This is a genomic window from Providencia sp. PROV032 (assembly GCF_028484875.1).
GTDB classification, from domain to species: Bacteria; Pseudomonadota; Gammaproteobacteria; order Enterobacterales; family Enterobacteriaceae; genus Providencia; species Providencia rettgeri_E.
This window is the reverse complement of the sequence record NZ_JAMPSX010000010.1, coordinates 173,015-230,685: the sequence shown is the minus strand read 5'-3', so window position 1 is coordinate 230,685 and position 57,671 is coordinate 173,015. Positions and strand designations below refer to the sequence as shown.

General features: G+C 40.6%; 51 protein-coding genes and 2 pseudogenes (2 of these 53 running past the window's edge). 35 read left to right on the top strand and 18 right to left on the bottom strand.

Annotated features, from left to right (window positions below; genetic code table 11):
* The 5 genes and pseudogenes from PSF42_RS09855 to PSF42_RS09835 all read left to right on the top strand — a co-directional run.
* Nucleotides 1-160: the end of a PPC domain-containing DNA-binding protein gene (locus tag PSF42_RS09855; RefSeq protein WP_125891129.1), read on the top strand. 266 nt of this gene lie to the left of the window's left edge; the window shows 160 of its 426 coding nt (coding positions 267-426); its start codon lies off the left edge, out of view; it ends in the stop codon at nt 158-160.
* Between the two features lie 36 nt (nt 161-196).
* Nucleotides 197-778 (top strand): ECF transporter S component, encoded by a 582-nt coding sequence (locus PSF42_RS09850; protein ID WP_272679928.1) that lies wholly within the window; start codon nt 197-199, stop codon nt 776-778.
* Complete coding sequence (locus PSF42_RS09845) at nt 779-1,483, top strand: energy-coupling factor transporter transmembrane component T (RefSeq protein WP_272679927.1); 705 nt, start codon at nt 779-781, stop codon at nt 1,481-1,483. It abuts the gene before it with no gap.
* The gene (locus PSF42_RS09840) at nt 1,474-2,337 is read left to right on the top strand and encodes an energy-coupling factor ABC transporter ATP-binding protein (RefSeq protein ID WP_272679926.1); all 864 of its coding nucleotides are present in this window, start codon (nt 1,474-1,476) and stop codon (nt 2,335-2,337) included. The genes PSF42_RS09845 and PSF42_RS09840 overlap by 10 nt, the downstream gene beginning before the upstream one ends.
* Nucleotides 2,324-3,004, top strand: a pseudogene (locus tag PSF42_RS09835) (energy-coupling factor ABC transporter ATP-binding protein); the annotation flags it as partial. The gene PSF42_RS09840 and the pseudogene PSF42_RS09835, both read left to right, overlap by 14 nt.
* A 193-nt stretch (nt 3,005-3,197) precedes the next feature.
* Here PSF42_RS09835 and purC read toward each other — a convergent pair.
* The 3 genes from purC to dapA form a co-directional block, all read right to left on the bottom strand.
* A complete protein-coding gene (purC, locus tag PSF42_RS09830; RefSeq protein WP_102139833.1) occupies nt 3,198-3,911 on the bottom strand; it encodes a phosphoribosylaminoimidazolesuccinocarboxamide synthase in 714 nt (237 codons plus the stop codon).
* Between the two features lie 521 nt (nt 3,912-4,432).
* A complete protein-coding gene (bamC, locus tag PSF42_RS09825; protein ID WP_125891133.1) occupies nt 4,433-5,488 on the bottom strand; it encodes an outer membrane protein assembly factor BamC in 1,056 nt (351 codons plus the stop codon).
* A 16-nt stretch (nt 5,489-5,504) separates the two neighbouring features.
* Entirely contained in the window at nt 5,505-6,413 is a 909-nt protein-coding gene (gene dapA, locus PSF42_RS09820; RefSeq protein ID WP_125891134.1) for a 4-hydroxy-tetrahydrodipicolinate synthase, read from the bottom strand.
* Nucleotides 6,414-6,699: 286 nt separating this feature from the next.
* Between dapA and PSF42_RS09815 the strand changes: the two genes are divergently transcribed.
* Together PSF42_RS09815 and bcp are read left to right on the top strand one after the other, a co-directional pair.
* Nucleotides 6,700-7,257 carry a glycine cleavage system transcriptional repressor gene (locus PSF42_RS09815; RefSeq protein WP_102139830.1) on the top strand — a complete coding sequence of 186 codons (558 nt, stop codon included), beginning with the start codon at nt 6,700-6,702 and terminating at the stop codon, nt 7,255-7,257.
* 14 nt (nt 7,258-7,271) lie between these two features.
* Nucleotides 7,272-7,742: a thioredoxin-dependent thiol peroxidase gene (gene bcp / locus PSF42_RS09810; protein WP_004253548.1), complete on the top strand. Its 471-nt coding sequence runs from the start codon at nt 7,272-7,274 to the stop codon at nt 7,740-7,742.
* Nucleotides 7,743-7,789: 47 nt separating this feature from the next.
* Here the strand turns inward: bcp and PSF42_RS09805 are convergent, their stop codons facing one another.
* Nucleotides 7,790-8,854: an AI-2E family transporter gene (locus PSF42_RS09805; protein WP_272679924.1), complete on the bottom strand. Its 1,065-nt coding sequence runs from the start codon at nt 8,852-8,854 to the stop codon at nt 7,790-7,792.
* Nucleotides 8,855-9,049: 195 nt separating this feature from the next.
* Between PSF42_RS09805 and PSF42_RS09800 the strand changes: the two genes are divergently transcribed.
* Together PSF42_RS09800 and arsC are read left to right on the top strand one after the other, a co-directional pair.
* Nucleotides 9,050-10,513 (top strand): beta-barrel assembly-enhancing protease, encoded by a 1,464-nt coding sequence (locus tag PSF42_RS09800; RefSeq protein WP_213912620.1) that lies wholly within the window; start codon nt 9,050-9,052, stop codon nt 10,511-10,513.
* Nucleotides 10,514-10,524: 11 nt separating this feature from the next.
* Nucleotides 10,525-10,881: an arsenate reductase (glutaredoxin) gene (gene arsC, locus PSF42_RS09795; RefSeq protein WP_125891137.1), complete on the top strand. Its 357-nt coding sequence runs from the start codon at nt 10,525-10,527 to the stop codon at nt 10,879-10,881.
* A gap of 43 nt (nt 10,882-10,924) precedes the next feature.
* Here the strand turns inward: arsC and hda are convergent, their stop codons facing one another.
* From hda to upp, 3 genes are all read right to left on the bottom strand, one after another.
* On the bottom strand, nt 10,925-11,626 hold the full coding sequence (hda, locus tag PSF42_RS09790) for a DnaA inactivator Hda (RefSeq protein WP_036957653.1): 702 nt from the start codon (nt 11,624-11,626) through the stop codon (nt 10,925-10,927).
* A gap of 127 nt (nt 11,627-11,753) precedes the next feature.
* Nucleotides 11,754-13,049 carry a uracil permease gene (gene uraA, locus PSF42_RS09785; RefSeq protein WP_004253542.1) on the bottom strand — a complete coding sequence of 432 codons (1,296 nt, stop codon included), beginning with the start codon at nt 13,047-13,049 and terminating at the stop codon, nt 11,754-11,756.
* A 98-nt stretch (nt 13,050-13,147) separates the two neighbouring features.
* Nucleotides 13,148-13,774, bottom strand: a complete 627-nt coding sequence (gene upp, locus PSF42_RS09780; protein WP_004253541.1) for a uracil phosphoribosyltransferase — start codon at nt 13,772-13,774, stop codon at nt 13,148-13,150.
* 354 nt (nt 13,775-14,128) lie between these two features.
* Between upp and purM the strand changes: the two genes are divergently transcribed.
* The 14 genes and pseudogenes from purM (at nt 14,129) to yegS (ending at nt 36,553) form a co-directional block, all read left to right on the top strand.
* Entirely contained in the window at nt 14,129-15,169 is a 1,041-nt protein-coding gene (gene purM / locus PSF42_RS09775) for a phosphoribosylformylglycinamidine cyclo-ligase (RefSeq protein WP_272679923.1), read from the top strand.
* A complete protein-coding gene (gene purN / locus PSF42_RS09770; protein ID WP_125891139.1) occupies nt 15,169-15,807 on the top strand; it encodes a phosphoribosylglycinamide formyltransferase in 639 nt (212 codons plus the stop codon). The genes purM and purN overlap by 1 nt, the downstream gene beginning before the upstream one ends.
* A 235-nt stretch (nt 15,808-16,042) precedes the next feature.
* Complete coding sequence (gene speG / locus PSF42_RS09765) at nt 16,043-16,630, top strand: spermidine N1-acetyltransferase (protein ID WP_125891140.1); 588 nt, start codon at nt 16,043-16,045, stop codon at nt 16,628-16,630.
* A gap of 54 nt (nt 16,631-16,684) precedes the next feature.
* On the top strand, nt 16,685-18,754 hold the full coding sequence (gene ppk1, locus PSF42_RS09760) for a polyphosphate kinase 1 (RefSeq protein ID WP_125891141.1): 2,070 nt from the start codon (nt 16,685-16,687) through the stop codon (nt 18,752-18,754).
* Nucleotides 18,755-18,758: 4 nt separating this feature from the next.
* Complete coding sequence (locus PSF42_RS09755; protein WP_213912617.1) at nt 18,759-20,288, top strand: exopolyphosphatase; 1,530 nt, start codon at nt 18,759-18,761, stop codon at nt 20,286-20,288.
* A gap of 360 nt (nt 20,289-20,648) precedes the next feature.
* Nucleotides 20,649-21,935 (top strand): annotated as a pseudogene (gene mgtE, locus PSF42_RS09750) (magnesium transporter); the annotation flags it as partial.
* A 584-nt stretch (nt 21,936-22,519) separates the two neighbouring features.
* Nucleotides 22,520-23,872 carry an MFS transporter gene (locus PSF42_RS09745; RefSeq protein WP_125891144.1) on the top strand — a complete coding sequence of 451 codons (1,353 nt, stop codon included), beginning with the start codon at nt 22,520-22,522 and terminating at the stop codon, nt 23,870-23,872.
* A gap of 249 nt (nt 23,873-24,121) precedes the next feature.
* Nucleotides 24,122-25,366 (top strand): MdtA/MuxA family multidrug efflux RND transporter periplasmic adaptor subunit, encoded by a 1,245-nt coding sequence (locus tag PSF42_RS09740; protein ID WP_272679922.1) that lies wholly within the window; start codon nt 24,122-24,124, stop codon nt 25,364-25,366.
* The gene (locus PSF42_RS09735; RefSeq protein WP_272679921.1) at nt 25,366-28,488 is read left to right on the top strand and encodes an MdtB/MuxB family multidrug efflux RND transporter permease subunit; all 3,123 of its coding nucleotides are present in this window, start codon (nt 25,366-25,368) and stop codon (nt 28,486-28,488) included. Before PSF42_RS09740 ends, PSF42_RS09735 begins: the two co-directional genes overlap by 1 nt.
* Nucleotides 28,488-31,589 carry a multidrug efflux RND transporter permease subunit MdtC gene (mdtC, locus tag PSF42_RS09730; protein ID WP_272679920.1) on the top strand — a complete coding sequence of 1,034 codons (3,102 nt, stop codon included), beginning with the start codon at nt 28,488-28,490 and terminating at the stop codon, nt 31,587-31,589. Before PSF42_RS09735 ends, mdtC begins: the two co-directional genes overlap by 1 nt.
* A complete protein-coding gene (baeS, locus tag PSF42_RS09725; protein ID WP_272679919.1) occupies nt 31,579-32,967 on the top strand; it encodes a two-component system sensor histidine kinase BaeS in 1,389 nt (462 codons plus the stop codon). The genes mdtC and baeS overlap by 11 nt, the downstream gene beginning before the upstream one ends.
* Nucleotides 32,964-33,677 (top strand): two-component system response regulator BaeR, encoded by a 714-nt coding sequence (baeR, locus tag PSF42_RS09720; RefSeq protein ID WP_125891149.1) that lies wholly within the window; start codon nt 32,964-32,966, stop codon nt 33,675-33,677. The genes baeS and baeR overlap by 4 nt, the downstream gene beginning before the upstream one ends.
* 128 nt (nt 33,678-33,805) lie before the next feature.
* A complete protein-coding gene (gene trhP / locus PSF42_RS09715) occupies nt 33,806-35,191 on the top strand; it encodes a prephenate-dependent tRNA uridine(34) hydroxylase TrhP (protein WP_272679917.1) in 1,386 nt (461 codons plus the stop codon).
* A gap of 462 nt (nt 35,192-35,653) precedes the next feature.
* Nucleotides 35,654-36,553 carry a lipid kinase YegS gene (yegS, locus tag PSF42_RS09710; RefSeq protein ID WP_248466609.1) on the top strand — a complete coding sequence of 300 codons (900 nt, stop codon included), beginning with the start codon at nt 35,654-35,656 and terminating at the stop codon, nt 36,551-36,553.
* A 46-nt stretch (nt 36,554-36,599) separates the two neighbouring features.
* On the opposite strand, the gene thiD is transcribed toward yegS, so the two are convergent.
* The 3 genes from thiD to PSF42_RS09695 form a co-directional block, all read right to left on the bottom strand.
* Nucleotides 36,600-37,397 carry a bifunctional hydroxymethylpyrimidine kinase/phosphomethylpyrimidine kinase gene (gene thiD, locus PSF42_RS09705; RefSeq protein WP_272679916.1) on the bottom strand — a complete coding sequence of 266 codons (798 nt, stop codon included), beginning with the start codon at nt 37,395-37,397 and terminating at the stop codon, nt 36,600-36,602.
* 191 nt (nt 37,398-37,588) lie between these two features.
* Nucleotides 37,589-38,455, bottom strand: coding sequence for a YjjW family glycine radical enzyme activase (locus tag PSF42_RS09700; RefSeq protein WP_125891153.1), 867 nt, complete (start codon nt 38,453-38,455; stop codon nt 37,589-37,591).
* Nucleotides 38,427-39,983 (bottom strand): YjjI family glycine radical enzyme, encoded by a 1,557-nt coding sequence (locus PSF42_RS09695; protein ID WP_272679915.1) that lies wholly within the window; start codon nt 39,981-39,983, stop codon nt 38,427-38,429. The genes PSF42_RS09700 and PSF42_RS09695 overlap by 29 nt, the downstream gene beginning before the upstream one ends.
* Before the next feature lie 663 nt (nt 39,984-40,646).
* Between PSF42_RS09695 and pagP the strand changes: the two genes are divergently transcribed.
* Nucleotides 40,647-41,222 (top strand): lipid IV(A) palmitoyltransferase PagP, encoded by a 576-nt coding sequence (pagP, locus tag PSF42_RS09690; RefSeq protein WP_102139807.1) that lies wholly within the window; start codon nt 40,647-40,649, stop codon nt 41,220-41,222.
* Between the two features lie 107 nt (nt 41,223-41,329).
* Here pagP and PSF42_RS09685 read toward each other — a convergent pair whose 3' ends face one another.
* Entirely contained in the window at nt 41,330-42,694 is a 1,365-nt protein-coding gene (locus PSF42_RS09685; protein ID WP_125891156.1) for an amino acid permease, read from the bottom strand.
* A 227-nt stretch (nt 42,695-42,921) separates the two neighbouring features.
* Nucleotides 42,922-43,068 (bottom strand): PhoP/PhoQ regulator MgrB, encoded by a 147-nt coding sequence (gene mgrB / locus PSF42_RS09680; RefSeq protein WP_248466613.1) that lies wholly within the window; start codon nt 43,066-43,068, stop codon nt 42,922-42,924.
* A gap of 332 nt (nt 43,069-43,400) precedes the next feature.
* Between mgrB and PSF42_RS09675 the strand changes: the two genes are divergently transcribed.
* Nucleotides 43,401-43,784: a helix-turn-helix domain-containing protein gene (locus PSF42_RS09675; protein ID WP_125891158.1), complete on the top strand. Its 384-nt coding sequence runs from the start codon at nt 43,401-43,403 to the stop codon at nt 43,782-43,784.
* A gap of 225 nt (nt 43,785-44,009) precedes the next feature.
* Nucleotides 44,010-44,822: a sugar-phosphatase gene (gene yidA / locus PSF42_RS09670; protein WP_125891159.1), complete on the top strand. Its 813-nt coding sequence runs from the start codon at nt 44,010-44,012 to the stop codon at nt 44,820-44,822.
* 64 nt (nt 44,823-44,886) lie between these two features.
* On the opposite strand, the gene yddG is transcribed toward yidA, so the two are convergent.
* Entirely contained in the window at nt 44,887-45,786 is a 900-nt protein-coding gene (yddG, locus tag PSF42_RS09665) for an aromatic amino acid DMT transporter YddG (RefSeq protein ID WP_272679913.1), read from the bottom strand.
* A 187-nt stretch (nt 45,787-45,973) separates the two neighbouring features.
* The gene (locus PSF42_RS09660; RefSeq protein ID WP_125891161.1) at nt 45,974-47,434 is read right to left on the bottom strand and encodes an alanine/glycine:cation symporter family protein; all 1,461 of its coding nucleotides are present in this window, start codon (nt 47,432-47,434) and stop codon (nt 45,974-45,976) included.
* Between the two features lie 573 nt (nt 47,435-48,007).
* On the opposite strand from PSF42_RS09660, the gene PSF42_RS09655 reads away from it, so the two are divergent.
* Together PSF42_RS09655 and PSF42_RS09650 are read left to right on the top strand one after the other, a co-directional pair.
* Nucleotides 48,008-48,256, top strand: a complete 249-nt coding sequence (locus tag PSF42_RS09655) for a DinI-like family protein (RefSeq protein ID WP_125891162.1) — start codon at nt 48,008-48,010, stop codon at nt 48,254-48,256.
* Between the two features lie 382 nt (nt 48,257-48,638).
* Nucleotides 48,639-49,010 (top strand): hypothetical protein, encoded by a 372-nt coding sequence (locus PSF42_RS09650; protein WP_125891163.1) that lies wholly within the window; start codon nt 48,639-48,641, stop codon nt 49,008-49,010.
* A gap of 52 nt (nt 49,011-49,062) precedes the next feature.
* On the opposite strand, the gene PSF42_RS09645 is transcribed toward PSF42_RS09650, so the two are convergent.
* Complete coding sequence (locus PSF42_RS09645) at nt 49,063-49,440, bottom strand: hypothetical protein (RefSeq protein WP_272679912.1); 378 nt, start codon at nt 49,438-49,440, stop codon at nt 49,063-49,065.
* A gap of 284 nt (nt 49,441-49,724) precedes the next feature.
* Between PSF42_RS09645 and PSF42_RS09640 the strand changes: the two genes are divergently transcribed.
* The 3 genes from PSF42_RS09640 (at nt 49,725) to PSF42_RS09630 (ending at nt 51,881) form a co-directional block, all read left to right on the top strand.
* On the top strand, nt 49,725-49,949 hold the full coding sequence (locus PSF42_RS09640; protein ID WP_125891165.1) for a HEAT repeat domain-containing protein: 225 nt from the start codon (nt 49,725-49,727) through the stop codon (nt 49,947-49,949).
* Between the two features lie 188 nt (nt 49,950-50,137).
* Entirely contained in the window at nt 50,138-50,476 is a 339-nt protein-coding gene (locus tag PSF42_RS09635) for a hypothetical protein (protein WP_125891166.1), read from the top strand.
* 253 nt (nt 50,477-50,729) lie between these two features.
* Nucleotides 50,730-51,881: a pyridoxal phosphate-dependent aminotransferase gene (locus tag PSF42_RS09630; RefSeq protein ID WP_272679911.1), complete on the top strand. Its 1,152-nt coding sequence runs from the start codon at nt 50,730-50,732 to the stop codon at nt 51,879-51,881.
* Nucleotides 51,882-51,923: 42 nt separating this feature from the next.
* Here the strand turns inward: PSF42_RS09630 and PSF42_RS09625 are convergent, their stop codons facing one another.
* Entirely contained in the window at nt 51,924-52,268 is a 345-nt protein-coding gene (locus PSF42_RS09625; RefSeq protein ID WP_125891168.1) for a DMT family protein, read from the bottom strand.
* A 135-nt stretch (nt 52,269-52,403) separates the two neighbouring features.
* Between PSF42_RS09625 and PSF42_RS09620 the strand changes: the two genes are divergently transcribed.
* Both PSF42_RS09620 and PSF42_RS09615 read left to right on the top strand, forming a co-directional pair.
* A complete protein-coding gene (locus PSF42_RS09620; protein ID WP_125891169.1) occupies nt 52,404-52,895 on the top strand; it encodes an N-acetyltransferase in 492 nt (163 codons plus the stop codon).
* A gap of 84 nt (nt 52,896-52,979) precedes the next feature.
* On the top strand, nt 52,980-53,762 hold the full coding sequence (locus tag PSF42_RS09615; protein ID WP_125891170.1) for a class I SAM-dependent methyltransferase: 783 nt from the start codon (nt 52,980-52,982) through the stop codon (nt 53,760-53,762).
* 47 nt (nt 53,763-53,809) lie between these two features.
* On the opposite strand, the gene PSF42_RS09610 is transcribed toward PSF42_RS09615, so the two are convergent.
* A complete protein-coding gene (locus tag PSF42_RS09610) occupies nt 53,810-54,148 on the bottom strand; it encodes a hypothetical protein (RefSeq protein WP_248466618.1) in 339 nt (112 codons plus the stop codon).
* Nucleotides 54,149-54,360: 212 nt separating this feature from the next.
* Entirely contained in the window at nt 54,361-54,699 is a 339-nt protein-coding gene (locus PSF42_RS09605; protein WP_125891172.1) for a GlpM family protein, read from the bottom strand.
* A gap of 355 nt (nt 54,700-55,054) precedes the next feature.
* Here PSF42_RS09605 and PSF42_RS09600 point away from each other — a divergent pair, with 355 nt between their 5' ends.
* Both PSF42_RS09600 and PSF42_RS09595 read left to right on the top strand, forming a co-directional pair.
* Nucleotides 55,055-56,722, top strand: coding sequence for a methyl-accepting chemotaxis protein (locus tag PSF42_RS09600; protein WP_272679910.1), 1,668 nt, complete (start codon nt 55,055-55,057; stop codon nt 56,720-56,722).
* A gap of 181 nt (nt 56,723-56,903) precedes the next feature.
* Nucleotides 56,904-57,671, top strand: partial view of an MBL fold metallo-hydrolase gene (locus PSF42_RS09595; protein WP_272679932.1) — the 5' portion only. The gene runs 75 nt beyond the window's last position; the window shows 768 of its 843 coding nt (coding positions 1-768); it begins with the start codon at nt 56,904-56,906; the stop codon falls past the right edge of the window.

The window sequence follows — 57,671 nt, the reverse complement described above, 5'->3', positions numbered from 1 at the left end:
CTCCGATGAACACGGAAAAGTCCTCGGTGGCCATATGATGCCGGGTTGTACGGTTAGAACCACATTAGAGCTGGTTATTGGGGAACTTGAGAAAGTTAATTTCACTCGTGAGCCTTGCCCGTTGTCTGGTTATGAAGAGCTTATTATCACCTCTCGTTAATTTTATTATTTTATTACTGTAAGGAATGACTTTGTCATGGGTAAAACATCGATTATATCTAGTCGCACTTTGACTTTAATTGTGTTTTCTATTGCCATTAATATGGTCATTGGCCAATTAAGTTCGATGCTAAAACTGCCAATATTTTTAGATTCGATCGGAACATTAATTTGTGCATTATTAGCTGGCCCTTGGGTTGCGTTATTAAGTGGCTTACTCACGAATTTATTATGGGGCTTACTCAGTGGTCCAATTGCAGCTGCATTCGCGCCTGTTGCGATGATGATTGGCCTGAGTGCTGGCTTATTAGCTCGTGCAGGCGGTTTTCGTACCTTACCAAGAGTGATCTTATCCGGTGTTGTGATTACTTTTGCGTTAATGATCGTTGCCGTTCCTATTCGCACTTACTTATTTGCGGGGACAACTGGTAGCGGCGCTGATTTTTTTGTTGCATATTTCCATGCAGTTGGCGATAACTTATTGGAATCTGTGGCCATTACGGTATTAGGCGCCAATATTGCAGATAAAGTAGCCTCTGCCATTATTGCTTGGTTACTGGTTCGACAATTACCCGAACGTGTTCAACGTAATTATCCAAATATAGCGAAGGTCCGTTAAATGCACCCCTTCACCTCGCTGACAATTTGGTTTTGGCTCAGTGCAAGTTCGCTTTTCTTACCGCTGAGCTGGCCATTAATTGTGCTAGGGTGCAGCACTTTCACTGCTTTATTGTTTTGGCGGCCTGCGCGCTACCGTTGGAAAATAGTTGCGTGGATTATGCTTCCCATGGCGGCAGGGCTTTGGTTAATTCATGGAGGCTGGCTAGCTCAGCTCTTAAGCGGGGACACTTTAAAAAATAGCCGCCCTGAGTTTGCGCTGGCGCTATGGTTTAAGTTATTGACAATTATTAGTGCTTCTCAACTTTGGCTGCAATATGTACCGACTGAGCGCTTTATTCGTGCTTTGTTTGCTAGCCGTTTACCTGCGAGCTTCGCTTATCTACTCGCTGGCCCATTATTACTTGCCGAACAACTTCGTCAACAATTGAGCACCATCCGTGAAGCACAAATAGCCAGAGGCGTTCCTCTTGATGGTCGCTTTTGGCAGCGTATTACATCGTTACCAGCCCTATTGTTTCCACTTGCCAGTAATACCTTGAGTGAACTGAGTATTCGTGGCGCTGCATTAGATATGCGTGGCTTTCGCTATTGCACTAAACGCACGACATTGAACCCACCGGTGGATAGCCCCCACCAAGCCTTGCTTAGGTATGGGTTAGTTTTGTTAATTATTATTGAAGGTGGTCTCTCTCTGTGGTGGTGAATTTACAACAAATGCGCTTCATTCCGCAAGGTGCGGAGCAATCCTTATTAGGGCCGATTGACCTTCCGCTTAAAGCAGGCCAATGGCTATGTGTATTAGGTGGTAACGGCAGTGGAAAAAGCACGTTAGCACAAATACTTGCCGGTTGGCACAATGAGCTCATCCAGGGAAAAATTGAAGGAACCGCAGAGGTATTGCAAGCACCTTTAGCTGATAACGTGGTGGTTCAGGTGTCTATTTCACGCCAACTTGTTCAGCAATCCCCCCAATTACAACTCTCAGGCTGCGCGTTTACCGTTGAACAGGAAATTGCATTCGGCCCCGAGAACCTCGGTTTAACACCCGAAGAAATTAGTGAGCGAGTTGAACTAGCCATTGAACTCACATTTTGTGAGGCACTGCGAACGCGTCATCCTGCTACCTTATCCGGCGGTGAAGCACAGCGCGTTGTGTTAGCCAGTGCATTAGCGATGCAGCCTAAACTCCTTTTACTCGATGAAGCGTTTAGTCGGCTAACCCCAAGTGCAACACAACGCATTTTAGCCCAATTACAACGCTATACAGAACAAACGGGCTGCAGCATTATTTTTTTTGAACGTAACTTACTACCGGCCATCCGTTTCTGTGACTCATTCCTTTTGCTAAGTACAGGCCAAGCCTTTCAAGAAGCTGGGAAAATGGTCGCAACAGGCAGTTTAAATGATGTTTTTCTTGATGCTATTGAAACAATCAATATGCCAGATGCATGGCGGGCGGTAGGTGAGCTGGTCAAATTAGGGCATTGGCAAGGAAATATTCCCCACGATGAAGCGCAATTGCTACAGATGTTTAAGGAGCAATATGTTACTGCTTAACAATCTGAGTTATCGTTGGCCAAATTCAACCATTGATAATATACAATCTTTATCTCTGTCTATTCACCCTGGTGAATGGGTTGCTTTGGTTGGGGATAATGGTGCAGGAAAATCAACATTGTTACGCCTTTTAGCGGGGTTATTACACCCCACACAAGGCGACATTCGGCTTGATAGCCAGCCGATTAACCTTCTCTCTTCACCACAAAGAGCCAACCATATCGGCATTTTATTCCAAGAAGCTGAGAAACAAATTTTTCATAGTCGTGTGCGTGATGAAATTGCGTTTGGCTTAAAACGCCAGAAATATCATAAACGTGATATTCAAGACCGAATACATCAGGCACTTGAAATTTGTCATCTATCCGACGTAGCGGATAAACACCCTTTAGATTTGCATGCAGGCCAGCGAAGGATGGTTGCTGTTGCCTGTTTAGAGGCTGTTTCCCCTAAGCTATTGCTGCTTGATGAACCAAGCCGTGACTTTGATGCCTTTTGGATGCGAAAGTTTGAAGATTGGCTGACATTACAAAGAAAAAAAGGGGTAACTGTCGTTTCCATCAGCCACGACCTTGATTTTGTTGCCCGCCATTTTCAGCGTGTATTGCATCTATCAAAGGGTAATCTAATTGCTGATGGTCAACCACGGGAAGTATTAGGTCATCCTGAGTTACAAGTTGAAAGCCCACTTCCCGCACCGACATTGATGTCACTTAGTCAGCAACTACAAATAAGTACCACGGATACCGCTCTCGCTTCATGGATCACTCATTTGATCCGCCAATAGCCACCTTGAGTTTATAGCTAAAAAAATAGCCTGCAATGCAGGCTAAAATTTCATTCAAATTATAGGAAATCGATTAATCTAACTGTACGCCAATACGACGAGCGACTTCTTCGTAAGCCTCAATTAAACCGCCAAGGCTCTGACGAAAACGGTCTTTATCCATTTTATTTAGCGTTTCTTTGTCCCATAAACGGCTACCGTCTGGGGAAAATTCATCGCCTAATACCACTTGGCCTTTATACAAGCCAAACTCCAGTTTAAAATCGACTAAGATTAACCCTGCATCAGCAAAAATTTTACTGAGCACTTCATTGGCTTTGTAGCTTAGCTCACGCATTTTTGCCAAGTTTTCTTTACTCACCCAGCCAAATGTCTCACAGTACGATTCATTCACCATCGGGTCATGTTTGGCATCGTCCTTTAAAAATAAGTCGAATAGTGGCGGATTTAATTCCATGCCCTCTTCAACACCTAAGCGTTTTACCAGTGAACCTGCTGCACGGTTACGGATCACACACTCAACCGGCACCATATCTAACTTTTTCACCAGAGCTTCTGTGTCAGACAACAATGCTTCCATTTGCGTTGGAATACCGGCGGCTTCTAATTTACTCATAATGAAATGATTAAATTTGTTATTTACCATACCTTTACGGTCAAACTGCTCGATACGTTCACCATCGAGTGCTGATGTATCATTACGGAACTCCAGAACCAGTAGATCAGGATCCTCTGTGGTATAGACTGTTTTTGCCTTACCACGATACAACTCAGCTTTCTTTTGCATCTTACACACTCCAGAGATGTGATTAAACTAAACAAAATCAACCTGCACAGCAGATTCAGATAAGTAACAGAAGAACAAAAACCAGCCAAATGGCCTATTCATTGTTAATTTTCTGCTCTGTTTCAGTCAGTTACTGAAAATCACCATGCGAAACGCTAACTCGCTGATATTCAATATTTTATAATTCACTGCTAATCATGATAATAAAATTCCCGAGCAGACGCAAACGATTACTTAACCATAAACACTGATTTTTTGTCCATTTGTTTTAGGTGGAAATATGAAAAATAAAATTAGCCTACCAGAGAAGGAAAATTCAAATTGATGAAATGCTAATTAATAACTAATTAAGTATATAGATTACGAGTAGCATGAAATAAACAAAATACAGAGCTGATAACCACCAGCCTATGAGTATGAAACTTAATATCTTTACCCTAATACAACCCCATCCAATTTAAATAAAAAAACCGCAGCTTGTATTTAAGCTACGGTTTAATTAACAATCTCAAAATGTTGAATTATGACTTTTTAGCGGGTGCTTTACTAAATGCTGCTTTCAGCGCTGCAACCATTTCATCATTTTGTTTTTGTGTTAAAGGCACACCTTTAGTGGTGATAAATTGCAGTGTGCTACGGTTATTTAAATCACCGACCTGCACTTTATAGTCTGCTTCTGGCACAGTTGGGTCATCAATGCCCAAGGCCTGCCATTCTGAGCTGCTTAAACCTTTGTAAGTCACCATTACAGAACCACTTGAACGTGTACGATCACCCACTTTCATACCAACACTTTCTAAGGTGTGAGGTAAACGCTCCCATACTGCGTCAAATGGTGCACGAACGACAATTAAAGGTAAGCCAGTATCATCACTACCCGTTTGAACATCTATAATGCCATACGCGTTTTGAATGCTACCTTTGTTTGAAGTATCACGTAATGTATATAAGTTATCGGTTAATTCATTCAATAACAGTTTGTTATATCGTTGAGTTTCGACAACATCGGTAATTGTCTCTCCGCCTTGACGTAAACCTAAGCTTGTTACCGTCAATGCCATCATACCGTTTTCGGGTTGCACCGTGACTTTATGGCGGCTTTCAATTGGAACGTTTTCATCTGCACGATCCCATTTAACCCAATCGGTTTCAATTGAGCGAGAACCATCGTCTTTAGATGAAACTGGGATCCCTCTTTGCTCTAAGATCATCGTAACTTGTGACCAAAGTGCACTATTTTCAGGTGTATTTTCTAGCAACAAACGACTTGCTTCCGCGCTATCCTCTGTACGTGAGCCCGCTAATTGCGAAATTGTCAGTACTGGTGGACGAATATCTAACGCTTTTCCTATTGCCCCTGTTGATGTGGCTTTAGGGATGTCATACTCACCATTTTGTTCTGGTAATGTCAGCCCTTGTGGCACATTCAACACTTTCAATGGCGCAGCATTGAGATATTCCTCATCACCACTGACCTGACGTTTATAGCGCTGATCGCTGGAGCAGGCTGCCAGTAACACGACAAGTGACAGGCCAGCAACCTTCATAACCTTCGATTTTTGCAATAATGTTGCCATTAAAATTCCCTAAATTTTACAGTAACCCAGCGAGTCTCAAAGCTTCCTCAACTTTTTGCTGGCCTGAGGTGGTTAACGGTGTCATTGGCAACCGTAATGTACCATCTGAAATCAGACCTAAGCGATGACAGCCCCACTTCGCTGGAATTGGATTTGGTTCAACAAATAACTGAAGATGAAGCCCCATCAGTTTTTTATTTAATTCACGCGCCTCAGTATATTTGCCTGCAAGCGCTAAGTCACACATTTTTACCATCTGCGCTGCAGCAACGTTGGATGTGACCGAAATAACGCCTTTACCACCTAGTTGCATGAAATCAAGTGCTGTTGCGTCATCACCTGTTAGCAGTACAAAATCATCATCAACCAGTTCTTTGATTTGATGAACCCTAGCTAAGTTCCCTGTTGCCTCTTTAATTGCAACAATATTCGCCAGTTTTGCTAAACGCCCCACGGTTTCTGGCAACATATCACAGCCCGTCCGTGATGGTACATTATAAAGAATTTGTGGCAAGCTGGTGTTTTCTGATATTGCTTTAAAGTGCTGATATAACCCTTCCTGAGAAGGTCTATTATAATAAGGTGTTACTGTCAGGCAAGCAACTACGCCACTGTTTTCAAAATCATTTGTTAGAGAAATAGCTTCTGCTGTTGCGTTTGCGCCCGCTCCTGCAATAATAGGAATACGGCCATCCGCTAATTCGAGCGTCGCTTTCACGACATCGACATGCTCTTTATGCGTTAAGGTTGCTGACTCGCCAGTTGTACCAACAGAAACAATAGCCGTTGTTCCGCTTTCAACATGGTAATCCACCAATTTTTTTAGACTGGCTTTATCTAAACGCCCTGCCGAATCCATTGGTGTAATGACTGCAACAATGCTTCCTGTTAAAAAATCTTTATAATTTGCGTTTCCATTAGCCATAGCGATACCCCTCAATAATTGAACCCCCATGTTACTTTTTCATTTCAAAGAAGAAAACCACTCAATAGCAAGAATTTAATGAATTTTGTTAATGCCAAAGACATTAACTTAAATAGAAGTAATAATTCACTGACATTTCTCGCAAGAGTCTATTTCCCCTCTTGGCAGATTGCCTTTTTTATGGTTTCCTTACCTTTATAGTTAGCCAGTTTTTAGTGCTCGAATTATACAGCTATATTCTAATCAAATATTTAACTAACATAATTAAAATACTAAGGAATAGACTTTGCCTAAGACTGAACAGCAATTTCTTGTCATTACTGCGCTGGGAACAGATCGTCCGGGCATTGTGAATACCATTACACGCCTCGTCAGCGAGTGTGACTGTAATATTGAAGATAGTCGCTTAGCGATGTTTGGCAAGGAATTCACCTTTATTATGATGTTATCAGGCAGCTGGAATGCAATCACCCTTTTAGAGGCGACATTGCCACCTAAAGGTGCTGAGCTTGACTTGCTCATCGTAATGAAAAGAACCCAGAGTGTCCAAACAACCTATTATCCATCAACCGTAACAGTGAATATTGTTGTTGACGATGCACCCCGTATTGTCGAGCAATTCACAAATTTATTCACAACCTCTCAATGTAATATCGCGGAGCTTGTTTCTAAAACACAACCAGCCAATAATGATATGCCCGCTCAACTGGAAATTCAGATTACTGCACACGATCCGTTGGACGATAATGGCATAATCATAAAAAATAAATTTCAACAACTGTGTACAATGCTAAATGCCAAAGGCAACATAAGTATTGTTAACAACCCCAATATGCAAAGTTAACGGAGATATATGTAATGAACCCATTGAAAGCCGGTGATAAGGCGCCTCAATTTAGCCTTCCTGACCAAGATGGTGAGCTCATCAATCTTTCTGATTATCAGGGTCAACGCGTATTAGTTTACTTTTATCCTAAAGCGATGACACCTGGCTGTACTGTTCAAGCGTGTGGTCTACGTGATGAAATGGATACACTTAAAGCGAAAGGTGTCGAAGTATTAGGTATTAGCACAGACAAGCCAGAAAAACTGTCTCGTTTCGCTGAAAAAGAGATGTTGAACTTCACTTTATTATCAGATGAAGACCACCAAGTATGTGAGCAATTTGGAGTTTGGGGTGAAAAACAATTCATGGGGAAAACCTATGATGGAATTCATCGTATTAGCTTCCTCGTTGACCCTACTGGGAAAATAGAACACGTCTTTGACAATTTTAAAACCAGTAACCACCACGAAATCGTACTTGATTACATTAATACACACGCTTAATCATCACCGCATAGTGCTGTATGCCCCCATACAGCACTATTCCTAACCTATTTGGTTGATTCTGTTGTTTCTTCCGGCCATACATGGATAACCGCTTTAATCAGCGTTGCTAATGGTATTGCAAAAAATACGCCCCAAAAGCCCCATAACCTACCAAAGATCACAACCGATAAAATAATCACAAGTGGATGTAAATTCACCGCTTCAGAAAACAATAAAGGCACAACAACGTTGCTATCCAAACCTTGGATCACTAAATATGCCAACATTAAGTACCAAAATTCGCTGCCAATACCAAACTGAAAGAGTGCAACAATAACCACAGGGATCGTAGCCGCTACCGCACCAATATAAGGGATTAATACCGCCACGCCGACTAGAACCGATAACAATACGGAATAACGCAAGTCAAAATAAGCAAAACATAAATAGGTCGCCACCCCAACAATCACCATTTCTGTAACTTTTCCTCGTAAGTAGTTGGTGATTTGTTCATTCATTTCAACCCAAACTTTTCCTACTAACAAACGGTTTTTGGGTAACAATTTAAGAAAACTTTTGCTAATACGTTCTTTATCTTTTAAAAGGAAGAATGTCATCAATGGCACGAGAACTAAGTAAACGGCTAAAGTAAAAATACCAATTAACGAAGCCACTGACGCTTTAACCACTGAGTCTGCAATACCTGACATACGGCTACGGAGGTTATCGGCCATCATATCGATGATGCCAACATCCACTAATGCAGGGTATTGTTCTGGAAGTTTCTGTGCAAATTCATTGAACCTGTTAACCATATTTGGTAGATCGGCCATCAAATTAATTCCTTGCTGCCATGCTGTCGGCGCAATAATTAAAATAACCATGGCACTTATTCCTGCAAACAAGGTCAAAATGATACCGACAGAAACTGAGCGGGATAGCCCTATGCGCTGTAATAAGTTTGTTGGCCATTCAAGCAAATAAGCTAAAGCAATTGCCGCCAGCAATGGCGCCAGTATACTGCTGAAAAAGAAGATGATCACAAACCCCGATACGAGTAATGTAAAGAGGGCTATGGCTTGTGGGTCCGCAAAACGCCGACGATACCACTGTAAAAACAATTCCAGCATTTATTGCTCCTGGGGAATAACACAAAGGACAGTTCCTAAAGTAACGAAAATTATACCGAAGAACAGATTTTACGGTAGCTTTTGCTATCATGTGTTTTAAACTTTTCGCATTTTTAAGTGCCTTACTTAAAGTACACCCGAAATAAAGTCGGTACTTACCCTAAATTAAAATGTTGTATGGGATACTCACGTTTCATGAAGAAAAATTTAAAATGTCCATTATTGGCTTTCATGATCGCTGCGCTAATGAACGGTGCAGTTTTACCTGCTTATAGTGCAATTGAAGATACCTTACCCGATATAGGAACGACGGCGGGAGGCACTCTTAGTATCAACCAAGAAATTATTATGGGAGATGCTATCACACGCCAAATACGTGCCAGCACCCCTCTTATTTATGACCCGCTGTTAACCCAATATGTTAACAAACTTGGCATGCGGTTAGTGAAAAATGCCGACTCAGTTAAAACACCGTTTAAGTTCTACTTAGTTAACAACCCCAATATTAACGCATACGCCTATTTTGGGGGAAATGTCGTGCTGCACTCCGCATTGTTCCGGTACAGCCAAAATGAAAGTCAGCTAGCCTCCGTCATGGCGCACGAAATATCTCACGTTACACAAAGGCACCTTGCGCGAATGATGGAAGACCAAAAGAGCACCACGCCTCTCGCGATTGCTGGGACTATTGGTTCTTTACTGTTAGTCATGGCAAACCCTCAAGCTGGTTTTGCAGCATTAACCAGCACGATGGCTGGGGTGCAGCAAGGCATGATAAGCTTTACCCAAGCCAATGAACAAGAAGCTGACCGTATTGGCTTGCAAACATTAAGGCGCTCTGGCTTTGACCCACACGCCATGGCTGATTTTATGCAAACCATGTCAGACCAAACCCGCTATATGTCTAAGCCCCCTGAAATCCTGCTAACGCACCCCTTACCGGATAGCCGTTTAGCGGATGCCAGAAACCGCTCGAACCAATACCCTAAAGTGAGTGTGCCTTCATCACTGGATTTTATGTTAGCCAGAGTCCGTATTTTGGCCATGTATAGCACCGAGCAAAAACATGCTTTAGACCAAATCATTGAAAATTACGGGAAAGGTTCTGCACAAGAACAAATTGCGGCTCAATATGGGAAAGCTTTACTCCTTTCTCAAGACAAAAAATACGCAGAAGCAGGTAAAATCCTGACAGAGCTATTAGCGAAACAACCCGATAACCCTTGGTTTATCGACAGTATGACAGATGTCGATATTGAACAGCATCAAGTTGCTAGAGCGGTATCCCGCTTACAAAATGCATTGAAAAAAGCACCAAAAAACACCGTATTTATGGTCAACCTAGCTAATGCGCTAATTAACAATCATCAGTATAAAGAAGCGACAACTTTACTGAATAAATACACATTTGATTACCCTGATGACCCAATTGGTTGGGATTTACTGGCAGAGGCATCCGCAAAACAAGGTAAACGTACTGAAGAACTTGCTGCTTACGCAGAAGGGATGGCATTACGAGGTAATTACGACATTGCGATTAATTATCTCAGTGATGCGAGTCGCCAAAGCCGTTTAGGCAGTTACGAGCAACAGCGTTATGACGCTCGCATTGATGCACTTCGAAAACTACAATTACGCGATCAAAATGCAAAACCGTAAGGAATTAAATAATGACGGATTCAATTAAGATTTATCACAACCCACGTTGCTCTAAAAGCCGAGAAACGTTAGCGCTTTTAACAGATAAAGGCATTACGCCAACCGTGATCGAGTATTTAAATACGCCTCCAAGCGTGGCTGAAATCAAAAAACTGCTTGAAATGTTAGGGTTCAAAGATGCTCGTCAATTAATGCGTACCAAAGACGAGTTATATAAAGAATTAAAATTAGCCGATGACTCTTTAACTCAAGCACAACTCATCAAAGCGATGCATGAGAACCCTAAGTTGATTGAACGACCTATCGTTGTGAATGGAGATAAAGCGCGTTTAGGGCGTCCACCTGAGCAAGTGAGTGAAATTTTATAATCGCTATTTTGGCAGCTGTGCAGCTGCCAACTCGCTTAGCCCGCTAAAGTTTTAGAATATCTTTTACGAAAGGGATCGTTAATTTGCGCTGAGCAACGATGGATGCGTGGTCAAGTTTGTTTAAGATATCAAACAAGGTTCCCATTTTTCTATCTAAGCGTTTTAATACGAAACGGCACACATCTTCCGGTAATTCGAAACCACGAATACGAGCGCGTAATTGAAGAGCCCAAATCTTATCTTCATCACTGAGTGGATGCAGTTTATAAATTTGCCCCCAATCAAGGCGAGAGGCTAAATCAGGTAATTTCAGTTCGATTTGCCGAGGTGGCCTATCCCCAGTGATTAATAAACAAGTTCGGCCAATTTCCAAAATACGATTATATAGATTGAAAATCGCCATTTCCCACTCTTCATCACCCGCAATACACTGAATGTTATCAATACAAACGAGTGATAAATGCTCCATCCCGTCTAGTACTTCAGGGACAAAATATGCACGTTTATCTAAAGGGACATAGCCTACTGCGATGCCTTGTTCAGACAGTTCAGCACAAGCTGCATGCAATAAATGGCTTTTTCCACCACCTTCTCGCGACCAATAATAGATATAACTACCGTGTGGTTGATTAATAGCAGACTGAATAGCAGACAGCAACGCCCCATTTTCCCCTGCATAAAAGCTTGCAAAGGTTTCATCATCTGGCAGATATAGTGGTAATGAAAGCTGTGATGGTGTGTTCAGAAGCGCCTCTGGCTGTACAAATCAATTTTCATCTCGCAGTTTACCATAAAAAATACGGATAGATGAATAAGAACGGTGACCAAATGCCGCTCGAACAACCGAACGGCAATAAGGAAAGTCACATGGCTTATTTTTTATTGCTATCAAGCTCTTGCACTTCAGATGTTACAAATTGCTTTTCAGGCCTAACAAACGTAATAAAGCGGAACAATAATGCCATAAAGATCCCGACTATCGTTGCCAACGCCATACCCTTGAGTTCAGCTTGACCTATATGGATAACCGCACCACTGACACCAATAATTAAAATCACTGAGGTTAAAATCAAATTCTGTGGCTTGTTATAATCGACTTTTGAATCAATCAATACGCGAATACCTGATGCACCAATCACCCCGTATAATAAGAGTGAAACCCCGCCCATTACAGGAACCGGCACTAATTGAATAGCCGCGGCTAACTTACCGACACAAGATAATAAAATGGCGATAATTGCAGCGCCACCAATCACCCAAGTACTGTATACCTTGGTAATTGCCATTACCCCAATATTTTCACCATAAGTCGTATTCGGTGTAGAACCAAAAAACCCTGAAATCACTGTAGAGAACCCATTGGCAAACATTGAGCGATGCAAACCTGGTGATTTCATTAAGTCACGTTCAACAATATTCGCAGTGACCACTAAGTGCCCTACGTGCTCAGCAATTACCACTAGAGCCGCAGGTAAAATAGTTAAAATGGCAAACCATTCGAAACGTGGTGTATAAAATGTCGGGATAGCAAACCATGGGGCTTCAATGACAGGGGTGAAATCCACAATACCCATAAAATAGGACAATGCATAACCCGCTAAAAAGCCAATCAAAATCGGGATTATAGATAAAAACCCACGGAAAACGACAGCGCAAAGAATAGTGACCGATAACGTCGTCAAGGAGATAATTAACGTATTTGAATCAACCACTGCACCATCTTTAGGTAAAAGCCCAGCCATACCTGCAGCGGTTTGAGCAAGCTCTAAACCGATCACAGCCACAATTGCTCCCATTGCCGCTGGGGGAAACATCACGTTGATCCACCCTCTTCCCGCAACTTTAACAATCAATGCAACGATACAGAACAACACACCACAAATAATAAAGCCGCCGAGCGCCAGCTCATAACCTAATGGTAATAAAATCAACACAGGGGAAATGAATGCAAAGCTTGAACCTAAATAAGCTGGGATCTGCCCTTTACAAATAAATAGATACAGCAGCGTCCCTATTCCATTAAACAGCAAAATTGTCGCGGGGTTTACACCAAACAGAATGGGTACGATAACGGTTGCGCCAAACATAGCAAACAGATGTTGAAGGCTCAGTGGGATAGTTTGTAATAATGGCGGTCTTTCTTCAACACTGATGGTGCGACGAGTCATGTGACTTTATCCTCTTTTAGCGAAGTGGCTAATCACTGAATAAGCAGTGAGTCTCTACAATTAATCAAAAAAAAGCCGACTTCTCAGTCGGCTTATCATTATTTAGTACCAAATATCTTGTCGCCCGCGTCACCGAGACCCGGAACGATATACCCCTCTTCATTTAAATACTCATCAATTGAAGCGGTGTATAATTCAACATCTGGATGCGCAGCTTCTAACGCTTTTAAACCTTCTGGCGCTGCAACAAGGACTAAGATTTTAATCGAGGTACAACCCGCATTTTTTAACAAATCAATGGTAGCAATCATTGAGCCACCCGTTGCTAACATTGGGTCAACGACTAATGCCATACGTTCTTCAATGTTAGAGGCGAGTTTTTGGAAATAAGGAACAGGCTGAAGGGTTTCTTCATCACGATAAACACCTACCACACTAATACGTGCACTTGGAATACTATCTAATACACCATTCATCATACCAATCCCAGCACGGAGAATGGGTACTACAGTGATTTTCTTACCTTTAATTTGTTCTATTTCTACAGGACCACACCAACCATCGATAGTCACTTTTTCAGTTTCAAGGTCAGCAGTTGCTTCATAAGTCAGTAGGCTACCAACCTCTGAGGCCAGTTCACGAAAGCGTTTAGTGCTTATATCATGATCTCGCATCAGGCCGAGTTTATGTTTAACGAGAGGGTGTTTTACCTCAACGATCTTCATGGGTTTCTCCTACTATTTAAGACGGCGGCGGACAAAAAAATCGCCGGATTATACCTCTTTTAGCTTTGGTTGCCACTAGATAACGCTTGATTTTGGTCAAAACAACAGCGATTAACACAATTTTTTCTAGGATCATACCTTATCTCAGTTAAGTTGAAATTGGCTAAACCGCAAATTTGATTTAAATAAAATCATTTATTATTTTGCTGTACGACTACTTAGCAATCCTCTTTTTTGATCGCGAGTACTAAAAAAAATTTCCAACACAAAGCTATCGCAAACGTTTGCCTAGCCTGTTAGAATAATGTCAATGATGTTATTTTTCTCAAAAATGTAATTGCCTTGGGGGCCGTAGTGACTGATAAAACCTCTCTCAGCTATAAAGATGCCGGTGTTGATATTGATGCGGGTAACGCCTTGGTTGAACGTATTAAAGGTGTCGTAAAAGAAACCCGCCGCCCTGAAGTGATGGGCGGGCTTGGGGGATTCGGTGCATTATGTTCCCTACCGCAAAAATACCGTGAGCCTGTTTTAGTTTCAGGCACTGACGGTGTCGGTACCAAATTACGCCTAGCAATGGATTTAAAACGTCATGACTCTATTGGGATTGACCTTGTCGCTATGTGTGTCAATGATTTGATCGTTCAAGGCGCAGAGCCTCTGTTTTTCCTTGATTATTACGCGACCGGTAAACTGGACGTTGATACCGCTGCGAGTGTGATCACCGGTATCGCTGAAGGCTGTAAACAATCGGGTTGCGCGCTAGTTGGTGGTGAAACCGCAGAAATGCCGGGGATGTACCATGGTGAAGACTACGATGTGGCTGGTTTCTGTGTTGGCGTAGTTGAACGCTCAGAAATCATCGATGGCAGAAAAGTGAGTGCTGGGGATGCTTTAATTGCTTTAGCGTCTAGCGGCCCGCATTCAAATGGCTATTCGTTGGTTCGCAAGATCCTCGAAGTCAGTCAAACCAACCCAGAAGAAACGCAATTAGATGGGAAACCTTTAGCTGACCACTTATTAGAACCAACACGCATTTACGTTAAAAATGTATTAGAGCTGATCGCAAACAGCGATATCCACGCTATTGCCCACATTACGGGTGGTGGTTTCTGGGAAAATATTCCTCGCGTACTGCCTGAAAACACACAAGCAATTATTGACGGTAGCAGCTGGCAATGGCCTGCTGTCTTTAACTGGTTACAGCAAGCTGGTGATGTGAGCACTCACGAAATGTACCGTACCTTCAACTGTGGAGTCGGTATTATTATTGCGCTACCACAACAGGAAGTGGCAAATGCGCTTGCTCTGCTGAACAAACTTGGTGAAAACGCATGGCAAATCGGTACCATTGGCACATTACCCGCGGGTGAAGAGCAGGTTGTGATCCGCTAATGAAAAAAATTGTTGTCCTCATTTCTGGCAGTGGCAGTAATTTGCAATCATTGATTGATAACTGCCACTCAGGGGCAATCGGCGCTCAAATTGTTGCGGTCATTAGCAATCAAGAAAATGCTTATGGCCTTATTCGAGCACAACAGGCTGGGATCCCAGCCTGTTATTTAGATGCGAAACAGTATGCAGACCGCCAAGCCTATGATGCCGCCTTACTCGCATATGTTGACCAGTTTCAGCCCGATTTAGTCGTATTAGCCGGTTTTATGCGCATTTTATCAGCCCAATTCGTCAACCACTTTGCGGGGAAATTACTCAACATCCATCCTTCTTTGTTACCTAAATATCCTGGTTTACACACACACCGTAAAGCATTGGAAAATGGAGATAAAGAACATGGTACATCCGTTCATTTCGTTACTGAAGAACTCGATGGCGGGCCTGTGATTTTACAAGCTAGAGTGCCTATCTTTGAACAAGATAACGAAGACGATATTATCGAGCGGATAAAAACCCAAGAACATGCGATTTATCCATTAGTCGTTGAGTGGTTCATCAGTGGCCGATTAGTGATGGATAACGGTAAGGCTTTGTTAGATGATAATATTTTACCGCAACAAGGTTACGCTAACGAATAATATTCGTGATACGCGAAATCGCATTTTAAGGGTGGATTTCCACCCTTTTTTCGTCGTATTTCACATGGAATAACATAGAACAGTATTGAGTTAAACCGCTTCCCCCTAAGTAAAATGAATTATTTTTCAACAAGGTGATAATCTCTCTGTGCTATGTCATTATTTTATCGTAAATAAATGTTATCCTTAGCTTCGAAGAACAAAACATTTTTCCTAACTAAATAGAGGTATTTTTATGACTACCGGGCAAGTTCATCCGTTTAGGTTGCGCCCACTTGAACGTGAAGATTTAGCTTTCATTCACCAGCTTGATAATAATGCCAGTGTTATGCGTTATTGGTTTGAAGAACCTTACGAAGCTTTTGTTGAGTTAAGCGATCTTTACGATAAACATATTCATGACCAGTCTGAGCGCCGCTTTATTGTCGAGAACGACAGCGAAAAAGTTGGCCTAGTCGAATTGGTCGAGATTGACTATATTCACCGACGCTCTGAATTTCAGATTATCATTGCACCAAGACATCAAGGTCATGGCTATGCGAGTCGCGCTGCAAAATTAGCAATGGACTACGCGTTTTCTGTATTAAACTTATATAAACTTTATCTTATTGTTGATAAAGAAAATGTCAAAGCTATCCATATTTATAATAAACTAGGCTTCCATACTGAAGGCGAACTGATCGACGAGTTTTTTGTCAATGGCCGTTATCACACCGCTATCCGTATGTGTATTTTTCAACAACAATATTTTACGATGAAGCAGCAATCTGCCAATCCAGAAAGTGTTATTAGCCAAGATAAAGCAATTAAACAACACATTTAGCTAACTGACTGGTATCATAGCCATAAAGTAATAAGAGTCTAATACGGAGTTAGAATGTCCCAAGAACGTCTCTATCATGAAAAAGAGTTAAGCTGGCTGTCTTTTAACGAGCGTGTTTTACAAGAAGCAGCCGACAAGCGTAACCCTCTTATTGAACGAATGCGTTTTTTAGGGATTTATTCCAATAATCTAGACGAATTTTATAAAGTCCGCTTCGCCGACGTCAAACGCCGTATTTTAATTAATGAAGAACGCGGTTCGGCAAGCGGTGCTCGCCATTTATTAAAAAAAATTCAATCAAGAGTTGCCAAACAAGAACAAGAATTCGATATTCTCTACAATGACTTACTATTGGAAATGGCGCGTAATCAAATATTCTTGATTAACGAACGGCAAATTTCTCCACGCCAACAGATTTGGTTACGTCAATATTTTCGGCAGAATCTGCGTCAGCATATTACGCCAATATTAATTAATCCTGATACCAATCTCGTTGAATTCCTAAAAGATGACTACACGTATCTTGCTGTTGAAATCATCAATGGTAACCAAATTCAATATGCACTGTTGGAAATTCCTTCCGATAAAGTGCCTCGGTTTGTTAACCTACCGCCTGAAATGCCAAAGCGTCGCAAGTCAATGATTTTAATTGACAATATCCTTCGCTATACACTGGATGAAATTTTCAAAGGCTTCTTTGATTACGATAAGCTCAATGCCTATTCGATGAAAATGACGCGTGATGCGGAGTACGACATCGCAACAGAGATGGAATCGAGCTTACTTGAGATAATGTCATCCACATTAAAACAGCGTTTAACCGCAGAGCCTGTACGTTTTGTCTATCAACGTGATATGCCTGACGAAATGGTTGCTCTTTTACGTGAAAAACTGGGGTTATCCAGTGATGACTCCGTGATTGCCGGCGGTCGCTACCACAATTTTAAAGATTTTATTAACTTCCCGAATGAGGGAAATAAAAATTTATTAAACAAGCCATTACCAAGGCTGCGTCATCGTTGGTTTGATAATTTCCGTAACGGTTTCGATGCCATTCGTGAACGTGATGTGCTGCTGTATTATCCCTACTATACCTTTGAACATACTTTAGAGTTATTGCGACAAGCGTCTTTTGACCCGAATGTCTTGTCGATTAAAATTAATATTTACCGTGTCGCGAAAGACTCTCGCATTATCGACTCTGTCATTCATGCCGCCCATAATGGAAAAAAAGTCACGGTGGTCGTTGAGTTACAAGCACGGTTTGATGAAGCCGCCAATATTCATTGGGCTAAACGGTTAACCGAAGCCGGCGTGCATGTTATTTTCTCCGCGCCAGGGCTTAAAATCCATGCAAAATTATTTATTATTTCACGTATGGAAGAAGGCCAAATCGTTCGCTATGCCCATATTGGTACGGGTAATTTTAACGAAAAAACCGCTCGGCTTTATACCGATTACTCCCTACTCACTGCAAATGAGCTGATCACCAACGAAGTTCGTCGGGTATTTAGCTTTATTGAAAACCCATACCGCCCAGTGACTTTTGATAATTTAATGGTGTCCCCACAAAATACACGGATCCGTTTGATGGCCTTAATTGACCAAGAAATCGAAAATGCGCTCGCTGAGCGCCCCAGTGGCATCACATTAAAAATCAATAACTTAGTCGATAAAGAGTTAATTGACAAACTGTATGATGCCTCCAATGCGGGTGTCAAAATTCGTTTGTTAGTCAGGGGGATGTGCTCTTTAGTGGCAGGTCAAGCTGGCTACAGTGAAAATATTCAAGTAACCAGTATTGTTGACCGCTTCCTTGAGCATGACCGTGTCTATGTTTTCACCAATGCGGGTGACGAAAAAGTCTTTATTTCCTCCGCTGACTGGATGACGCGCAATATTGACTACCGCATTGAAGTTGCCGTTAGCTTAGTTGACCCACATTTAAAACAACGGGTGTTGGATATTTTAGAGCTGCAATTTAGCGATACCGTAAAAGCACGTTATGTTGACAAAGATTTAAGTAATCATTATGTTCCCCGCGGAAATAAACGTAAAATTCAGGCCCAACTTGCTGTGTATGATTATTTAAAATCAATCGAAACACCTGATACAAGAGCTTAAAAATATGCCAATAACCAACGCATCAACACCGAGACCACAAGAAATTGCGGCTATAGATTTAGGCTCAAATAGTTTTCATATGGTCATTGCCCGTATTGTCAACGGTGCATTGCAAGTTCTCACTCGTTTAAAAAAGCGTGTTCACCTCGCTGATGGCCTAAGTGACACGAATGAATTAAGCGAAGAAGCCATGGAGCGTGGGCTTGCCTGCCTCGCGTTGTTTGCCGAACGGTTACAAGGTTTTTCCCCTGAGAACGTGTGTATTGTTGGGACTCACTCATTACGGGTGGCGACTAATGTAAAACAGTTTCTGCAACGCGCTAAAGAAATCATCCCTTACCCGATTGAAATCATTTCAGGCCAAGAAGAAGCTCGCTTGATTTTTATGGGGGTTGAACACACTCAACCCGAAAAAGGCCGTAAATTGGTTCTCGATATCGGTGGTGGTTCAACAGAATTAGTCATTGGTGAAAAATTTGAGCCTCTTTTGATTGAAAGTCGTCGAATGGGCTGTGTGAGTTTTGCCCGTACTTATTTTCCAAATGAAGAAATTACCCCTGAATTTTTTAGTCGCGCTTATCTAGGGGCTTGCTTAAAATTAGAAAGCACCGCAATTTTATTTAAAAAACAAACATGGGACGTCGCAATGGGCGCTTCTGGTACCATCAAAGCCGCCCATGGTGTGATACAAGAATTAGGCTATAAAGACGGCATTATCACTCGGGAACGCCTTATCGAAATCAAGCAAATGGCATTAAAATATAAGTCATTTAGCTCGTTGAATATATTAGGTCTATCTAACGAACGTAAACGCGTATTTGTTCCCGGTTTAGCCATTTTACTTGCTGTATTTGATTCTTTAGAAATTAAAGAGTTACGTTTATCTGACGGCGCATTACGTGAAGGCGTTTTATATGAAATGGAAGGCCGCTTTCGCCACCAAGATATCCGTCAGCGTACTGCATTAAGCCTTGCTGAACATTATAATATCGACAGAGAGCAAGCTAAACGCGTATTAAAAACGATGGAAGAGCTTTATTTCCAGTGGGGGCAACAAAACCCCAAACAGCTCAATCCCCAGCTGGAATCCATTTTAATATGGGCAGTTATGCTCCATGAAGTTGGCTTAAGCATTAATCATAGCGGTATGCACCGCCATTCTGCTTATATATTGCAAAATACCAATTTACCGGGTTTCAACCAAGAACAGCAATTATTACTTGCAACATTAGTGCGTAACCATCGAAGGGCTATCAAGTATGACGATATCCCTAAATTTAACTTATTTAAAAGAAAACAATTTATGCCGCTTATTCAAATTTTGCGGCTAGCCATTTTGCTAAATAATCAACGCCAATCTACAACGATCCCCTCTTCATTACGAATAGAAACGGATGATGGGCACTGGACTCTCTATTTACCATCTGAATATCTCGCGCAAAATGCATTGATGTTATTAGATTTAGAAAAAGAGAGTGGCTATTGGGAAGACGTTCCCGGTTGGTCGTTGACTATTTGCGCAGAAAATGAGTGAGTTGCGGCCATTATTGTAGTGATTTATTCTTATTATTCATCATTGATGACTTTAAGATCACCGCTTATTTGACTCAACTATTTGATATATTATTTAAATAGGCGACAATAATGATAATAAATTTCGTCCGCTCGCAGACGAATTCATAAAAAGCGCTTTTGCGCTGCTATTGCTTTAAGGATTAAAATGTCACAATCTGCTTTCTCAACCGATGCGTTGCCAACAGTCAACCCGCATTCTCAAAAACTGGCGCATATTCGTCAGCAAATCCTGACGCTATTTTTAGATGACGAAGAGTTCGTCCATGCGCTTGTTGAAAATGACCAACACGTCAGTATTGATGACAAAGCAATTAGTGAAAAAATTAGTCTTGTAAAAGAATTGCTACTTGATTTACATACTGCAGATATCGCCGATATCTTAGAAATGCTTCCTTATGATGAGCGTTTAGCATTATGGCGCCTAGTTGATAATAACGAGCGTGGTGAAGTGTTAGTTGAAGCTTCTGTTTCTGTTTGGGATAGCCTAATTAAGGATATGTCTGACAGAGAACTGCTTCGCGCCGTTGCTAATTTGCATGTTGACGAACAAGCTTATATTGCTGAGCATTTACCTCGTGACACCATGCGCCGGCTCCTCACCTATTTAGAGCCTAGCCTACGTAGCCGCATTCGCGAAGTTTTACAATATGCGAAAGATAGCGTCGGCCAAATGATGGATTTTGAATTCGTCACGGTACGCCCAAATGTAACGCTCAAGACCGTTCAACGTTATTTACGTCAACGCGGCAAGATCCCAGAAGCAACCGATAAAATTTTCGTTGTCGATAACAATAATTATCTGCAAGGTGAATTACCACTAACCACTATTTTAACGCAATCCCCTGAAAAGATAGTCGCTGATGTGATGAAAACTGACACTGTCACCTTCTTACCGGATGAAAAAGGGGAAGACGCAGCGAGTGCGTTCGAACGTTATGACTTAATTTCTGCGGCTGTTGTTGATAACAACGGCCTACTAATGGGCCGCCTGACGGTTGAAGATATCGTTGATAACATTAGTGAAGAAAACGATAACAGTATTCGTCGTATGGGGGGGTTAAGCCCTGAAGAAGACGTTTTCGCCCCTGTCGGCCAAGCCGTTAAAACCCGTTGGACATGGCTAGCCATTAACCTATGTACCGCTTTTGTCGCTTCTCGTGTGATTGGCGTTTTTGAAGATACCATTTCCCAATTAGTCGCTTTAGCCACATTAATGCCTATTGTTGCCGGAATTGGCGGTAATACGGGGAATCAAACCATTACCATGATTGTTCGTGCCATTGCCCTGCACCAAATACAAAACAACAGTTTCTCTTTTTTAATGTTAAGGGAGCTTGGCGTCGCCTTTATTAATGGGGTTGTTTGGGGAGGAATAATGGGCGTGGTCACCTATTTCCTATATGGTGATATTGCGATGGGCGCAGTCATGACATTAGCGATGATTTTAAACTTGTTAATGGCCGCGATTATGGGGGTGTTAATCCCTCTCATTATGCTGAAAATGGGCAAAGATCCTGCTATCGGTTCAAGTGTGATGATCACCGCTATCACAGATACAGGCGGTTTCTTTATTTTCCTTGGCTTAGCCACTCTTTTCCTCGTTTAAATTTGCTTTGCACGCGCTTTTTTTTCAGTTGGGCGCGTGCGAATTATAAAACACTCCCGCCAATAACAAAACCCAGCTAAAAAACCAAAATTCCGCAAACAGCCATTTTATTTATCTATTAACTTAATAAATTCATAGTTATTTAGTTTATCTAGATTAATAAAACTAATAATAATAAAAAATAATTAGGTTATATTTGTTTGCGGTAATTCAGTAAGAATTTATTAAATTAAATATAATTAACACTATAACTAGCTAATTTAAATATACGATATTCTGCAAAATTAATATTATTGACATCATATAAGGTTATTTATCATCGCGATAAACTAATAGACCAACAAAAACAAACTAATTGGAATGTTGAGCTTGTTTTTGGGGTTGAGGTTTACAGAATATAGAATTTCCTGCTATAAATATACACATGCAAAAAAGATACTGTGTATTAAACTAAGTTATACCCATCCAACGTTTTATACCTCTTATCTGTGCCAATATAAACATTAGCTCATTAATATGAGCCAATACTTGTTATTTTTAATTTATGTAAATTTAGTATTTCAGGTAGTTAGAAGGAAACTATAATGACACCGCAAACCGCCAGCCAGCCCTCTGCGAGGCCTTTGGGCAAAGAAGACTATAAAACATTAGGTTTATCCTCTTTAGGGGGAACTCTTGAGTTTTATGACTTCGTTATCTTTGTTTTTTACGCAAAAATTATTTCCCAACTATTTTTCCCAGGGGATAACGAATTTCTCGCGCTAATGGCAACACTGGGTCTATTTGCAGCAGGTTACCTTGCTCGCCCTCTTGGTGGCATTATCATGGCTCACTTCGGGGATAAAATTGGCCGCAAGAAAATGTTTACCCTCAGTATTTTCTTAATGGCATTCCCAACATTTGTCATTGGTTTTTTACCAACGTTTGAAACCATTGGTGCTGCAGCGCCATTATTACTGCTGTTAATGCGCATTATGCAAGGTGCCGCGATTGGTGGCGAAATGCCAGGTGCCTGGGTATTTATTGCAGAACATACACCAAAACAACGTTATGGCTTAGGTGTCGGTACACTCACTTCTGGGATCACCGGTGGTATTTTATTAGGCTCTATCGTTGCCATTATTATTGAGCGCTCTTATACCACAACTGAGATCCATGATTTTGCATGGCGTATTCCATTTATTCTTGGTGGTGTTTTTGGGTTTATCTCTGTGTATTTACGTCGTTTTTTACAAGAAACTCCGATATTCAAAGAGCTGGCAGCCAAAAAGGCCTTGTCACAAGAGTTGCCAGTCAAAACCGTCATTAAATCCCATAAACAAGCTTGTATGATCACCGCTGCGCTGACCTGGTCATTATCAACAGCCATCGTTGTCACTATTTTAATGACACCTGACGTCGTGTTAAAAGGGATCTATAACATTGACCGTAATATTGCATTGCAAGCCAACTGCGCAGCAACTTTAACCTTAACATTAGGCTGTATCTTCTGGGGTTGGTTAGGCGATAAAACCGGCACACGTACATCAATGACGTTATCGTGGGGCGGATTAGCCGTAACCGCAATTTATTTCTATTCGTCATTATCCTCTGATATCGCTGCAAGTATGTTGATTTTTAACTATGCATTAATGGGCTTCTTTGTTGGTGCGATTGCAACCACACCGATTATCAGTACACGCGCATTCCCACCTGAAATTCGCTATTCTGGCCTGTCATTCGCTTACAATGTGGCTTATGCAATTTTTGGTGGTTTAACACCAATATTGACTGGTGCTTGGTTGCAGCAGTCTCACATGGCACCGGCTTATTATGTCGCTGGCGTCTCATTATTAGCCGTTGCCGTAGCCTTTATCCCATTATCTTGGAAGGGTTGGACAGTCAATTCTGAGTCTTCAAGCGAAAAATCTGCAGTCCTAAACGCTTCTAGTCTGTAAAATCTATTGCACCCTATTAATTAGGGTGCAAACCTTATTTCAGGAAAGCAGTTAATTTCCCCTCCCCCGCTTTTACAAGCATAGAAGTCGATAAGTACAAAAATTGACACTTATTCATATTTCCTCCATTTTTCTTTGTACCTATCACGTTAAACTACTAATATGTCTAACTGACTCTTTTTTGTTAGTTTTTTATTATACTGTCTAATGGATCTCATCCACTTTTTTGAGTTAAGCGAATTACCCAAAATGAATAAACAAAAACAACGCAAACCTTTTATTCGCTCTGCCATTTTTATTGCCATTATTGCGGCAGCTGGCGCCTCTTGGTATTTTTATCATCAAGAAAAACAATCAGATACACAATCTACTAATGCTGTAGCAAAACCAAATTCACAACGAAGCGCGATGGGCCGCCCACCGCGTGTTTTAGCCCCTGTGCAGTTTGCCGTGGCTGAGCAAAAAGTGGTTCCACGCTTTTTATCGGGTTTAGGCACAGTACAAGCTGCAAATGTTGTCACCGTAACCAGCCGTGTTGAAGGCCAGTTAATGCAGTTGTATTTTACTGAAGGGCAACACGTTAATAAGGGCGATTTATTGGCACAGATTGACCCCCGCCCATTTGAAGTTCAGCTATCACAAGCGGAAGGCCAACTAGCTAAAGACAAAGCAACATTAGCGAATGCGCAATTAGATTTAGTTCGTTATCAAAAACTTGCTGGCACGAAAGTGATTTCGCAACAAGAGCTAGATAACCAAAAAGCGGCGGTCTTACAGGCGCAAGGCAGTATTAAAGTCGACCAAGCAGCCGTCGACAACGCCAAACTGCAGCTAACCTACAGTAAAATTACCGCCCCCATTTCAGGGCGTGTTGGTTTAAAACAAGTGGATGTCGGAAACTTTATCTCTGCGGGGACCTCAACCCCTCTTGTTGTTATCACGCAAACTCAGCCTGCAGATGTCCTTTTTGCGTTACCTGAAGGCGATATTCCTGCGATCCAGCAGGCCCAATCCTCCGGTGAGAAAGTGTTGATTGAAGCTTGGGACAGAAACAATATCGCACTTATCGCAAGTGGTGAGCTACTCAGTACGGATAACCAAATTGATGCGGCAACAGGCACGCTTAAAATAAAAGCGCGCTTTACTAACGAAGAAGAAAAACTTTTTCCAAATCAATTTGTTAACGTAAAAATGCAAGTTGAAACGCTGCAAAATGCCGTCGTGATCCCAACCGCTGCCCTGCAAATGGGCAATGAAGGCCATTATGTCTGGATATTGAGTGATGATAATAAAGTCAGCAAACACAATGTCACTGTGGGTATGCAAGACAGCCAACAAGTGGTTATTGAAAGCGGACTTGCTGCAAATACCAAAGTCATCACCGATGGTGTTGATAAACTCACGGATGGCACAACGGTTGAAGTCGTTACCCCTGAAAGCATTGCCAAAAAAGAGTCCCGCAAAGGTAAACCGAATAGCGCGGAGAAAGCGTAATGCAGCCTGAAATGTTAAAAGGCGGTGGGCCTTCTCGTTTATTTATTTTGCGCCCTGTTGCTACCACATTATTCATGGTGGCTATATTACTTGCAGGGATCATCGGCTATCGCTTCTTACCTGTTTCAGCCCTGCCCGAAGTCGATTACCCGACGATCCAAGTTGTTACCCTTTACCCAGGAGCCAGCCCTGATGTGATGACCTCTGCAGTGACTGCCCCATTGGAAACCCAGTTTGGGCAAATGTCAGGTCTTAAACAGATGTCATCGCAAAGCTCAGGAGGAGCATCAGTTATCACGTTGATGTTCCAATTAACGTTACCTTTAGAGGTCGCGGAACAGGAAGTTCAAGCCGCGATTAATTCCGCCAGTAGCTTACTCCCTTCTGACTTACCCTATCCTCCTATTTATAATAAGGTTAACCCTGCTGACCCGCCTGTTCTCACCTTAGCGGTTACCTCTGATGCGATGCCGTTAACGCAAGTGCAGGATATTATTGAAACGCGAATTGCCCAAAAAATATCCCAAGTTAATGGGGTGGGCTTAGTCACCTTAGCGGGCGGCCAGCGCCCTGCTGTTCGCGTGAATATCAACCCGCAAGCCATGGCAGCCAAAGGATTAGATAGCGAAACGATCCGCCTTGCCATTAACAATGCGAACGTCAACTCCGCAAAAGGGAGTTTCGATGGCCCAACGCGGGCGGTAACGCTGTCTGCTAACGACCAAATGAAATCACTTGACGACTATCGTCAACTTATTGTGGCCTTCCAAAATGGGGCACCAGTGCGTTTGGGCGATATTGCAACGATTGCACAAGGGGCTGAAAATGCCTATTTAGGGGCATGGGCTAATAATGAACAAGCGATCGTGATCAATGTTCAACGACAGCCCGGTGCTAACGTCATTGAAACCACTGATACCATTCGTTCCCTGCTGCCTGAACTGATTGAAAGTTTACCTAAATCGGTTAATGTCGATATTTTAACCGATAGAACCAGTACCATTCGTGCTTCCGTTAATGATGTACAATTTGAGTTAATGTTAGCTATCGCCCTCGTGGTGATGGTAATTTATTTGTTTTTACGCAATGGAATTGCCACTTTGATACCGGGCATTGCCGTACCCCTATCGCTCGTTGGTACCTTTGCTGTGATGTATTTTTGCGGTTTTTCTGTCAATAACCTCACCCTAATGGCTTTAACCATCGCCACCGGTTTTGTGGTCGATGACGCGATAGTGGTGATTGAAAATATTTCCCGCTACTTAGAACAAGGCGATAAACCTCTGGTCGCTGCACTCAAAGGGGCGGGTGAAATCGGGTTTACCATTATCTCCCTTACATTTTCCTTGGTTGCGGTGTTAATCCCGCTGTTATTTATGGGGGATATTGTCGGTCGGTTATTCCGTGAATTTGCCATTACCTTGGCTGTGGCGATTTTGATCTCCGCGGTCGTCTCTTTGACGTTAACGCCAATGATGTGCGCGCGTTTATTAAAACCGGAATCACAACATAAGCATAATCGTTTCGAGTTAGCGTGCGAGCGTTTCTTTGACCGTATGGTTGCTGGATACGCAATTTGGTTAAAACGTATTCTCAACCACCAATGGTTAACGCTTTCAGTGGCGCTAGGCACCATGGTACTGACTGTCTTGCTGTATATGTGGATCCCAAAAGGGTTTTTCCCATTACAAGATAGTGGAATTATTCAAGGCTCAATTGAAAGCCGTCAATCCATTTCTTTTGATGCAATGGCGCAAAAGCAGCAAGAAGTCGCATCAAAACTATTAGCCGATCCCGCGGTCGACAATGTCACCACCTATGTGGGAGTTGATGGCAGCAACCCAACATTAAACAATGCACGCTTACAAATTACCTTAAAACCCCTTGATGAGCGTGAAGACAGGGTTGTGGCGATTATTGACCGTCTACAACAATCCGTGGATAACATTGCAGGGGTGAATTTATATCTGCAACCCATGCAAGATCTCACTATCGATACGCAAGTGGCACGAACGCAGTATCAATTCACTTTACAAGCCGGTTCATTAGAGGAATTAACCACTTGGGTTCCACGCTTGTTAGACGCCCTAGACCAACAACCTGAACTCACTGATGTCAGTAGTGATTGGCAAAATAAAGGGTTAGTTGCTTATGTGAATGTGAACCGCGATACAGCAAGCCGTTTTGGTATCACGATGTCAGCCATTGATAACGCTTTATATAATGCATTTGGGCAGCGAATGATTTCGACTATCTATACGCAGTCAAATCAATATCGAGTGATATTAGAACATGACACACAAACCCGTGATGGTATGGATGCGCTGAATGATATCCGCCTAAAAGGGACTGATGGTGCCATTGTCCCATTGAGCACCTTAGTGAACATTCGAGAAGGTAATGGGCCATTAGCCATTAATCACCTCGACCAATTTCCCGCAGTGACCTTTTCGTTTAATGTGGCGGATGGCGCTTCGCTTGAGTCTGCCGTCAATGCCGTGAAATTGGCCGAATCACAAATTGCTATGCCAAAATCCATTACCACGCAATTCCAAGGGGCGACTTTGGCCTTTGAAGCTGCGTTAAGCAGTACTATCTGGCTAATTGCAGCTGCAATTGTGGCAATGTATATCGTATTGGGCATTTTATATGAGAGTTTCATTCACCCGATTACTATTTTGTCTACCCTACCGACAGCCGGGGTTGGTGCACTACTCGCTTTAATGATGGCCGGGAAAGACCTTGATGTTATTGCGGTCATCGGCATCATCTTACTAATTGGTATCGTGAAAAAGAATGCCATTATGATGATTGACTTTGCCCTTGCGGCAGAGCGTGAACAGGGAATGTCCCCTTATGATGCCATCTACCAAGCATGCTTGCTGCGTTTTCGCCCAATTTTAATGACCACTATGGCCGCCTTACTGGGTGCCTTGCCATTAATGTTAAGTACCGGTGTCGGTGCAGAATTACGTCAACCGTTAGGTATTTGTATGGTTGGCGGCTTAATTATGAGCCAAATCCTTACCCTATTTACCACACCAGTGATTTATTTATTGTTCGACCGCCTTTCTCATTACTTTAAAGACCGTCGCCAAGCGAAGAAGGCACAGGTGTCATAATGAAGCGCTTCTTTGCTCTATTTATTAGCCGCCCGGTAGCGACCACGCTTATCAGCGTTGCGATTACCTTGTGTGGTGCCTTGAGTTTTTTGTTTTTACCGGTTTCTCCGTTGCCTCAAGTAGATTACCCTGTGATCAACGTGACAGCGTCACTTCCTGGCGCATCACCCGAAACCATGGCGTCCTCGGTTGCGACGCCACTTGAACGCTCTTTAGGCAGTATTGCGGGGATCAGCGAAATGACCTCAAGCAGTGCGCTTGGGCGAACCACTATTACCCTTGAGTTTAATCTCGACAAAGACATTAATAACGCGGCACGTGAAGTGCAAGCCGCGATTAATGCTGCACAAAACTTATTGCCCAGCGGTATGCCAAGCCGTCCACGTTATTACAAGTCAAACCCGTCTGATGCGCCAATTATGATCTTAACCATGACCTCAGATACTATGGGTACTGGCGAAATTTATGATATAGCGTCGACGCGTTTAGCCCAACGAATTGCGCAGATTGAGGGGGTTAGTGAAGTTTCAGTCGGGGGAGGTTCGCTCCCTGCAGTTCGGGTTGAACTCAACCCAACCGCCCTATTTAATCAAGGGGTTTCCCTTGATGCGGTTCGCTCAGCCATTAGTAGTGCTAATGTTCGCCAACCACAAGGCTACATCAATGATGACGAAAAACGTTATCAGGTGCAGACCAATGATGAGTTAAAAAAAGCCGCCGATTATCGGCCGATTATTGTTCATTATAGCCAAGGCAATGCTGTAAAGCTCAGCGATGTCGCCAATGTAAAAGATTCCATTGAAAACGTACGCGCTGCCGGTATGGCAGACGGTAAACCGGCTATTTTGATTGTTATTCGCCGCGAGGCGGGTGCCAATATCATTGAAACAGTGAATCGAATTCGTGATGAATTACCTGAATTCAATGACATGATCCCAGCCGCCATTGAGCTAAAAGTGGCACAAGACCGGACACCGACCATCCGCGCATCTTTAGCTGAAGTGGAACGCGCCTTGCTGATTGCCGTTGCTTTGGTGATCCTCGTAGTGCTGCTGTTCTTGCGTTCAGGTCGCGCGACGTTGATCCCTGCAATTGCCGTCCCCGTTTCATTGATTGGAACTTTTACTGCCATGTATTTATGTGGCTTTAGTTTAAATAACTTGTCATTGATGGCATTAACAGTTGCAACAGGCTTTGTGGTCGATGATGCGATTGTCGTATTAGAAAATATCTCGCGCCACATTGAAAATGGCACAAGACCGTTTATTGCTGCAGTGAGAGGCGTTCATGAAGTCGGCTTTACCGTCGTTTCCATGAGTATTTCCTTAGTAGCTGTTTTTATTCCGCTACTGCTTATGGATGGGCTCGTCGGTCGCTTATTTCGTGAGTTTGCCATTACCCTTGCAACCGCTATCGGTATTTCGTTGGTGATTTCGCTAACGCTCACCCCCATGATGTGTGCTTATTTACTGAAGAAACGCCCTCACAACGTCAAAGCCAAGCATCGCGGGTTTGGCCGTGTGTTATTGCGCTTGCAAGAAAGTTATGGCGTCGCTTTAAATTGGGTACTTGGACATCGTCGTAGTGTTCTCGCGGTGCTATTTGCCACAATCGGCTTAAACGTTTACCTGTATGTCACCGTTCCGAAAACCTTCTTCCCTGAACAAGATACCGGCCGAGTACTAGGCTTTGTTCGCGCAGACCAAAGTATTTCATTCCAGTCGATGAAAGAAAAAATGACCCGTTTTATGCAGCAAGTTAAAGCCGACCCAGCAACAGATAATGTCACCGGTTTTACGGGCGGTAGTCGTGTGAATAGTGGTTTTATGTATATCTCATTAAAGCCACTGAGTGAACGCACGGAAAGCTCAGCTGAAGTCATTAATCGATTACGCATGAAGTTAGCCAATGAACCGGGGGCTAACCTGTTTATGATGCCAGTGCAAGATATTCGCGTTGGTGGTCGACAAGCCAATGCCAGCTACCAGTTTACCCTGCTTGCGGATGAACTTTCTGCATTACGTGATTGGGAACCTGCTATTCGTAAAGCTCTCGGTGAGTTACCACAGCTGACCGATGTGAACTCCGATAAGGAAGACAAAGGCGCAGAAATGGCGATCACCTACGACAGGGACTTAATGGCCCAGCTAGGTATCGATGTTCGTGAAGCCAACAGCTTGCTCAACAATGCATTTGGTCAGCGCCAAGTTTCCACTATTTATGAAGCAATGAACCAATATAAAGTGGTGATGGAAGTTGCGCCTGAATATACACAAGATGTTAGCTCTCTCGACAAGATGTTTGTTATCAATAAAGCAGGTGAAGCAATCCCACTGTCGTATTTTGCGCGTTGGCAGCCGGCGAATGCCCCATTAAGCGTGAATCACCAAGGGCTATCAGCGTCATCCACTATCGCATTTAATGTCGCAGATGGTTATACCTTAAATGATGCCATTGTCGAAATTGAAAAAACCATGACCGCACTTGGCGTACCATCGACGGTAAGAGGCTCTTTTGCAGGAACGGCACAGATATTCCAAGAAACTTTGCAGTCACAATTATTTTTAATCTTAGCCGCTATCGTGACCGTTTATTTGGTACTGGGTATATTATATGAAAGTTATATTCACCCACTGACTATTTTATCAACCCTTCCCTCTGCAGGTGTCGGTGCATTATTAGCCCTTGAATTATTCGACACTCCATTTAGTTTAATCGCCTTAATTGGCATCATGCTATTAATTGGGATCGTCAAGAAGAACGCCATTATTATGGTGGATTTCGCCATTCAAGCACAAAGAACGGCGGGTCTAACGGCCCATGACGCCATTTTCCGTGCCTGTTTATTACGTTTTCGTCCTATTGTCATGACGACACTCGCTGCCATTTTTGGTGCGCTACCGTTAATGCTAGGTAGCGGAGATGGTGCAGAACTACGGCAACCCCTAGGGATCACGATTGTCGGTGGCTTAATAATGAGCCAATTACTGACCTTATTTACCACGCCTGTTGTGTATTTAAGTTTTGATAGCTTGAGACAACGTTGGCAGCGAAAAAAATCACTGACGCAGAAAATCGTGGAGAATAACCATGAAGCTTAGGTTGAATAGTGTTAGTACTCGGCTTTTTTTAGCTATTTTTGCAACATGCTTATTGCTAGTACTGATTATGCACCAAGGCGTACGCATGAGCTTTCAACACGGCTTTATTGATTATATAAAAGAAAATGACCAGCAGCGTGTAGAACTGGTTTCTTCCGCCCTTGCGGAACAATATGAAGAAATGGGCAATTGGCGGTTTTTGATTGGTAATGAACGCATTTTTTTTCGTATTTTGCGCTCGGTAGAGCATCAACAACACCGCGGTCCTATGCGCCAGCGTTGGCGAACAACTTTTTGGGTTTATGATACACAGAACAGGCTCATTTTCGGGCAAGATACACCTTTACCTAGCAAAGTACTCCGTGAACCTATTATTACCAACAAGGGAGATACCGTCGGTTGGCTTGTTGCCAGCTATGAAACGGGCATTAGCAGCGCCCTTGACCGCCGTTTTGATACCAAACAGATGTACACCAGTTGGATCATCGCTGGGCTGTCTTTATTTGTGGCCCTTATTGCCACATTATTTCTTGCTCGTAGCTTTTTAAGACCCATCAAGCGTTTGCTCGAAGGAACAAATCAGCTCGCTAATGGTGATTTCACTACACGGGTTCCTGAGTCTGGCCGCGATGAACTTGGGCAACTGGCTAAAGATTTTAACCATCTGGCCTCGACCCTCGAAAAAAACGAACAAATGCGGCGTGATTATATGGCGGATATTTCCCATGAGCTCCGCACCCCATTGTCAGTTTTACGCGGTGAGTTAGAAGCGGTGCAAGATGGTGTTCGCCAAGCCACGCCCGAAACAATTAATTCCCTACTCAATGAAACCCAAACTTTAATTAAGCTGGTTAATGACCTCCACCAGCTCTCGTTATCGGATAGAGGCTCATTGGTCTATCGTATGCAACTTACCGATATCATTCCTTTAATTGAAATGGCAATAGGCCAAGCTCGCTGGCGGTTAGAAGACCAACAACTTTCGGTTGAACGAAAATTTATTGCACAAGGCAACGTGTTTGCAGACCCTGACCGCATCACCCAGTTGTTCTATAATTTGATGGAAAACAGCTTACGCTATACGGATCCTCGGGGTAAAATTGACGTTCAAGTCACACAAGACCAAAACCAGCTCAATATCATTTGGCAAGATAGCGCCCCAGGGCTTACTGCTGAACAATGCCAACATTTATTTGAACGTTTTTACCGCGCTGAAGGCTCTCGTAATCGCGCCAGTGGTGGTTCCGGTTTAGGCCTGGCCATTTGCTATAATATTGTTGAGGCTCACCATGGTACAATTTCTGCGGCACCGTCATCATTAGGTGGTGTCAAAATTACCATTAATTTACCGATTCAATTAAAAGATAAAGGGTTATGATCATGGCTGAACAGAGTAATACCCCTATTTTGGTTGTGGAAGATGAACCCAAATTAGGCCAACTGCTGTTTGACTATTTACACGCTGCAAACTATCAACCCGCATTAATTGCGCGTGGTGATGAAGTCATCGATTATGTTAAGCAGCATCAACCTGCACTTATTTTATTAGATTTAATGTTGCCCGGTATGGACGGCATATCCGTATGCCGTGAATTGCGAAAATTTAGTGATGTTCCCATTATTATGGTGACCGCAAAAACAGAAGAAATTGATCGTTTGCTAGGGTTAGAAATTGGGGCTGATGACTATATTTGTAAACCCTTTAGCCCGCGAGAAGTTGTGGCTCGTGTCAAAACCATTTTACGTCGTTGCCAGCCAAATATGGCGACGTACAACAGCCAAACGAATAATGATAATCAAACCAAACTGATTATTGATGAAAATGCCTTTCAAGTACGCTATGGCTCACAGTTACTTGAACTGACACCCGCTGAATTTCGGTTACTCAAATTTATGTCTGATAATGCGGGTATGGTATTTTCTCGTGATCAGCTACTGGATATCTTATATGACGACCACCGAGTAGTCACTGATCGTACCATTGATAGCCACGTCAAAAATTTACGCCGTAAATTGGAATCTCTCGATAACGAAAAAACCTTTATTCGCTCAATTTATGGCCTTGGCTACCGTTGGGATGAATATTAATCAACCAATAGACATACTGTTCTTGTGGGATATTTGGTTTTTTTATCAAATAGGAGTAAAATCCTCATCCTTTAAAAATACTCTCTCCTAAGAGTGAGTGCTGACTTGATATCAGATAGAGAATAACCATGTTTACACCAGAGCTTTTGTCCCCTGCCGGTTCTTTAAAGAATATGCGCTACGCCTTTGCGTATGGCGCAGATGCCGTTTATGCAGGCCAACCTCGTTACAGCCTACGCGTACGCAATAACGAATTTAATCACGAAAACTTAGCTAAAGGCATTCAAGAAGCCCATGAGCTGGGTAAAAAGTTTTATGTGGTCGTGAATATTGCGCCCCATAATGCGAAATTAAAAACCTTCATTCGTGATTTAACCCCTGTCATTGAAATGGGTCCAGATGCACTGATTATGTCAGATCCTGGCCTTATTATGATGGTTCGTGAAGCGTTTCCTGAGATGGATATTCATTTATCTGTACAGGCGAATGCTGTTAACTGGGCGTCGGTGAAGTTCTGGAAACAGATGGGCTTAACACGGGTGATTTTATCCCGCGAATTATCCCTTGAAGAAATTGCTGAAATTCGCCAACACGTGCCTGAAATTGAGCTTGAAGTATTTGTTCACGGAGCGCTGTGCATGGCCTATTCTGGCCGCTGCTTGCTGTCAGGGTACATCAATAAACGTGACCCAAACCAAGGGACGTGCACCAATGCTTGCCGCTGGGAATACAACGTACAAGAAGGTAAAGAAGACGATGTCGGTAACATTGTTCATGTTCATGAACCTATCCCAGTCCAAAATGTCGCGCCAACCTTAGGTGCAGGTACGCCAACAGATAAAGTCTTTATGATAGAAGAAGCCAAACGTCCGGGCGAATATATGACCGCCTTTGAAGATGAACACGGCACGTATATCATGAATTCGAAGGATTTGCGCGCAATTGAGCACGTTGAAAACCTAACAAAAATGGGCGTTCACTCATTAAAAATTGAAGGCCGTACAAAATCATTTTATTACTGTGCTCGTACAGCACAAGTCTATCGGCGTGCAATTGATGATGCAGTTGCAGGAAAACCCTTTGACCCAACGTTGCTATCCACCTTAGAAGGGTTAGCACACCGCGGTTATACTGAAGGTTTCTTACGTCGTCACACCCATGATGCCTACCAAACTTATGAATATGGTTATTCTGTTTCTGAAACGCAACAATTTGTGGGTGAATTCACAGGTAAACGTATTGATGGTATGGCTGAAGTTGATGTAAAAAATAAATTTAGTGTCGGTGATAGCCTAGAAATGATGACCCCAGCAGGGAATATCGTCTTTACCTTAGACGCTTTAGTAAACCGCAAAGGTGAAGCAATTGATGTTGCACCAGGTAACGGCCATGTGGTTTACCTCCCTATCCCTGAAGATGTCGATGTTAATTTTGGCTTGTTGATCCGTAACCTAGCAGGCACAACGACCCGAGCACCTCACCAAACTCAGGCAGAAAAGCAAATTGTAGGCTAACCGCCACTCCCTGTTTTTTAAATAGTTTGTTCGCTAAAAGCCAAAATCTCATCGTTTAACGTTTTGATATTTTGGCTTTTTTTTATCTATAATATGATATTATTTTACTTTATATGCTTTTTCTTATATGAGAATCATTCGCGTTATTGACATTTACATTAAAAAGTGCGCTGAATATCCAATTTTATGCAACAGATCACATCAATTGGCTATTCAATATCGTATAGTCACTATCGAAAACGAAGAACTAGAAAGTCATAAAATAAGACTAGGAACCACCTCCTTGGCTGGCTCAATCTCCCTTGAGCTAGCCATTTCTTTTATCTGCAATTTTTATTTCATTTCTCTTGTTAACGCTATTACTGTAAAAAATCTAAAATAAGCTCATCAATATCTTATAAATCCATTTATACTCATTTTAACGAATATTTGACATATGTTAAACCGAATGGATGGGTATATATGAATCAATATCAGTCAGCCATGATTATCCTTAATGGTAAGCAAGCCAATCACGCTGAGCTGCGAAAGGCCATTACTCACTTACGTAATGAAGGCCATCAAATTCAAGTCCGTATTCCGTGGGAACTGAATGACACGTATTATTTTATTTCTCAGGCGATAAAAAACGGTGTTGATACTATCATTGCCGCAGGCGGTGACGGCACAGTGAATGCGGTTGCCAGTACTCTGATGAAGTTCCCGAGTGACTCTCGCCCTATTTTAGGCATTCTTCCTATGGGTACAGCAAATGATTTTGCCACCAGCGCGAATATTCCTATGGATATTGAAGCCGCCTTAGCACTTTCATTAAAAGGTAAAGCCATCCCCATTGATATTGCGCAAGTCAATAAGCAATATTATTTTCTCAATATGGCAACGGGTGGCTTTGGGACGCGTATTACCACCGAAACGCCTGAAGCATTGAAATCAGCATTAGGCGGAGCTGCTTACGTGATAAATGGCTTACTGCGCCCTGATACGCTGAAAACGGATATTTGCCGTATTGAGGGTGAAAACTTTAGTTGGGAAGGTGAAACGTTGGTCATCGCAGTCGGAAACGGCCGCCAGGCGGGCGGAGGGCAGCAACTAACACCGCAAGCACTGATTAATGACGGCGCATTGAATTTACTGATCATTCCGTCAAGAGATGTCATACCCGCGTTTTTATCGAATTTGTTTTCAACCGATAAAAACGAACACTTAGTTGAAAAAAACTTGTCATGGGTAAAAATCTCATCCCCTCACGATATGATCTTAAACCTTGATGGTGAGCCATTATCGGGAGATACCTTTACGTTCGCAGTGCAGCCGAATGCTATTCAGTGTCGGTTACCACCTCAATGTAACTTATTAGCTTAAAATATAGCGAGAAAGCCCTAGTATTCGGGCTTTCAATCATTACAGACTACCACCATGCATGGAAGTGATGGACCGGGCCAATCCCCTTCCCGACTTCTAAACTGTCCGCTTGCTCTAACGCAGCTTGTAAATAGGCTTTAGCCTGCGTAACCGCTTCTTGCCAATCAGTGCAACGAGGACGCAATGCAGCCAGAGCCGCCGACAAAGTACATCCAGTACCATGGGTATTTTTAGTATTTACACGAATAGAGGTAAAGCGCCATTCACCCTCTGGTGTGATTAACCAATCCGGGCTTTCCACATCATTTAGGTGCCCGCCTTTCATCAATACCGCTTGGCAACCTTTTTCCAGTAATTTATACCCCTGAGTCAACATTTGGCTTTCTGTTTGTGCAACTTTTTCGTCTAGCAATACCGCAGCTTCAGGGAGGTTCGGTGTAATAATCGAAACAAGAGGTAATAATTGTTGGCGTAGTGCATCAACGGCATCCGGTAATAATAACGGGTCGCCACTTTTAGCCACCATTACAGTATCCAATACCACATACGGAATTGGATATTGTTTCAGCGCATTCGCCACAACAGTGATATTACTTTGGTTGAATAACATGCCGATTTTTGCGCTATCAATTCGCACATCACTGAGGACTGAGTCTAATTGTGCCGCCACAAATTCAGGGGGTAAGTCTTGGACAGATTGCACGCCTTGAGTATTTTGAGCCACCAATGCCGTCATCACGCTCGTACCATAAGCCTCTAATGCAGAGAAAGTTTTTAAATCCGCCTGAATACCCGCCCCACCCGATGGGTCTGTTCCGGCGATGGTTAACGCATTGATCCTCATGAGTGACTCCCCTTTTCGGCTAAAACAATAGAATAGATTGATAAGCGAGGTTTACTGAAATCATTTTAAATCAAACAATAAAACCGCCTTGATTGTCTCATAACATTTAACAAATGCCAGCGGTTAGTGAATGAATTTTAATGACTTAGATAAAAAGAGGGAATATCTCACAAAGGAAAAATCAGCATGGCTTATAAGTACACATTAGGCAAATGAATATTACCCACGCCTAGCGATTGTAACTGTTGAGCAAATGCCTCTACTTCCGTTTGGGTTGCCGCAGGCCAGTTAACCGCTTCATTTTTTACGCCATGTTGCTGAAATGCATTAACTTTTATTCGTGTATTTGCAGGTAGTTGATTTAAGAAATCAGCAAGTTTATCAATATGTTCTAGGTAATCCGTTTGCTGAGGAATATATAATAAACGCAATTCATACAATTTCCCCGCTTGAGCCAGAAATTGAATTGATTGAAATACACGTTGGTTATCTTTCCCAGTTAATCTTAAGGCACACTCATCACCCCATGATTTCAAGTCAATCATTACGCCATCAGTATACTCAATCACTTTATTCCACCCTGCAGAAGCAAGGTGCCCATTACTGTCAATAAAACAGGTTAAATGCTTGAGTTCCGGTGCCGCTTTAATCGCTTTAAACAGTTCAATAATAAAGGGTAATTGTGTTGTTGCCTCTCCGCCACTGACGGTTACACCATTCAGAAAAGCAACATTTTTCTTTAAATCATTGACGGCATCATTAACACTTAATGATACGGTCATCGGGCTTGAATTCTTAGTGCACGTTTGTAAACAGGTATCGCAGAGCTGGCAAGCATCGCTATCCCATATCACCTTGCCGTCAACAAACGATAACCCATTGTGAGGACAGGTTAAAACACAGTCCCCACAATGGTCACAGAGCGCCATGGTATATGGATTATGGCAATTCAGACAACGTAAATTGCAACCTTGCAAAAAGATAACATGTCGATTACCCGGCCCATCTACGCAGGAAAAAGGAATAACCTTATTCAGTGTAGCGCATCGATTGCTCATTGCTGATGACTCGCTGCTGACGGGCTGTAATTTTACAGTTCTTAGTTGCTTCTTCCCCCAACCAGGTTGTGTTGCTTCTAGAACCTTGCTCTTTATATTTCTCTATATCTGATAAACGTACCATATAGCCCGTAACACGGACTAAATCATTACTAGCCACATTTGCGGTAAATTCACGCATTCCACAATTAAATGCGCCTTTACACAGTTGCATTAGGGCCTGCGGGTTCTGCTTAATCGTTTCATCGATGGTTAAAATGTCACTGATCCCAGACAAATAGTGTTTATGATGCGGCGCTACTGCTTGAATGTGCGATACCGGATCGGGCTCTTCACCGTATGGAATACGAGCCCCCGGTGTCGTCCCGATATCCGAGCTGATCCCTGATTGAGCATGGAGCATCGCACGGCCTTTATAACCATATTTAACGGGGGTCATTTCAACAAAATTAGCGAGTTGCTCGCTGATTTGATAAGACAATGGCAAGGCAGGCGAATTTGCCTGATACTGGCCTTTCACCCCGTCTTTTTCCATCAGGAGATTCACAGCTTCTGCTAAACCGTATATACCAAACATAGGCGCAAAACGTTCAGGCTCAATTAACCCTTCTTGTACTAAAAAACTGGTTTGGAAGAAATTAGACTCCTCAAATAAAAATGCGCTACGTGTTTCAATGAGTTCCATTTGTAACTCACAATATTTTTTCAATTGCACATTTAGAAAATCAGCTGAATTTTGACTGCGTAGCGCAACTTCACGTAAATTAATACGAACTAAAGTACTTCCCCCACCTGCAACGGGTAACGCATTATAACAACTGACAATACCGTAACCTTGTTCATCAAATGCCGCACGATGAATGATATCATTTGCAATATGCGGTTTACTGCATTCACAAATGCTTTCAATCGCTTGTAAGAAAAGTGACTCCGGTGTGCACTGTGGATGATAAACAAATGTCAGATTAGGTGCGACTTGTTTCAGTTCCGCATCAATGCGTAAAATCAAGCGGCAAATAACGTTGTCATCCGGCCCAATATTGGCATGCATAAAAGCATCCGGCAGTGTTCGGTCTAGCTGTATCCAGAACCTTTTTAGCTTTGGATACAGCTGTTCTTCTGTCAACTCCCCCACATATGGCATGAGAAGTTTATCTAAATACCCTAAAAATACGGGGAAATTGGTTACCGACGGCACGTGATGATACAAAATCATCAGATGATTAAGGGCGTCATCAAAATCCTCAGCTGGGGCTAATTCTAAGTATTCTGAGCCTTGTTTGAGGTATTTTACGTAGTCAGGCAATACATAACGTGGCTTATACGGCGCATTTCCTTCATACATATCACAAATAACACGTTCATTTAACGCATCCGCTAGGGATTGGCTCATCGCAAGATATGGAATATGACTATCTGCCTCCGCCGCTAGAAAATTGGCTTTTTGTTTTGGTGATAATATTTTGTCAGTGGCGATAGCCAAGCATTTAGCTTGGTATTCAGTCAGTGGTTCTTGGCGTTTCATCATAGGGACGTTCCTTTTTTAGTTAGAAGCCAAGGTTACACACAGCAATGTATATGCCATAAACCTTCGAAAACTCGCTCCTACCTGTATTGACATGCCGCAGCTCATACCTGCCGCCTATAGCATTTATTTCATCCCATTGAGGCGTGCCATTATTTGATGTGCATCATACTTTTTGGATTTGCTTGCACGTTATTTTTCATAAATGTCTGCTCTATCAACATGCCTAGTCATAATCACCTAGATAATGAAAAATATCTTTTTATTACATAATGTTAACTACAAAAATAATGAATGGCACTTTATTTTTCTTATCTTTTTAAAAATCCCTCTCGTTTTCTCTCATCAAAAAACCGTCTTATCCAACCTGAAAATGAAACACCTCGTCTGTTATCAGCTACTTTAGGAGTATTAGCCTATTCAACAACTAATTTGATACGTTATTATTTAATCAGATAATCGGTTATCCCACATAAAAACAGGCAAAATTAAACGGTTCTAATATGACCAGCCAGTTATTATCCTCAATTATGTGATAAATACTGTTATATTATATGTATCTTAATTAAAATAATTCCGCTCAAAATTATAATAATAATGCTAATCTGATAATTATTAGCGAGCTAATCATCATTTATATATCTGCGATACAAAACTGGATTTACAATGAGAGTTTATAAAAACATACAGTTGGCCGTAGGTGCATCGTTACTCATGAGCACCTCAATCTGCATATCATCGCCTGCCATTGCTCAAGAGCAATCGGAAAATTTATGGGATAAATTTAAAGGCAATGTCAGTACCACATGGGACTCAGACAAATATGAGCTATATATCCCCGCGGTGACTTGGCACAACCGTGCAATGTACGACAAGAAAAAAACAGATGAATATAACGAGCGCCCTTGGGGGCTGGGCTTTGGTAAATATCGTTATGATGAAGACAATGACTGGCATGCTATCTATGCAATGGCATTTAAAGATTCACATAATGATTGGGAGCCAATTGCGGGTTATGCATTCCAAAAAATGTGGATCCCGGGAGATATTGATGGTTTCCGTATGGGAGCAGGCTTCACTCTGAGCGTCACTGCCCGTAAGGATATGTATTATATTCCGATCCCAGCACCACTCCCTCTGGTATCAGTGGAATATGATAGACTTTCACTGCAAGCCACTTACATTCCGGGGACTTATAATAACGGCAACGTATTATTCGCGTGGTTACGTTGGCAATGGTGACCTAGCCATCTCATGGCTATATAAAATTTCATGGCTGTATAAAAAGGCCGGAGGGAATACCCTACCGGCCTTTTTATTATAAGAAAAAATTAAATTTAACTGAGTTGTTAGCTTTTAGCTAAATCCTGCTTTTTAGCCCCTGAGAATTGATACCCAATCCACAGAACCGCTATCCATAATGGCATAATTAATACGGAAATGCGCAAGCCGTCCATCGTCAGGATAATCCCCAAAATTAACAGTAAGAATGCTAAGCACAAATAGTTTCCAAATGGATACCAAATACTCTTAAATTTCGTTTCGACACCTTGCTTGTTCATTGCTGCTCTGAATTTCAAATTTGAAACACAAATCATAATCCAGTTCAAAACTAACGTTGTCACAACCAATGACATTAACAATTCGAAAGCTTTACCTTCCATCACAAAGTTAATTAAAATACCGCCAGATGTCGCAATACCTGATACAAGTAATGCCATAACTGGAACGCCACCTTTATTCACTTTTGCAAGAAATTTAGGCGCATTATTTTGTTGTGCCAAGCCATACAACATACGACTTGTCGCATAAGCCCCGCTGTTATACACAGATAATGCAGCAATTAAAATGACAACGTTCAACGAATTAGCAACCAGTAAGTCCCCTAATTCATGGAAAATTAATACAAATGGGCTTGTTTCGCCATCAAGATCAACCCAAGGATATAAAGCTAACAGTACCGCTAATGAGCCAATATAAAAAATTAGGATACGATATACAACTTGGTTAATCGCTTTTGGAATGCTTTTATCTGGGTCTTCCGCTTCTGCTGCGGTAATACCAACCAGCTCTAAACCCCCAAATGAAAACATAATAATAGCTAACGCCATTATTAGCCCATTGAAGCCATTAGCAAAGAAACCGCCGTGCTCCCATAAGTTACTCACTTTCGCTTGTGGGCCGCCATGACCGCTGAGTAATAAGTAGCAGCCAAAAATAATCATCGCAACGACGGCAATAACTTTAATTAATGCAAACCAGAACTCAGTCTCTCCATAAGAGCGTACATTAATCAAGTTAACTGCATTTACCGCAACAAAAAACACCGCGGCAGACACCCATATAGGCAGCTCAGGCCACCAATGTTGCATATATTTACCTGCAGCGGTCAGCTCTGTCATCCCAACGAGGATAAACATAAACCAATAATTCCAGCCTGAAAGAAACCCGGCAAAACCACCCCAATACTTAAATGCAAAATGGCTAAACGAACCTGCGACAGGTTCCTGAACAATCATTTCGCCCAACTGACGCATAATCAGGAAAGCAATAAACCCACACAGCGCATAACCCAGTAAAACTGATGGCCCTGCCATTTGTATGGTTGTTGCTATTCCGAGGAATAACCCTGTACCAACAGCGCCTCCCAATGCAATCAATTGGATATGCCTGTTTTTTAATCCCCGCTTTAGCGTCTGTTGCTGTTGCGCCATAACTTTACCCTTTCGTCCCCTTACTTGTTTTTATCTTCCCAAACAATGATAATGACACAAGTTTATTTGAATTTTCTTATTAACACTACATTCTTCTGGTGCCGTTTTCAGTATATTTTACGCCCCAAAAGCAGATGCTATTCATTATTTTTTTATCACATAGCAAAATGATACCGCAGGATGGCTACCCTGACTCAATATCATGGATTGAGCATTAAAAAGCAAATTCAAAATGGTAACAAGGCAGTTACACGACAAATACCAAAAATAAAGTTTTCGCCCCCCTGATCACACAGGTTATCCATCGCTAAAAGATAGAAAAAGATACAAGCCAAAACTGTACTTATAGCAATAATTAATTTACGACCAAACACTGACAATTCCTTCATATTTCTATGATGATTTTATTTTTCAAATGATTACAATATTGAGGTACTGCCATTTTATGTTTGGTACCATTTATGGCATTGCAGATAATGCGTTAATGAAATAGATAGTACTCTAATTTAGAGCATCAAATTTGAGGAAAATATGCGATTCACCTCTTTTTACAAAAATTTGCTCATTTTTGGTGCTATTGGTTACTAACTTATTCTGATTGTGCTTTTTTTGCCCTAAAAATGAGAAATACCGCACAAGCAGCCTTTGTCATGATGAAATGAAGTTGTGTATACTTCTGCTACCGTAAAACTAGAATACATTTGAGATGCCACAAGATAACCACTTAGCACTTGTTTATGCTTTGAGTAAATGGATAGAAGAACACTTAGGCCGCGTGATCCACTTAGAAGAGCTCGCGGCTTATTCAGGCTATTCACTTTGGCATATGCAGAAAATTTTTAAAGAAGTCACCGGGATTTCACTGGGTAAATACATCCGCCAACGCCGCCTTGCTGGCGCGGTCAATTTACTCCGTAATAGTAACCAGTCCATTTTCGATATTGCTCTGGATTTTGGTTTTGGATCACAATCCCACTTTACCTATATGTTCCGCAAAGAATATGGCATCACACCATTTGATTTTAGGCAGAATGACCAAATCCAATTAGATGTTAAGCAACCGCTTCACCTAATTCATGATTATGAGTGAGAATATTTTAGCTGCATTAACCTTTTGATTTATATATTAATGCCATAAAACATTGTCATTTCAACCTTTAACTATTGAACAGAGTTCCTGCTTTATATTCTGTTCAATTTCACATCAAACACACATTATTCTATTGCAACTAAAATTATAACCATTTGTATAATTTACATTCTGAATAATTAGAGTAAGGTATTGACAGAAAGCACGAATTTTAGGAGGCATTGGATGTCAATAAAACTGGTCGCCATTGATTTAGATGGCACATTACTTAACTCTCAACACCAAATATCTCCCGTCGTAAAAGAGGCTATCACGCAAGCTAAGCAAAAAGGTGTTCATATTATCTTAGCCTCAGGCCGGCCATTTTCTGGTATATCCCCCTACCTGCGTGAATTAGATTTAAATACAACGGATAATTATTGTATTAGTAATAATGGCAGTGTCATTCACCAAGCCAGTGATGGCAGCCATCTCGCAGAAAATTTGTTAGATTTCGCTGACTTCCAATATTTTGAAGAGCTCGCAAGAAATGTTGGGGTTCATATGCATGCTCTTGCGGATAATTGCATGTTCACAGCTAACCGCCATATTAGCCACTATACGGTCGCAGATGCCTATTTAACGCACACTCCGCTTATTTATTGCCCCGTTAATGAAATGGACTCGTCTCTAGAATTTACTAAATTTATGATAATTGACCATCCAGAAAAATTAGATATTGGTATCAGCTATATTCCAGAGAATGTTTTCGACAATTACGCTTTAACCCGAACAAGCCCCTATTTCCTTGAGGTCTCAAATAAAACTGCGAATAAAGGGACTGCGTTGCAATATATCTGTGAAAAGTTGGGTATTACACCGGATAAAGTCATGAGTATTGGTGACCAAAATAATGATATCCAAATGCTGCAATATGCCAGTGTTTCTGTCGCAATGGGCAATGCGTTAGAACCCATTCGCCAAATGGTTAAATTTGTCACTACGACCAATGATGAAGATGGTGTTGCTGTGGCCATCAATAAATTTATTAATGTATAACCACAAAAGATTTACTATCAACATGATCCCATGGCAGCGCCTGCACTCATCTACGCTGCCACTTTTAGCCGCTTATTGTTTTTTGCCTAGTCGCTAAAAAGCAAATGACCGACCCCATGGTCACCATTAACACACCTTGCCAAAAACTTAACGTTAGTGTCGTGCTTAACAATATTGACGCGAATGCTGTCGAAATAACTGGGGTAAAATAAGAAAGCGTTCCTAAAAACGCCACATTGCCCTTAATAACCGCAAATGTCCACAATGCATTCGCGCCACCAGTCGCAATTGAAGCAACGAGTAATAATAACAGGCTTTGGCTATTGATAATAAATGGTATCGGTGTACTGAAAAAATACAGTATCCATAACCCGATAGAGGTCATGATAAAAAATAATACCATGCCATTATGACCACCAGAAATACGTTTGGTCACATTGCTGTAGAACGACCAAACAATAGCCCCGATAAAAGCTAAAAAATAGCTCAGTGGGTTACTTTGAATATTCACTAAAATAGTTTGTACCGATAATGGCTGATTTCCTGTAATTACCCAAATCAGCCCCATAAAAGCTAAAACCAGTCCTGAACCCAATAATAAAGTGAAACGTTGACGGTTAAAAAATACAGCCAGTGCGATAGTAAAACTTGGCCACAAATAATTCACCATACCCAGCTCAATCGCTTGTTGCCGGCTATTGGCTAAACCTAATGCAAGCACAAAACAAATTTCATAACTAACAAACAGTATTGTTCCCCAAAGCAAATAGCGTTTAGGATATTTCGTTATTTTTGGCATCCCCATGGTAAGTACTAATACCAATGAACCGACCGTATAAACTAATGCTGCACCACCAACAGGCCCAAAATTTTCACTTACACTGCGGATCAGTCCTACCATTGTGCTCCACAACAAGATTGAAATAACTCCATACAGCGTTGCGGCGTACTGATTCAATTTCATAACTCTCTCGGCTATTTAAATTAGAAAATGATATATATGGTGATAATACATTTATTTCACCATCTTAAAAAACCTTATAGCTCAAAGAATTATAAAACAAGTATTTATTCTTATTAAACCTTGATAATATTTCATAAAAAAATTCTCAGGCTTTCACCTAAGAATTTTATGCTTTACGTTTTTTATATTAGCGAGATGTTTCTTTCTCAATCCACTTATCGACTTCTTCTTTTTCCCATATCCCCTCCTCAAACTGTTTCTTTAATTCAGGGTGCTGATTAATATCAAAAGTTGGTATTTTACCTGCAACTAATTGCTGGTTATAATCTTTAGCAAGTTTGAAAGCGATACCCGATAATAGAAGGATCGCAATTAGATTAGTTATCGCCATTAGGCCCATCGATAAGTCTGCAAGTTTCCAAATAAATGGCATTTCAGCAAGTGCGCCAAACATCACCATACCTAATGCAGCTAAACGGAAAATAAATAAACCCGCTGTATGGTTATTCTCTAGAAAAATCATATTGCTTTCGGCATATGCATAATTCGCAATAATTGATGTGAATGCAAAAAAGAAGATAGCTATCGCAATAAACGTACTTCCCCAACTACCGACAGCAGAAGAAAGTGCAAGTTGTGTTAATTCAATGCCATTAATATTTTCCATTCCACTTTCTAAAACACCAGAGGATAAAATAATAATTGCTGTCGCACTGCAAATAACGATGGTGTCCATAAAAACACCAAGCATCTGTACATACCCTTGTGATGCAGGATGTGGAGGATAAGGTGCTGCCGATGCCGCTGCATTTGGTGCTGACCCCATCCCTGCCTCATTAGAAAACAATCCTCGCTGAATTCCTTGTGTCATCGCCTGAGCAACACCATAACCAACAGCCCCGCCAGCCGCCTCTTGTAGACCAAACGCATTTCGGATTATCAGCATGAAAACTTCAGGTAATCGTTCAATATGGTGCCCAACAACCCAAAATGCCAATAGCAAATAGGCCAACGCCATAACAGGAACAACTAATTCAGCAACCTTCGCAATGGATTTCAATCCACCAAAAATAATGACCCCGCTTAATAAAACTAAGCCAATGCCAACATAAATTGGATTGAAATCAAAGGCGACCGCGGTTGCTTGAGCAATCGAATTCGCTTGTACTGCATTAAATACTAAACCAAAGGCAATAATTAGGAAAATTGAAAACAACACGCCCATCCAGCGCTGGTTTAAGCCTTTCTGCATATAATATGACGGCCCACCTCGATAATTTCCTTTATCATCTTTGGTTTTGTATAACTGTGCTAGAGTGCATTCAATAAAAGAGGTTGCCATTCCCAATAACGCAACCACCCACATCCAAAAAATAGCTCCAGGTCCGCCTGCTGTTAGGGCTATTGCTACACCGGTTAAATTTCCTGTACCAACCCTAGCCGCTAAACTTGTACATAATGCCTGAAAAGATGAAATACCTGCGCTATCAGATTGTTTACTGTTTTTTAAAACACGAAACATGTGGCCAAAATGCCTAATTTGAATAAAACCAGATCGAAGCGTAAAATATAGACCAGCTCCCAGTAATAAATAAATAAGTAAAGAACCCCAAATGAAATTAGTTATTGAGTTTATAAATTCTATCAAATTACACTCCTTTTTTATTAAAACGATTAATAAAAACCAATCGAAAATTAAATACTCACATTTACATCACAACTCCAGAAAAGGAGTTTAGCTAGCAAGAGCCAACTCATCTTAATATGATTATCAGAAATTATATTTTTTTATCTTTAATGTAAATTAATTTTCGATTCATTAATCATTAACTACATTCAATTTTAATAGAAACATGTTACATAATTACAAAAGAACACGTATAACCCTTTGAAAAAACTAACCATGGCAAATCTTCTCAACATTTCATGGGAAGTAAATCAAATGATTGATTTGTCGCGTTTATTTTAACCAATCAGTTAATTAAACAAATAAAAACTCATTATTCATTTCATATACCTACTTTTAATTAGCTTATCCTTTAACTAAAAACTTTATAATACTTCTTTTATTTAATTCATTATTTTGAAGTATTGCATCAATGCGTACATTAATGCACAACAACAATTTAATCCAATTACAATCGTCTTAATTAGATGATTGCTTATGCTTTCACTTAACAATAAACTGAACCTAATAAATTTATAGACAAGAGGTTAACACATGGAAATTAATATCAAGTTATCTGATGAGGCACTTTCTCAGTTCTCTGAAAAATCATATGATGCTTTCACTGCTGAGCTGAAAGCACGTGTTTTGGAAGTCTATCCTGGCAGCTATCTATTGATCACTCATGATAATGGCCCAACGACTTTTCAAACTAAAGGCTTTCATGATGATAACGAAGTACATATTGTTTTACATGAACTTGTCGAAGATGTCTTAAAACATGGCCATTGGTTAAAACAGTAATTTCCTTATTAAATTACATTCATAAAACCAGCCGTGAGCCTGCATGGCTCTAGCTGGTTATTTGTAATATTCCTCTCGTATTTCAATAACGTTTCCACCTCAATATTTACTCAAAGTCTGATCAAGATCATACTTAAACTTAACTATCCTCAAAACAAGCCAAATTTGCTTTACCTTTAACCGTTATATGATAATGTATATAGCGTAATTTTCATTTACATTGCTTTTGCTAATTATAGCGGCCAGTATTTATACTGGCTCTTTTTTATGAAATCATGCTAAAAACCCATTCGATATCCCCGTTTTAGGCCTAATCTGCTATAGTATTTCTCTAATACTAGATAGAGTTATTATTCATTGAGTGCAAAATAGAGGTATGACTATGAAGCGTTTATTACTGGCTTTTTGCCTGACCCCAGCCCTTGTTATGGCTGATAATGCCCCATTAAATATTAGTGAGATAGCCAACGATTATTGCGAAATCACAGGTCAAGCACTAAGTGAAGCATACAGCACTGACAAAACTAGCAGTGAGTTAACCCAAGCAACCATTGCTAAACTGAAAAGTGAAAATGTCGACCTCAAGCAATTAGCGACTGTTGAGTCAGACTTACGCGAAAATCTAACTTCAGCGATTGATGCAGTACGCAGCAATAAATCTAAGTTTGCTAATGAAGCTGATTTCAATAAATCATTAAATGACTCTGTTTCAGCTTGTAAAATCCAAACTGAACTTCTTTTGAATAAATCTTAAGATTTAATTTTCGAGTAAAAAGCGCTCAAACTAAAATTTGAGCGCTTTTTTATCAATTAGTTTGTTTTTTAACACACAACTGTTCAATCGAAAATTGTAATTCAGGTGTTTCACTGATAATCAGTTGCCCATGTTCAGAGAGACGTCCATCTTTAATACTTACATTCGCAACAAATGGCAGCGAATTTTCTTGGGAAGGTAGACGATATAAACCACAAACCCGATAACTTTCCCCTTCCTTAAATTCACTTTTTTGTACTATTTCCACATCACTAAACTCAACCACAGATGCGTTGCCGAGTTTCTTTTCCACCATGCTTTGTGCTTCATTTTTGACATCTGAATCACCAATACTCGTATAAGAATGGTACGCAAATACGCCTAAAGCCAATAGCAATACTATCAATAATTTTGTTTTTATACGCTTCAACGCATCACCCTTCCTATATTATGATTAATTCACTTAGTATAAATGTATTATATCAATTTGAGTAAACAATTTGAGCTTTTGCCTCAACTGTTTAGTTTTCACCCTAACCAATTGATAATAGATTATAACGGTTATTTTTCAATCCTAATAATTGACTAAAAACACCTATCAATATTGATTTTATTTATATTTATTAACTTAGCATTAATAAAAAAAACATTTTTTATTTTCTTAGCTAGTTTTATAATAGCCTCTATACTATGAAACTGATTTAATATATTTTTATGAAAGAAAAAATCGTTAAAAATCTTGTTAACTTGACTCATGGAAACAACAATGATGTTAAAATAGCGGCGATAAATGCATTGGGCGATTATATTTGTTCAATTGAACAAGACGCCGCCATCGATAGGCTACTTGTTTTATGTGATGACTATAATAAAGACATTGCTGTTGCATCAATTATATCAATCAGCAAACTCGCTAAATTCTTCAATGAAAAACAATAGAACAAAACCAACAGAAAATAATAACTTAACGTTAACTTCATTTTATTAACAAATTATTTTCATTGTGAGGAAATAATGAAATAAAAGTGGCTGAATTATGATTTGTTCATTTAGATAAGTAAATACAATTGAATTAATTAATTACAATGGCAGAATGATAATTAACAAATATCTAAAGGAGATATCTCATGAATATATTAAAGCCATTAATTCTTAGTGCGAGTTTAATCGCTATTAGCTTTTCGACGCTCGCTTACCCAGGGGATGGTAATGGTTCATGGCACCGTGGCGGATACCAAAACCAACACCAATATAATGATAGGCCTTGCGATAATTATCGCCACTCTAATTATGCAAATCGTCACCGTGGAATGATGCAATACTCGACATCAATTCAAACAGCTCAACCAGATGAAACACTGAAAAAAATTGCTGCAGATGTGCCTAAAGGAGAAAATGGTAAACAATATATGGTTAAAGTTGCAGTTGTAGAAATTACACCTAATGTCCCTGCACAAGGCCAGTAATCTTTACCAAGGGTAGAAAAACACTACCCTTTTTTTATTTATATATCCTCAATAATGCTATACCCCAATGAGTTGCCCTCTACCACCTTAGCATGACACGTTCTCCCTTCATGTTTCCAATAAATAGATTTTCAACACATAAAGCCCACACCACCAATGCGAATAATTAGTCATAATAAGTAAATAATTATTTACTTTAGGTTGATTTTAAGTAATCTATTACTTTCAATAATAATAACTTTAGGGAATAACTATGGATCGCCGTTCGTTTCTTAAATCCACATCATTAGTTGCAGGTGGGCTTGCACTTAATTCATTGTTTAATCATGCAGTTGCACAAAATAATAACATTGTCTTACCGAGTGAAAAACACCCATTACTATTGAATTTCAATGAAAATTCATTAGGGATGTCCGAAAATGCTAAAGAAGCTATCATCAAGGCATTACCTAATGCATTTCGCTACCCTGATGATGCTCGTGCTGAATTACAGCAGAATATTGGTGAGCTCTACAATTTGTCTGATAAGCACATCAGCATAGGTAATGGTTCATCTGAAACCATTCAAGCTGCTGTTGCCATGTTAGCTGCTAAAGCAAATAAACTCGGTAAAAAAATTCAATTAGTCACCCCTGATCCAACATTCAATTATGCAGAACTTTATTCTCTGCCATTGAATATAACGATAACGAAAGTGCCTTTAAAAACCGATCTATCATTTGATTTAGAAAAAATGGAACAAGCTGCTGATAATTTTAGCGGTCTATCAATGGTTTATATTTGCAATCCAAATAATCCGACGGCAATGATCACACCTCACAGCCAGCTTGATAAGTGGATGAGTAAAAAATCTGACAACACATTTTTTATCGTTGATGAAGCTTATGCTGAATTTGTTGAAGACCCAGACTTTATCAGTGCCATTGAGTTAGTCAAAAAAGGCCAGAATAACTTGATCGTCACACGCACCTTCTCAAAAATTTTCGCCTTAGCAGGATTAAGAGTTGGCTATGGTGTTGCAACTCCCGACGTTATTGCTGCTGTAGACGAGTTTTTATCTATTGATAACACCAATACAGCAGGAGCTGTTGCTGCAATAGCATCGCTAAAGGACAAACCCTTTATTGAATACAGCCTGAAATCTAACAATACATCGAGAAAAATTGTGGAAAAGGCATTAAATGAAATTGGGCTAGAATACGCTCCATCACAGGCTAATTTTATTTTTCATAAAGTCAAAGGTGATGTAAAAACCTATCAGCAGCGTATGGCAGAGGCACATGTAATGGTTGGCCGTGAATTTCCACCAGCGATTGGCTGGAATAGATTAACGCTAGGCACCCCTGAGGAAATGCAGCAATTTGTTGTGATACTAAAACAATTCCATGAAAAAGGATGGGTATAAATTAAGTCCCCCAGAAAGGGCAGCTCAAGCTGCTCTTTCTGTTTAAAATGGCCCTTTAAATATAAAAAAGGCGCCTGCAAAAATAAGAATAAAACCGATTAAATGGTTAATGGTAAAACTTTCACCTAAATACAATACCGAAAAAAGAACAAATACACAGAGCGTTATCACCTCCTGCATTGTTTTCAATTCAGCCGCACTGTAGTACTGGTGTCCTAACCGATTAGCCGGTACCGCAAAACAGTATTCAACCAAGGCGATTAACCAACTAAAGAAAATAACAACATACAACGGTTTTGTTGTGAATTTTAAATGCCCATACCAAGCAAACATCATAAATACATTTGAAATAATAAGTAAGAATACTGGGTAAAGTTTAATTAACATGCTGATTCAATAGACAAAGAATAGATAATCGATATTATGGAGTTAGAACTAATATATTGCCATAGACTCCCATAAATACCCCTGGTTCTTCATATCACAAATTTAAGCGTATTTAGCAATCATTACGAGGTAATAATGAATATTAAATATGAATTAATGACACAGGTTGATTGTCCCGCTGTCGCTCAATTATTGCAATCTAATTCTGAATCCCAACAAGGTGGGTTACTTGGTGAATATCCCCAAGCCAAAGTTAACGCAATGTTTGCAGGAAGTCTAACCACCATTATAGCTCGGGATGCAAATAAAATTATTGCGGTTGTGTTTAGCTTTGACTATCACTCTTCATCCTTACCCCCTATAGCTCATTTAATTATTCAACAGCATGCAGACATCATACGAGGCAACTGGTTTTATGGCCCTGTTTGTATTGATAATGATTATAGGGGGAAGAATATTCTCAAAAACCTTTTTGATGAAATTAGTTCGTACAATCAAGGAAAACCCGTTGCTTTTATCAATGCAGATAATCTCAGGTCTCTTTTCGCACATAAAAAAATAGGTATGAGTAATATCACTGATTTTGAATTTGATGGTACAACATATCATTTAATGATCGGAAAATAAATGTACCAATTGGTACACTTTTTAGTTTCAACTTACTTATTTTTTGCTAAACTGTGACAAATTATTGTATACAGAGGTATATTTATGACCGATTACACGAGTGCAAATCAAAAAGCATGGGATAAACAAGCAGAATCACAACTTGCTTGGTCAAAACCTGTTGATTCCAAAACTATCCATGATGCCAAACAAGGTAAATGGCAGGTTCATTTAACGCCGACACCTGTTGATGCAGCTTGGTTAGGTGATATAAAAGATAAAAAAATTCTCTGCTTAGCCTCAGCGGGAGGACAACAAGCTCCAGTACTCGCCGCAGCGGGAGCAAATGTGACTGTATTTGACTTTTCTCAGAAACAACTTGAGCAAGACAAAATGGTGGCGGAAAGGGATAATTTAACATTAGAGATTGTTCAGGGTGACATGCGCTCATTACACATGTTTGCGGATGAAACCTTTGATATCATATTCCACCCTATTTCTAATTTATATATTCCAGATGTTAACCCTGTCTGGCAAGAATGCCACCGTGTATTAAAAACCAATGGGCGCCTATTATCTAGCTTTTATAACCCGATTCTTTTTATTGGCGAACGAGATAAACACTATGATGAGCAAGGCATAATAAAGCCAAGCTATACTATGCCGTACTCCGAGCTATCTACTTTATCAACAGAGCAAATAGCACAAAAACAGGCAAGACAAGAAGCGTTTGTATTCGGTCACTCACTGACAGATCTAATTGGTGGGCAAATAAAAGCGGGCTTTTCTATCACAGGTTTTAAAGAAGACTGGCAACCTAATCCACGGTTCGTTATCGATAATTATCTACCAACATTCCTAACGACAATGGCAATTAAGGCCAATTAATATTATTAACGCTCGTTGTGTTAGGCACTCAACGAGCAGTTATTAACTTAGCTTCTTTTACAGTACCTATCCCAGACCGCTTCAAATTGCTCTGCGGGGATAATATCATCAGTTTTTTCCACAAAAGGAATGGATATCATTACTTTACCAGCTCTATTTTTATGAAGTCTAACGATAAACCTTTTATAGCCATGAGGTAATTCATTTTCAAAGCCAAAGACTTCACCACAATAATAGCCCGTTTCATCCCCTTCCTCACTTTTCGTCAATACATAATATTGAACATTTTTATAACTCGCGGCTGATGGGTAGGCAAGAAAATCTTCGACAGAACTTTTAACTCGGCTCTCTGTATCTAATTCAGGATCAAGTGTAACTTCAGTCATAATTCCTGCAATATATGCACACCCAGCTACTAACAATAATACCAAGGCTCTTAATAACATTTTAATAATACAGCTCAATAGAAAACACTGGCTATCATTATAGTTAATAATTAAATTTTTGCGACTCTACCCAAGTGTGCTTAAGCCGTCAGCTTATCGTACTTCTTTAGTTTTTATTATCGCTTTCAGTTAATTATATCTCCCAATGTTATCTATTGAGTGAGTTGCCACATATAAACTAATATTGCCGCTGTTATTATCCAAATAACCGTTGCAATAGTTAAACTTCCCCAAGCTGTGATTTTTGTTGCTAATAAATATACCGTTAATAAATACATTGCATAAGGAATGAGAGACCACAAGCCAAACAGTGCAGTTTTTCTGAGAGCTTCCGCACCTTGTTCTTGAACAACGATAACATGTGCTATTAATGCAAATGTAGGGAAAAGAGGAACTAATCCGGCAATGTAGTAAATTTTACTACGCGAAAATAGCGCAATAACCAATACAGCTAAAGCACCTAAAAAGCATTTAAAGAGTAAAGAAAACATACCGCACTCAATACTTAAATTTTAAACATTGACTATTATTATCACAAATAATTTGTAAGTTAACTGTATTGTCGCTATCAATGTACAACTATTGTGTCCTTTCACTTCCCCAAATGAGTAAAAACACTTAATTAACTTCAATTTTATGAGCTAAGTCAAATTGTTGGATATAAAGTATCCAGAACGAGTGCCGATACATTTATTTAGTCCCTGCGCTTGAGGCTTTCGCGTGACTACATATAACTTTTTAGCTATCGGACAGCTTCGATTTGCTCATGGTTAATCACGTTATGTTTAGACGTCGTATTTAGTATGTGTGAAACACACTACTCGATGGTATGAAAGGAAATAATCAATGATGTCTGGTAATTTAAAAAAAATTAATTTTAGTTCAACTAAGTTCTCTTTTTCTGGTTTTAAGACAACAACTCTAGTCTGGTTTATTTCAGGCCTGCTGATCGCCCTTCTTCTTTCAACTTGTTGGTTTTTCTTTAGTTCTTTAAAACAATATCAAGAGACATTAACCCAACTCGATACTATCTATAACGAACAAACTCAACTAAACAATACATGGCAATCTTTATTACAAGCACGAAATACATTAAATCGGGCTAGCTCTCGCCATTTATTAGTTATTAATAAGATGAAAACATCAAATACTGACATAGATAGCCTCATCGCGTTTTATCATAAAAAAATAGCTGAAACGGCTAATTATTGGGATGCATTTACAACCGTTTCCATCTACAAAAATGGTGACCAATTTGCTGAGTTAGAAAAATCCTATAACGCGTTATACGCTGCATTAAATGAGCTTTCCGTTTTTTTAGTTCAAGGAAAAACATATGACTTTTTAAACCAGCCGACTCAGGGATTTCAGGACACATTTGAGAAAAACTACGTAAAATATCATCAACAATTAAATAGTAGCTATCATGATATTGCTCTCGCAAGTGAGCAGCTATATAAACAAAGTTTGATTGGCTTAATCGTTACTATCTCAATCGTTATCCTCGTAACTCTGTTTATTCGCTTTATTCTACAGCTTTTCTTTATTCGCCCACTAAACCAAGTTATTGATGGTATTGAAAAAGTTAGCCATGGCGTTTTATACCATCGCTTTGATAACAAAGGTTTATATGAAATCAAATTACTTAAACAGCATGTCTCTAATATGCAAAGCAAACTGATTGATATCGTCAAAAATATTTATGACAACACTCACCATATAAAAGTTGAACTTGGTGATATCACCCAGATGAATCATGACCTTTCTATTCGAGCAGATCAACAAGCCGCCGCCATTGTTGAAACAGCAGCCAGCGTCGAAGAACTCGATTCCTCTTTTAAATTAAACACCGCTCACACTAATCAATCATGCAAATTAATGTCAGAGACGAGTGTAACAATTGATAAGAGTAATGAGCTTATCTCTGATGTTGTTGAAAATATGGATGATATTGTCGATTTTTCGAAAGAAATTAGTAAAATCACCTCAACCATTGATAACATTGCGTTTCAAACTAATTTATTAGCATTGAATGCCGCTGTAGAGGCAGCAAGAGTAGGCGAACATGGCAAAGGGTTTGCCGTCGTCGCAAATGAAGTCCGCGAATTATCCATTAGTTGCACTCAAGCATCCAAAGAAATCAAGCTATTAATTAATAATTCAAATGATAAAATTAATCACTGTTTCCAATTAGCTGCAGATGCAAATGACAATATTGTTTCAATTGCACAAGATACATCTAATATCAATGAGATGATCCAAAGTGTTGCGCTTGCCTCAAATGAACAAACCCATGGTGTTAGCCAAATACACCTAGCAATCAATGAATTAGACAACACTACACAAGCGAATGCAACCATGACTCGTGAATTGCAATCGTCCTTAAGAGCTTTGGAGTCCCAATCAGATTTATTAGAGGATATTATTTCTATTTTTCACATTGAACCCAAAAGTGAACATGAAATAGATAGTGATACTCTTGAAGAGGTTAAAAAAGTAAAACAGTTTGTCTAACAAGATATAGCATTTTATTTAGGGGGTTGACTTTCGAACGTCGCCTCCAACATTTTTATCGTTTTCTGCGTTACTTCCATCGTTTCCTCAATTTTTGTTACTGTATTTATAGCCATTTAATACTTTTTAGTGTTTATCTGATATAACGATTACAATTACTTCTATTAAACATGAGTTCATGATGACAATAAAAATTACTGTTCTTGTCGACAATAATACCCTAATCGATAGTTACTTTTGCGGTGAACCTGGTGTCTGCTACTATATCGAAGCCGATAATAAAAAAATATTATTCGATACCGGCTATTCAGATATATTTATTGATAATGCACATATTTTACATATTGAACTTGCGAATATCACTGATCTGGTTCTTTCTCACGGCCACAACGACCATACATGGGGCTTAAGCCACCTAATCCAACATTTTGACCGTCGCAACATTGAAACACCTGAAACTAGGCACCTGATATACCACCCGGATGCATTAATTCCTAAAAAATTTCAATCTAAAGTCATCGGAACCAATACGTCTAAGGATATCTTAGCCTCCTACTTCCATTGCATAGAAACGACCAAGCCTTATTATCTTTCTGAAAACATCATATTTTTAGGCCAAATTCCTAGAATTAATCGTTTTGAAGGGAAGGAGCCAATTGGTACTACCCTAGACTTCAATCATAATATTGTTGACGATTATGTGTTTGATGACTCAGCACTTGCAATTAAAACGTCGGAAGGCTTAATTGTGGTAACTGGTTGCTCTCATTCTGGAATTTGCAATATTACTGAATATGCAAAACATGTAACCGGTATAAATAACATTGTCGCCGTGATAGGCGGGTTTCATTTACAACAAGCTTCACAAGAGGTTTTGGAACAGACGGGGAATTACTTTCACCAGCAGGATTTAAAATTTATACACCCATGTCATTGTACAGATCTCAAC

What these genes read in the sequence shown, in the direction of transcription:
- PSF42_RS09850 (WP_272679928.1), top strand. Translation starts at nt 197, where the DNA reads ATGGGTAAAACATCGATTATATCTAGTCGCACTTTGACTTTAATTGTG.
- PSF42_RS09845 (WP_272679927.1), top strand. Translation starts at nt 779, where the DNA reads ATGCACCCCTTCACCTCGCTGACAATTTGGTTTTGGCTCAGTGCAAGT.
- purC (WP_102139833.1), bottom strand. Translation starts at nt 3,911, where the DNA reads ATGCAAAAGAAAGCTGAGTTGTATCGTGGTAAGGCAAAAACAGTCTAT.
- bamC (WP_125891133.1), bottom strand. Translation starts at nt 5,488, where the DNA reads ATGGCAACATTATTGCAAAAATCGAAGGTTATGAAGGTTGCTGGCCTG.
- dapA (WP_125891134.1), bottom strand. Translation starts at nt 6,413, where the DNA reads ATGGCTAATGGAAACGCAAATTATAAAGATTTTTTAACAGGAAGCATT.
- bcp (WP_004253548.1), top strand. Translation starts at nt 7,272, where the DNA reads ATGAACCCATTGAAAGCCGGTGATAAGGCGCCTCAATTTAGCCTTCCT.
- PSF42_RS09805 (WP_272679924.1), bottom strand. Translation starts at nt 8,854, where the DNA reads ATGCTGGAATTGTTTTTACAGTGGTATCGTCGGCGTTTTGCGGACCCA.
- PSF42_RS09800 (WP_213912620.1), top strand. Translation starts at nt 9,050, where the DNA reads ATGAAGAAAAATTTAAAATGTCCATTATTGGCTTTCATGATCGCTGCG.
- arsC (WP_125891137.1), top strand. Translation starts at nt 10,525, where the DNA reads ATGACGGATTCAATTAAGATTTATCACAACCCACGTTGCTCTAAAAGC.
- uraA (WP_004253542.1), bottom strand. Translation starts at nt 13,049, where the DNA reads ATGACTCGTCGCACCATCAGTGTTGAAGAAAGACCGCCATTATTACAA.
- upp (WP_004253541.1), bottom strand. Translation starts at nt 13,774, where the DNA reads ATGAAGATCGTTGAGGTAAAACACCCTCTCGTTAAACATAAACTCGGC.
- purN (WP_125891139.1), top strand. Translation starts at nt 15,169, where the DNA reads ATGAAAAAAATTGTTGTCCTCATTTCTGGCAGTGGCAGTAATTTGCAA.
- speG (WP_125891140.1), top strand. Translation starts at nt 16,043, where the DNA reads ATGACTACCGGGCAAGTTCATCCGTTTAGGTTGCGCCCACTTGAACGT.
- ppk1 (WP_125891141.1), top strand. Translation starts at nt 16,685, where the DNA reads ATGTCCCAAGAACGTCTCTATCATGAAAAAGAGTTAAGCTGGCTGTCT.
- PSF42_RS09755 (WP_213912617.1), top strand. Translation starts at nt 18,759, where the DNA reads ATGCCAATAACCAACGCATCAACACCGAGACCACAAGAAATTGCGGCT.
- PSF42_RS09745 (WP_125891144.1), top strand. Translation starts at nt 22,520, where the DNA reads ATGACACCGCAAACCGCCAGCCAGCCCTCTGCGAGGCCTTTGGGCAAA.
- PSF42_RS09740 (WP_272679922.1), top strand. Translation starts at nt 24,122, where the DNA reads ATGAATAAACAAAAACAACGCAAACCTTTTATTCGCTCTGCCATTTTT.
- PSF42_RS09735 (WP_272679921.1), top strand. Translation starts at nt 25,366, where the DNA reads ATGCAGCCTGAAATGTTAAAAGGCGGTGGGCCTTCTCGTTTATTTATT.
- mdtC (WP_272679920.1), top strand. Translation starts at nt 28,488, where the DNA reads ATGAAGCGCTTCTTTGCTCTATTTATTAGCCGCCCGGTAGCGACCACG.
- baeS (WP_272679919.1), top strand. Translation starts at nt 31,579, where the DNA reads ATGAAGCTTAGGTTGAATAGTGTTAGTACTCGGCTTTTTTTAGCTATT.
- baeR (WP_125891149.1), top strand. Translation starts at nt 32,964, where the DNA reads ATGATCATGGCTGAACAGAGTAATACCCCTATTTTGGTTGTGGAAGAT.
- trhP (WP_272679917.1), top strand. Translation starts at nt 33,806, where the DNA reads ATGTTTACACCAGAGCTTTTGTCCCCTGCCGGTTCTTTAAAGAATATG.
- yegS (WP_248466609.1), top strand. Translation starts at nt 35,654, where the DNA reads ATGAATCAATATCAGTCAGCCATGATTATCCTTAATGGTAAGCAAGCC.
- thiD (WP_272679916.1), bottom strand. Translation starts at nt 37,397, where the DNA reads ATGAGGATCAATGCGTTAACCATCGCCGGAACAGACCCATCGGGTGGG.
- PSF42_RS09700 (WP_125891153.1), bottom strand. Translation starts at nt 38,455, where the DNA reads ATGAGCAATCGATGCGCTACACTGAATAAGGTTATTCCTTTTTCCTGC.
- PSF42_RS09695 (WP_272679915.1), bottom strand. Translation starts at nt 39,983, where the DNA reads ATGATGAAACGCCAAGAACCACTGACTGAATACCAAGCTAAATGCTTG.
- pagP (WP_102139807.1), top strand. Translation starts at nt 40,647, where the DNA reads ATGAGAGTTTATAAAAACATACAGTTGGCCGTAGGTGCATCGTTACTC.
- PSF42_RS09685 (WP_125891156.1), bottom strand. Translation starts at nt 42,694, where the DNA reads ATGGCGCAACAGCAACAGACGCTAAAGCGGGGATTAAAAAACAGGCAT.
- PSF42_RS09675 (WP_125891158.1), top strand. Translation starts at nt 43,401, where the DNA reads ATGCCACAAGATAACCACTTAGCACTTGTTTATGCTTTGAGTAAATGG.
- yidA (WP_125891159.1), top strand. Translation starts at nt 44,010, where the DNA reads ATGTCAATAAAACTGGTCGCCATTGATTTAGATGGCACATTACTTAAC.
- yddG (WP_272679913.1), bottom strand. Translation starts at nt 45,786, where the DNA reads ATGAAATTGAATCAGTACGCCGCAACGCTGTATGGAGTTATTTCAATC.
- PSF42_RS09655 (WP_125891162.1), top strand. Translation starts at nt 48,008, where the DNA reads ATGGAAATTAATATCAAGTTATCTGATGAGGCACTTTCTCAGTTCTCT.
- PSF42_RS09650 (WP_125891163.1), top strand. Translation starts at nt 48,639, where the DNA reads ATGAAGCGTTTATTACTGGCTTTTTGCCTGACCCCAGCCCTTGTTATG.
- PSF42_RS09640 (WP_125891165.1), top strand. Translation starts at nt 49,725, where the DNA reads ATGAAAGAAAAAATCGTTAAAAATCTTGTTAACTTGACTCATGGAAAC.
- PSF42_RS09635 (WP_125891166.1), top strand. Translation starts at nt 50,138, where the DNA reads ATGAATATATTAAAGCCATTAATTCTTAGTGCGAGTTTAATCGCTATT.
- PSF42_RS09630 (WP_272679911.1), top strand. Translation starts at nt 50,730, where the DNA reads ATGGATCGCCGTTCGTTTCTTAAATCCACATCATTAGTTGCAGGTGGG.
- PSF42_RS09625 (WP_125891168.1), bottom strand. Translation starts at nt 52,268, where the DNA reads ATGTTAATTAAACTTTACCCAGTATTCTTACTTATTATTTCAAATGTA.
- PSF42_RS09620 (WP_125891169.1), top strand. Translation starts at nt 52,404, where the DNA reads ATGAATATTAAATATGAATTAATGACACAGGTTGATTGTCCCGCTGTC.
- PSF42_RS09615 (WP_125891170.1), top strand. Translation starts at nt 52,980, where the DNA reads ATGACCGATTACACGAGTGCAAATCAAAAAGCATGGGATAAACAAGCA.
- PSF42_RS09610 (WP_248466618.1), bottom strand. Translation starts at nt 54,148, where the DNA reads ATGACTGAAGTTACACTTGATCCTGAATTAGATACAGAGAGCCGAGTT.
- PSF42_RS09605 (WP_125891172.1), bottom strand. Translation starts at nt 54,699, where the DNA reads ATGTTTTCTTTACTCTTTAAATGCTTTTTAGGTGCTTTAGCTGTATTG.
- PSF42_RS09600 (WP_272679910.1), top strand. Translation starts at nt 55,055, where the DNA reads ATGATGTCTGGTAATTTAAAAAAAATTAATTTTAGTTCAACTAAGTTC.